Below are 57,671 nucleotides of genomic sequence, written 5' to 3'. Positions count from 1 at the left end.
TTGGCACGATATTTATTTAGGCAGTGAAGAGGACTTGGTTTCAGTTAAGACCCTTAATCTTTCGCCGCAAACGCGGATAACCGATGACAGCCACTATGGCTTTCATTACCAAGCCCCCCAAGGGGATTTCCAATTGGCAATGCCAAAGGAATGCTGTGATTTAATTCCCCACGACACGACGGTTGAGTTGTTAGCCGATTATATTGCCACGACATTAGTCGCTAAAGTGCCAGGAAGTCAGTTTAAAGTGGTGGCGTTTGAAGGTGTTGGCAAGGGCGCGATCGTCGTTAAGGGATAGGCACTACGAGCTGATATAAGTGAATGGACTTAAACTATTCACCTTTTAATCACGGATTTAATAGGCCTCGGTAGATTATCGGGGCTTTTTTGTTTGTTTTGAGGATAGGCTGAACTGAGATTACGACAGGGATGTGGGTTTGCAGAATCGATTTTTATGGTGCGTTAGGTTAACGTGGCATTGATTGAATTCGGCTGCGTTTTGTGTCGCGATGAATGTATTTAGTGGGTCTTGATCCCTATTGCCCATCGATAAGGATTTTTTGAAGATGTTGGAAACTAGGATATTGGAAACTAAGATGCTGGAAAATAATAAGATGTTGAGAAATAAAGTATCGCAATTTTTATCTCACGGTGGAGCCCCCCTAAGTTCAAATCCAATGCGCTGCTTATCGGCATTATTCACTTTGGGCCTAGTGCTCATTGCGCCTCAGGTACAAGCTGAGGTGAGTTTACAGGGTAAGTTAGAGCAAGGCGCATTAATGCGGGGTCAAGCGCCAGCGGGCACTCAGATTAGCTTAAATGGTGAAGCCATCAAGGTCACGCCTGACGGTCATTTTGCCTTTGGTTTTGATCGCGACGGTGAATTGAGCCAGCAGCTAACCTTGGTTTATCCCGATGGTTTGACTGAGGTTAAGCCTTTAACCTTAACCAAGCGAGAGTACGATATTCAAAGTGTAAAGGGCATTAGCTCGAAGATTATGAAGCCCGATCCTGTCGCGCAGGAAAGAGCGGCGAAAGACACGGCGCAGGTGAAAGCGGCACGGGCAACATTTAGTGAGCAAACTGCATTTTTACAGGCGTTTATTTGGCCGCTGACGGGGCGTATTTCCGGGGTTTATGGTAGCCAACGTATTTATAACGATGTACCCGGTAATCCACACTTTGGGGTGGATGTGGCGGCGAAAACCGGCACTGTCGTGGTAGCACCCGCCGATGGTGTTATTAGTCTTTCTGTGCCTGACATGTTTTATTCGGGCGGGACTATGGTGATCGACCATGGTTATGGCGTGAGTTCGAGTTTTTTGCACTTGAGTAAGCTGTACGTCAACGCGGGTGAAGCGGTTAAGCAAGGCCAAGCTGTTGCAGAGGTGGGCGCAACAGGCCGTGCAAATGGTCCACACTTAGATTGGCGAGTGAACTGGTATCAAATGCGTCTCGACCCTACGACCATAGTGCCGCCAATGGCAACAGTGCTAGCGAATGAGAAGGCCAATAAAGCGGCCAAAAAGGGCTAGGTTCGATATTCAACTCTGGCTCACTTAAATGGCGCAATGATGCGCCATTTAATGGTGATCCTTATCGTGAACACTTAGTGGGTTGGCTTCTTTTTAGGCTAGCTTCAAATGTCTGCTTGCCAATAATCATTTTTAACCGAGTCGTCTAAAAAGATTACTTCAACAGTGGATGATCAGCAGGCAGTTGGCGGGTGATCCATAAAATCAGTTTGTGTTTCATGTTTGGCCCATCTTCTTTATCTTTGGCCAGTGGCTGAATCAAGTTGTCAGTGACTAATAAACGATAAATGCATTCCACTTTGTCTTTGGGTGAGATGCCTTTGTCGAAGTCTGCATATCCGCGTTTTTTGGCATAGCCCACGCCGATTTCCATGGCGAACTTCAATATTTGTGCTTCGTTCTTGTGTGGCTTCATTGGCGATCCTCTGTTTGCACATAGCATCCATCTACTGGACACGATAATTTGTGCCTGATGGCATCTGCAAGTTATATGTCCTAAGTTACGCTAAATATGCTGTTTTTTAGATTTAATTTTGGCGATTTTTGACAAAACTACCAAAAAACTGACCTAAAAATAACGAGAATATTGAATCTGATTAAATTGTCATCAACTCAGATGTTAACTCAGGTACTGTCGTAGGTTTTAGCTAAGGCAAGTGCCGATGAAAATCTAAGCTCAGTTTTATCTGCCTGAGTTTAAGTCTGACTTAACATTCATATACTTGTTCGCTCGCGATGACCGCTTTTATGCCATGGGGATGTACTTTAATGCACACATTGCCGCGTTTAAAGGCGATAGTTGGATTGGCTAAACGTTCTTTATCGCCTTTGGGCGAGCTCATCTTGACCTTAATCTCAGCTTGGGATGGCAAGTCTGGTAATCTTGACTGCTCTGATTCAGCTGTCTGCTCAGATTGCGGCAATGGACTCAGTCCTTGGTTGAGTAAAGGGCGGAGTGTTGGACATAAGACCAGTAAATCTTGGCTCAAGGTATTGTAATCTTTGGCTTTAGAATCAATAACTAATTCTATGTGCTCCCAGCCTTCCTGTGGATAAACTTTATCACTAGGATAGGGAAGCTCGACGCAGGCAATGCTAAATTGACCGAGTGTGAGTGGCGTGTCTAGCTCGATGATCAGAATCGTACGGCCATTGATAATGTTGTCTGAAATGATTTTACCTATGCGGCTAAAGGCGTCTTTGAGTGCATTGGCACTGGCGATAGAGTTAACGCGTAATGCCACGTGATCGCAAAACAGTGCTTTATCTGTTAAATCTAAGGTCTTAAGGAAAGCGACAATTTGTGCTTCAAAGGCTGGCCAGCCTTGGATTAATTGCTCATAGCTGAGGTTTGCACTGTGCGGCGGAACAGGCTCGTTGAATTTAGGCATAAATACTCCAAGGCATTTCTATTGGCGTTAGTTTTTATCCCTTAAGTAAATGACTGAGAATATTACAACTAACATCATGCTTTTAATGGTTAAATAAAAACGCCCATTAAGCTGGGCGTGTTTGATATCGTTCAATTATCTATTTGGCATTTTGCCATCTGGATATTGGCTAAGGTTACGGCCAAATCTCAATTGGTGTTCCTTCATCGACCACTTTCCACACTTCATCCATTTCGGCGTTGGTAATCGCGATACAGCCGTCAGTCCAGTTGTATTGCTGTGCTTGTTCTGGCGGCAGTGACGACTTAGGGTTTTGGCCGTGGATCATGATCATGCCTCCGGGTCTAATGCCTAAGGCTTTGGCTCTGAGTTTATCCTCTTCATTAGGATAGGAAATATGGATCGATTTATAATAAGCACTATCTGGCTTTTTATAATCTAGGGTATAACGCCCCTGTGGTGTGCGTTGATCGCCTTCCTTTAATTTGTGTCCAGCGGGTAGGTCACCCATGGCGATACGATATTGTTTGAGCACTTTGCCATCGCGCAATAAAGCCATACTGGATTCGGATTTAGTGATCACCACCAGATCCACTTTACCCATGCCAGAGGCATGTAATTCGGGTGAAACGAGAGCCGCGATAGTCACAGTGAGAGATGTCAATGTGGAAAGTAGGGTGGCGCGCATGAAGTCCTCGAAAATAAACACAGGTTGTTGGCTTTTTTCGGCATCATACCGCAATTTTATCCTACTGTGAGTAGATAATTTTGAGCTAGGTGCAATTGCATGGCAGACTCGTGGCATATTTATGCTGTAATCCCTGTGTTAGTCAGTTTGTTGCAAGGAAGTAAAAGTTTGTATGTCTGAGAATATCGAATCCGAAAGCCCGTTAAAACGTCAATTACGTACCATTATTTTTGGCACTGATACTCCCGCTGGCCGCTATTTTGATATCGCCCTCATGGTGTGTATTGTGTTGAGTGTCGGCTTAGTGTTCCTCGACACAGTAGAGATATTCCATCGTGAATACGGCCAGCTTATTTCTGTGTTGGAATGGGTATTCACCATTATTTTTACGATTGAATATGGCCTACGTTTGTACTGCGCGACTCATCCTGTGTTATATGCTCGCAGCTTTTATGGTTTAGTGGATTTGTTATCGGTATTGCCAAGTTATCTGGCGTTGCTGATCCCTGGCGCTAACTTTACCTTAGTTATCCGGATACTTAGGCTGTTTAGGATTTTCCGCGTACTCAAATTACTGCGTTATTTGAGTGAAGGAAATGTTCTACTTAGGGCGATGATGCAGTCGAGTCGTAAGGTTTTTTTGTTTTTCTTCTCGGTCAGTTTGATCGTTATGGTACTGAGTTCAGTAATGTATGTGGTTGAAGGGCCTGATAATGGTTTCAGTTCAATCCCTAAATCTGTGTACTGGACAATTGTGACTATTACTACAGTCGGTTACGGCGACATTACCCCGAAAACCGGATTAGGTCAGGCGATTGCGGCTTTTACTATGCTGATTGGTTACTCGATTATTGCAATCCCAACGGGGATTTTAACCGCCGAGATATCCCAAGAAGTGGGGCGTCATCGAGATTTACGCTCGTGTAATCAATGCCATAAGACAGGTCATGATATTGATGCCATGTATTGTAGTCGTTGTGGATGTGAGTTAGATAGCCTAGATGTGCCCGTCGATAAAGGCGTTTCCTGATGACTTCGGCGAACACTTTTTATTTTTGTAGGTAAAAGACACGTATGACGCAAGCCAAGTTTGTTGAAGGCCCCATATTACGACATATCTTAGTGATGAGTTCGACCGCCGCGGTAGGGATTTCTGCCTTATTTGTCGTGGATTTACTGGATATCTTTTTCCTGAGCCTATTGGGAGAGCATGAACTCGCCGCGGCTGTGGGCTATGCGGGAAGTATTTCGTTTTTTACCACATCGATTGGAATTGGTTTATCGATTGCATTAGGGGCTTTAGTGTCTCGCTCGATTGGCGCAAAAGAGGTGGTGTGGGCAAAGCGTTTATTACTCAATAGCGCGGTTGTGACGACACTGATCAGTGTGCTGGTGGCGGCTGTGGTCACCATCTTCATTCCTGAGCTAGTTGCCTTAGTGGGCGCGAGTGGTCATACGGCAGAGCTTGCTGCGAGCTATTTGTATATTCTCGTGCCTTCCTTGCCTTTTATCTGTCTTGCAATGGCGCTCGGCGGGGCTTTGCGCGCCGTGGGTGATGCAAAGTTATCTATGATGTCGACCTTAGCGGGGGGCGGCGTTAATGCGGTACTCGATCCGATTTTTATCTTCATGTTCGCCATGGGGATTGAAGGCGCTGCATTGGCATCCGTTTTGGCGCGGGTGGCGGTATTTGTGATTGCAGCTCGCGGTGTGGTGGTTAAGCATAAATTGTTAGGCCATTTCGATAAGGCACATTTTATCGCCGATCTTAAGCCCATCTTTGCCATTGCAGGCCCTGCGATGTTAACCAATGTGGCAACTCCCATCGGAAATGCCTTTGTGACCCGAGCGATCGCCGATTTCGGTGACGCTTATGTGGCAGGTTGGGCAGTATTAGGACGTTTAATCCCTGTGGCCTTTGGGATGATCTTTGCACTGTCCGGCGCGATTGGACCTATTGTTGGGCAAAACTTTGGCGCAGGTCAGTTTGACCGAGTACGTGAGAGTTTAACGCGGGCGATTCAGTTTTGTACTGTGTATGTGCTGGTAATGTCTTTGCTGCTGTTTATGCTTAAGTCACATTTGGTCAGTGTGTTTGATATGAAGGGCGACAGCGCTGATCTTATTCACTTTTTCTGCAGTTATATCGCAGTATTCTTTATCTTTTCGGGGATTTTATTCGTGGCGAATGCGTCCTTTAATAACCTTGGCAAGGCCAAATATTCCACACTGTTTAACGTAGGTAAAGCCACTTTAGGTACAGTGCCCTTTGTGTATTTTGGTGCGCTTTGGGGTGGTGTTTACGGTGTATTGATTGGGCAAATTTTAGGGTCTATTTTGTTTGGTACATTAGGTGTGTGGGTTGCCTATCGTTTAGTGGATAAAGTGGCGGCGCAGGCACAGTTTTCAGCCGCGCCTAATCTTGATGCTGCGAATGCTATCCCCCGTAATGTCGTACTGAGTGAGGAAGAGGAAATCGCTAATTGTGTTGCACAGAACTTACCGAGTGCGACCAATCCGCTTTCATCCTCGTGCGTGCAGATGGCGCAATTAACGGAGGAGCAAGAGAATGAGCCAGTATTACCCTATTTAGACGAGGGTAAAAAGCCTAATTGACGTTATGTGGCTTAGCTGCGCCGTGTAGAAGCTGTGGGCAAGAACGCAGATAAAGATGAGCTCTTAATAATGAGGAGAAGTCAGAAAGCTGCTAATGATAGGAATGCTGAAAAACAAAATGCCACAAGATTGCTTGTGGCATTTTGTTTGAAACGGCGTTTGCACTTCATTTAATTAAGTTAACAATGCCCAAATACGCCGCTAAAAGACTATTCTGCTGAACTTCTTATTCTTCGTTACTGCTTATTCTTCAATACTTGGCGTGTCTTGTTGGCCTTCGACTTGTTCAGTCGCGGCTTCTGATGCCGCCATTTTTGCGCGATCAGCCTTAGAGATGTAACCTGATTTTGCAGGTGAGCCGATAGTCACTGGGTCGACTTTATTCAGTCTGGCCTTAGCGCGTTTAGCTATTTTCTTGATGATCTTTTGTTTCTTGTTCATGATGTCTCTAATTTCGTTTCGCACCCGCTACGCGCAGGAATATGAGGCCAAGGGCTCAATTGAGGCGGGATTCTAACTCAATCTGAGCAAACTGACCATGTTTTGCTGAATTTTGTCGAAAACAACGGCCACTCTTTGGGAACTAGTTTTGCTATATGGCGTTAGCATAACAATTTGACTCAAACGGTGCTGTTAGTATTTCACACGACAAATGCTGCAAATTCTGCGGTGTATGCTGTCAGTGTGGATCAAAAGCCATTATATTGCCTAGCATTATGAGTTTGAAAAATTGACTCTACTGTTATTTTATTGCTCATATCCTGAGCCGAGGAAGATGTGTGTTATTAACTAAAATCACTTTTTTTGAGCGCTTTGAGCACGATATATTAAGTGGCACTAAAACCATTACATTGCGTGATGAAACGGAATCCCATATGATTGCAGGTCAAACACTTCCCGTTTCAACCTTCGAAACCGACCGCTGGTTTTGTGATATCCATATTATTGATGTCGTGCCAGTGACCTTAACTGAGCTCTCAGACATTCATGCTAAGCAAGAGAATATGACGTTGCCGCAGTTACGTGATGTGATTGCAGAAATTTATCCCGGTCTTGAGCAATTGTTTATGATCCAGTTTAGGGTTTTACCGCAGTAAAAGTATAGAGCGTAATTCGTAAAATAAAAAAGGCCGCACAGCAGCCTTTTTATTACAAATTCAATGGCATATTAAGTTGTCAAAGATTGCTGAACTGTTCAATAACATCAGCTATCCAAGACAACTAAACCGTCCAAGGTAACAGTTTTTTTGTAAAGTGATCGGCTTGGCCTAAGCGAATCGCTGCGCGATGACGCATCCGATAAAATGCTTGATAGCACAGGGGGACTAAGTACAAGCTAGTCACTGTCGAGAACGATAAGCCACCGATAATGGCGATTGCCATGGGGTAATATGGCGGGCCGCCGCCACCGATTTGGGTATCACCCATCGCCAGTGGGACTAATCCCAGTACTGTTGTACCTACTGTCATTAACACTGGCCGCAAACGGGTGATACACACCTCCCGAATGGTGTCAGACAATTTGTCGAGATCCGGTGTCATCTGATTGATTTGATCCACCAGAACGATACCGTTGTTCACCACTATCCCCATTAAAATCAAGATACCTATCATTGCCATCACAGAAATAGGGGTGCCTGTGATAAACAGCGCCCAGAATACACCTGTGATGGAAAATAGGATTGAGGTAATAATCGCCGTTGGTAACAGTAGAGATTCAAACAACGCCGCCATAACAATATAAATCATCGCGACAGCCAAGAGCATATTAGTCACCATCACGTTCTGATCTTCATCTTGGCGCTCGAAGCCACCACGGAGTGAATAGTCGTAACCATCGGGGAAACGGATATTTTCCATCACTTGCTTGATCTTAGTTTGCGCCTCTTCTGTGGTGAGGTTTTCTAAGTTAGCCCCAATCGACAGCGAGGTTTGGCGATTGAAGTGTTTGATAGTATCGAAGCGGGGTTGGATCTCAATCTTCGCCAGATTATCTAAGGTGTACACTCTTTGGTCGAGGCGTACTATGGGTAACTGCTTGAGTTTCTCAAGTGACTTTTGCCACTCTTTCTCGTAGGCCATTTCGATGCGCAGCTCGCCATTAGGATCGTGGCGGAAGGATCGTAGCGGTGAACCGCGCAGTGCCATGGAGATACTTGAGGCAATTTCATTGAGTTTTAAATCTAACCGCGCCGCCATTTGTCTATCAATGCGGATAATCACTTCTTGCTGAGCGCCATTAAGCTCGGAGCGAACATCTTGCAATCCTTTGATGTTTTGCAACAAAGGAATAACTTGCTCGCTCAAATTAATCAGCTCAGAGGTTGAACGCCCTGTCAGTGTGACTCGCACGCCAGAGTTGTCATTGCCCCAGCCAAATTGCGGTTTGGCGATGGAATACTTAGGGAAGCCACTGCGGATTTTCTTTTTTAACTCATCCACTGACATAGGCAAATCTTTCTTTAGGAGGATCACCGATGAGCCATCGTCAGAGGCATAATAGCTGTAGACAGAATCAATATGGAATTCCTCTTTATTGTTATAAAGATACTCTTCCATTTGGTTGATCATTGCCTCAGTGACATTGAGATTATGTCGACCTTCTACTTGATAGTTAATGTAGATTCGCTCATTGCTCTCGCTGTCTTCTTGGTCCTGTTTAACCATAGATAGCGGCAGGGCGGTGGATGCGAGGATCGCTACAGCAATCACGCCTGAACGCCAAGGTCTGAGCAATACCCAATCTAGGGTATTATTGTAAAAACGTTGTAATTTACCTGCATCCTTTTCGGGTGCGATGTCGAAGTGAAACTTAGTCAACATCAAAGGGATTAAGGTTTTTGCGACCAATAGCGACGCGGCGAGTGAAATACAAATCGCAATAGCAACATGCTCTAGAAAAATGGTGATCTCGACTTTTACGCCAAAAATATTAGGTAAAAATACAATGGCGGTTGTCATTGTGCCTGCCAATACTGCCAGAGACACTTTATCGACCCCCGTCATGACAGACTCTTCATTGTCTTTAGGGTGTTTACCTTGTTTTTCCTGCAGTACGCTCTCAGTGACAACCACAGCGTTATCAATAAGCATACCGACGGCGAGCAGGAGTCCCATCATAGACAGAATATTCAAGCTGTAACCGAGTAGATACATAGCGGCGAGCGTCATACCGATTGAAATAGGCACGGATGACACAACCACTAAAGTCATTTTAAAATTACGCAGGAATAAGTACAGCACGACAAAGGACAGCAGTGCACCGATTAACCCTGAAAGCAGCAAATCCATTAGTGAAGATTTTACTCCAGAGGCTTGATCTTCCATGATAAATAGGCGAATACCTTGGAACTGTTGGTCCTGCTTCGCAAGCTCAATCACCTTCATGACACGGTCTGACACTTCGACTAAGTTAGCGCCAGATTCCTTAAACACATCCAAACCCACGGCATAGTGCTTATCTAAATGTCGACCTTCGATACGTTCAGGTAGGGCAAATTGCACATCGGCGATATCGCCTAAGGTCAATCCGGGGATCAGTACTAGTGCTTTGATATCTTCAAGGTTTCTAAACTCACCCTTAGGTGAAACTTGATAAACGATATTACTGGCCCTGAGTGTGCCAGCGCTCAGCACAAAGTTCTCTCTGCTGAGACGTTGTTGCAAATCTGTGGCTGAAAATCCACTGGCGGCAAGGCGATCGGCATTGATGCGTACCTCAATTTGCTTTTGCTCAACGCCGTACAGGCTGACCTTAGAGACACCTTCAACACGTTCAAGCGGACGCTTGAGCTGTTTATCGAGTAGATCGAATGCACCTGAAAGCTCACGATCACTTGAGATGCGTATGGTGAGCACAGGCATGTCGGCGGTGGAGAATTGGCGGATAAAGACCCGCTCCACATCCTTGGGCAGTAAATGCCGCACTGCATCGATTTTTTCCCGCGCTTCTAAGCTCTTAGTGGCAACGTTTTCCCCCCACTTCATGTTGATTTCGATTTCGGCGCCTTCTTGGGAGGATTCTGATTCAAGCTCATCAATCCCCCCCATAGTCGCGAGGGATTCCTCCAGCACTTTGGTTATATCGCGTTCCACTTCAGCAGGGGTCGAGCCTTTGTAAGGCACTTCCACCACTATCTGTGGGATATCAATACCGGGGAACATTTCCAGCGGTAATAGGCGACTCGAGGCGAGACCAAACAGCAAGATAGCAAAGAAGAACATGCTGGTGGTTACGGGGCGCTTAATGGCTAAACGGGTGAGGTTCATGGGCGAGCCTCCTCTACGTTTACATGTGAGCCTGTTGCTGCGTATTCTTTTCGATCAAACAGGGCATAGAGCACTGGGAGCACAATTAAGGTCAGTAGTGTTGATAAACTCAGACCAAAGATCACCGTAATCGCCATCGGTGCGCGCACCTCTGAGCCATCACCTAGACCTAGCGCCATCGGCAATAAGCCTAAGGTCGTGGTGAGGGTTGTCATCATAATCGGGCGTAGGCGCGATTTAGCTGCATCGCGAATGGCATCAAGTTTTTGAGCACCTTCGCTACGCAGTTGATTGATCCGATCCACAAGCACAATCGCGTTGTTCACGACGATCCCCGCCAACATGATAAGGCCAATAAATACCACCACACTCAAGTTAGTTTGGGTGATATAAAGCCCAAGTACACTGCCACCTAATGCCATAGGTACGGCAAAGAGGATAAGCAAGGGATGTAATAGTGATTCAAACTGACTCGCCATGACTAAATATACTAAGAAAATCGCTAAGATAAGGGCAATTTTGAGTGATTGGAATGAGTGCTCCATTTCCTCATTTTGACCACCAAAACGGGCCTGAACCGATGCGGGTAACACTTGTTGCGATAGTATCTGCTGCGCCTGTGCAACCGCATCGCTTAAATCACCATAGGCGAGGTTAGCTGATACGAGAGCCACACGTTGTTGGCTGATGCGGTTAATCGCAGATGGGCCTAATTGCAATGAAACTTCTGCAACTGCGCTTAATGCAATAGGCTGACTGCTATTCGGATTGATGATTAAGGCATCGATATCGCTGATTTGATCCCGCTCCGCGAGTTCACTGCGCACCAGAATATCAATCTTACGGTCACGCACTGTGTATTGACTGGCAACAGTACCACCAACACGTTGGGCGATACGGTTCGCAACCGTTGGCGCATCCATTCCTAGAGCCGCTAACCTTGCATGATCGAAACGGATACTTAGCTCAGGTTGACCATCACGTAGACTGGTGTTCACGTCGGCAAAACGCTCCGATGCGGATAATGCTTTGACGAGACTATCTGCGCTGCGTTTGAGCAAGTTTAAATCGTAACCTGTGAGTTCAATTTCCAGTGGCGTTTTAAAGCTGAATAACTCAGGTTGCTCAATTTTCGCTTCAAGTTCAGGAATGCGGCGCGCAGTATCACGTAATACTTGAGTGACTGCGTTATAGGCACTGTGGTCGTTAAGCACCACTTGCAAGCGACCCCAGTTTTCACCCCCGCGGGCAGTATCCGAAGTCATTAAACCGCCGCTACCAGCTTGGCTATAAGCATGTTTAACTTCGGCTCTGTCTTTAATTGACAGTGCAAGTTGCTGTAATATCTTGTCGGTTTCGCTCACAGCCGTACCCGGCGGCAGTAAGATCTCCACGTAAAACTCGCCCTGATTCATTGGCGGAATAAGCTCCATACCAAGTCGCGGTAACAAGCTAATACAAGCGCCTGTTATCGCAATCGTGAGTAACAGTGTTGCTTTCTGTTGGCGCAGCGCCGAGGCCAGAAGCTTGTAATAAACCTTCTCAATACTGTGGTAGACAAAGTTAAATGCTGAGCTTAACGGGCGCATCACTAGACCAATAAGCCATGAGAAAAAGCGGCCTAAAATCAACACTAAGGTCAGTAGTGCACTGGGTAAGTAACTAACAATTAATAGAATAGGAAAGGAAAACACAGTCGCGCTATAGTGTTTAAGCTTGCCCATTTTAGTGGTGGGTTTATCCTTAGGTGTCGTTTTTATCAGCGCGGGTAAGGTTTTAAAGCCTTCACGTGATGCCAGCATTGGAATGGACGTTAACGCGACTAATAGCGATGCTAACAGTGCAAAAGTGACCGTTAGCGCTTGGTCTGAGAAGAGGGCGCCGGCAATCCCATCCACAAATACTAGCGGCACAAACACCGCAAGAGTGGTGAGTGTTGAGGCAAAAATTGCGCCTGCCACTTCTTTAGTCCCCGTCACAGCGGCTTCTAATTTACTCATTCCTTCGCTACGGCAGCGGTCAATGTTCTCTAATACCACAATGGCGTTATCGACCAAGAGACCTATGGCAAGGGCGATACCACCTAATGACATAATATTTAAGCTGATATCGGCAAAATACATCATGTTAAAGGTGGCGATGACTGAGAAGGGAATCGAGATAGAAATAATCAGTGTCGGGATGATATTACGCAAGAACAGGTAAATCACTAGCATAGATAACAAGCTGCCCATCAGCGCAGAAGAGGTGACTTCGCTGACCGCACTTTCGATAAACTCAGACTGATCGTAAATCACTTCGAGCTTATTTTGCTTAGGGTCTTGATTGATTTTGACGAGTTCATCGCGCAGTTTTTTGGCGACAGCGACAGTATTTGCATCACCTTCTTTATAAATGGCCAGTTCAATCGATTCTTGACTGCCGATGCGGGTGATATCACTACGCTCCTTGTAGGCATCTGTGATGGTAGCAACTTCGAATAAACGGACTAAAGCTTGCTCATCGCGATAGACGATCACTTGGCCGAGTTCATCTAATGAGTTGAATTGGTTTAGCGTTCGTACTAAGTATTCGCGATCACCTTGGATCACTTTACCCGCAGAGAGGTTGATGTTTTCCTCATTAATACGACGTTTAATATCATCGGCATTGAGATTGAGCTGCGACAGTTTTTCTTGATTGAGCTGAATATGAACTTCTTGCTCTAGGCCGCCAGATAAACGCACGGCGGCGACCCCAGATAGCGCCTCTAAACGACGCTTAAGCTCTTCCTCTGCATAGGTGCGCATTTGTTTGAGATCGGCTTCTGAGGCATTGGGCACAGACAGCGCAAGACGCATAATGGGGTCGAGATTGGGGTTAAAACGCAGTAATAAGGGCTTTTTAACATCAAGTGGCAGAGCGATAGTGTCGAGCTTTTCACGTACATCTAAACTCGCCATATCCATTGTTGTGCCCCATTCAAACTCAAGCACCACATCTGACATGCCGGAGCGCGAAATAGAACTGATTTTACGTAAGCCTTTGACCACGCCAACGGCTTCTTCAATTGGTTTAGAGACGAGCTGTTCAACTTCTACTGGCGCCGCACCGTCATACATAGTGCGAATGGTTAACGTGGGATAGCTTAAGTCTGGCAGTAACTTCACCGCTAGGCGGGAAAATCCCACCATACCGAATAAAATCACCGCCAGCATGAACATCCATACCGTGACTGGCCGTTTAACAGAAGTGCTGATAATTGACATGAAAGGCTCCTATCAGTTCTTAGCGGAAGCAAGATCGAGTGGGGTGATCACTTCGACTAAGGATTGGTCTTTCAAGTTTTGCTGGCCACGGGTCACGACTTGTTCACCGGGATTAATACCTGTAATCACTTCTACCGAATCACCTTCACGGTAGCCAATTTCGACTTCACGACGGTTCGCATTGGTACCATCAATAACATAAAGCGCTTGTTTGTTGTCTTGGTTAATCAAGGCGCTGTAGGGAACGGTAATCACGTTCTCGTGGGTGTCGTATTTGAGCTCAACTCGGGTAAACATGCCAGCTTTAAGGCGCGCCTCTTGATTCGGCACAGCAAGTGTCACCTTAAAGGTGCCACTTTGTGGGTCCACAATCGGGCTTATGCGCAACACTTTGGCGTGGATAGCATTCTTGCTATGTTGATTACTAAACACTTGTGCTTCTTGGCCGAGTTTTAAGCTCGCAAGCTGTTGCTCTGGCAAATGAACTATACCGTGAAGTTCATCTTGGTTGACTATATAAAACAAGTCGCCAAATTCCTTCGCCATATTGCCAGCTTTCACATAGCGTTTAGCAACTACACCGCTGATAGGGGACAGTACGCGGCTTTCTTTTACTTGCAGTTCAGCGAGATCTTTTTTAGCGATAGCGGCTTGCAAGTTATATTCAAGTTTGGCCATTGAATCCGCGCTGATAAATTCTCTGTTGCTCATTTTCTTCAGACGATTTAATTCTTGCTCGATGATTTTGACTTCGGCTTCTGAGCGGTCTAAATCATATTGCTGCCTCTTGGCATCAATAACAGCCAGCACTTGTCCCTTTTGAACGCGGTCACCTTCTTCAACAGCGAGAGATTCAATGAGCCCTGATATACGACTCACTACATTGGCTTCCTGTGGCGCTTCTAAGGTGGCAGTTGTACTGTAAAAAGATGAAACGTTTCCTTGCATCACTGTAGTGGTTTCGACGGGAATGGCATATTTTTCTTCTTTTTTGACCACTTCTTCCTCACCACAGGCTGCTAGCATCGAAATCATTAGCAGTGGCAGGGTGAATTGAGCAATTTTTGACTTTTCCATAAGAATGTTACCTGTTGTCTTTATTGTGATGCCAGTTGATAGCAGAAACCATGCCAATGTTTAAATTTGTTTAATTTCAGTCTATTAGTCGTATTTTTGGCTAAGTGTGATTTGTGATTCTTACCAAATGTAGCCAAAAGGTTTAAAAAGTGATGAGAATAACTAAACGCGGTTAATTAAGATTACACAAGTGCGCAATTGCAACAATGTATTTTGTCAGGAGAAGGAAGTCTAAAAGAGGATTATTTGAAATGAAAAAAGCGCCCTTAGGCGCTTTTTAATGCGTAAGTCGTGGGACTTAGCGTTTGTCTTGTGCGACGAAATCACGCGCAGTTTCACCAGTATATAACTGACGTGGACGGCTGATTTTGTGGCCTGGTTGATCTAACATTTCTTTCCAGTGAGCAATCCAGCCTACAGTACGTGCCAGTGCGAACAGCACAGTGAACATACTGGTTGGAATACCAATGGCTTTCATAATGATGCCAGAGTAGAAGTCGACGTTTGGATACAGCTTTTTAGAAATGAAGTATTCGTCTTCAAGTGCAATGCGCTCAAGCTCCATTGCCACATCCAAGAGTGGATCTTGTACTTTCAGTTCTTTCAGCACTTCATGACAAGTTTCACGCATCACTTTGGCTCGTGGGTCAAAGTTTTTGTAAACACGGTGTCCAAAGCCCATCAGACGGAAAGGATCATTTTTATCTTTAGCGCGTTCAATGAATTCAGGAATACGGTCTACTGAACCGATTTCTTCTAACATTTGCAAACAGGCTTCGTTAGCGCCGCCGTGTGCAGGGCCCCAAAGAGATGCGATACCCGCTGCGATACACGCAAATGGGTTTGCACCTGAAGAACCGGCTAAACGTACTGTTGAAGTCGATGCATTTTGCTCATGATCTGCATGTAAAATGAAGATCCTGTCCATTGCACGTTCAACAATAGGGTTCACGACGTATTCTTCGCACGGTACAGCAAACATCATGCTTAAGAAGTTGCCTGCATAGCTTAAGTCATTACGTGGGTACACGAATGGCTGGCCTGAAGAATACTTGTAGCACATGGCTGCTATCGTAGGCATTTTTGAGACTAAGCGATAAGCGGCGATTTCGCGGTGACGTGGATCGTTAACATCCAGAGAGTCTTGGTAAAATGCAGATAATGCACCCGTCACACCACATAACATGGCCATAGGATGAGCATCACGACGGAAACCTCTAAAGAAGAAGGCTAGCTGCTCGTGAACCATAGTGTGGGTTTTAACTGTATGTACAAACTCAGTATATTGCGCTTTGGTCGGTAGTTCACCGTAAAGCAGCAAATAACACAGGTCTAGGTAATCGGAGTCAACGGCAAGTTGATCGATTGGATAGCCACGGTGTAACAATATACCCAGATCACCATCAATATAGGTAATTGCAGATTCACAGGAGGCAGTCGCAAGAAAACCTGGATCAAAAGTAAAGTAACCTTTGCTGCCAAGTTTACTGATATCGATTACGTCAAAACCAGCGGTTCCCTGCTTTACTGGCAATTCTATCGAGTCGTTCCCTGGTAATTCTAATTTGGCTTTTAAATCAGCCATACCCCGTTCTCCTTACTTAGTTCTTATCTGTGAGTGCGGCATGTCAAACCGCCATTACTTTACAGCCATTCTAGATCACATTTCAATTTAAATAAGCGTTTAAATTTGTTAGACCATGGTATAAAAGCCTTTACTTTTCTATTTGTAACTGGCACTTACAGTAAAAAATAGTCAAAAAAACATAATTTGCATTCTGTGATGTTTGTATTTGACATTTGCCGCGAGTATACTTGCCTCGCCCAATAAGGGCCGCAAACAACGATTATAAAGCACCCTTTGTTTACATGTTAAATGAGTGCGTGCTCAGATAGTTAACTGTTTGTTTAAACTTTGCTTTTGTGTTTACTTTTGCAGTGATCAACCTCCTGTTTAAAGTTTGTACAAAAGCGGTTCACATAACAAAAAAAATGCTCAATGGAGCTGAGTGAGCAGAACGTGAAAAAGCAAAGACCTGTCCATTTAGATCTGCAGACCATTCGCTTTCCTGCAACAGCGATTGTGTCAATTCTTCACCGTGTTTCCGGTGTCATCATGCTGTTCGCAGTTGGCATTCTCATTTGGTTGCTAAATTCATCTTTAGCATCAGCTGAAAGTTTCGCTGGCGTACAGTCTCTATTCGATAACTTCGTGATGAAGTTTATCCTGTGGGGCATTATGACTGCACTGGCGTATCACTTGTTTGGTGGCCTGCGCCACTTAGTAATGGATACCGGTCGTTGGGAAGAATTGTCATCGGGTGCCGCATCAGCGAAAGCTGTATTTGCCTTAACGGTAGCCTTTTCAATCATAGCGGGGATCTGGGTATGGTAACCAATGCAGCAAGTTTTGGACGCAGTGGTGTTCATGACTATATTCTACTACGCGCTAGTGCAGTGATCCTCGCCTGTTACACCATTTTCTTGGTTGGCTTTATTGCATGTAGTTCCCCTCTCACCTACGACGTCTGGCATGGCCTATTTAGTGCTCTGCCAATGAAAGTGTTTACACTTCTGACGCTGGTAGCCTTATTAGTACATGCTTGGATTGGTGTATGGCAAGTGCTGACAGATTACGTTAAGTGCACGTCGTTACGTGGTGTTTTACAGTTCACCTTTGTCGTTACCGTATTTTGTTATTTAGCGGCCGGCATTGTTATTGTGTGGGGTGTCTAAGTGAGTATTCCAGTACGCGAATTTGATGCTGTAGTGATCGGTGCCGGTGGCGCTGGTATGCGTGCAGCGCTGCAGATTTCCAAAGAAGGTAAAAGCTGCGCGCTTTTATCAAAAGTATTCCCAACCCGTTCTCATACCGTATCTGCGCAGGGTGGTATCACTGTTGCGTTAGGTAACGCCCATGAAGATCATTGGGAACAACACATGTACGATACCGTGAAAGGTTCCGATTTTATCGGTGACCAAGAAGCGATCGAGTTCATGTGTAAAACCGGTCCTGAAGCCGTGATTGAACTTGAGCAAATGGGTTTGCCTTTCTCTCGTTTCGAAAATGGTACGATTTACCAACGTCCATTTGGTGGTCAATCTAAGAACTTTGGTGGCGAGCAGGCTGCGCGTACTGCGGCAGCTGCCGACCGTACTGGTCATGCTTTGCTTCACTGTTTATATCAACAAAACGTTAAGCATAAGACGCAAGTCTTCTCAGAATGGTATGCATTAGATCTCGTTAAAAACGATGATGGCGCCGTTGTGGGTTGTACTGCGATTGAAATTGAAACGGGCGATATCGTTTATTTCAAAGCTAAAGCAACGATTCTTGCGACGGGTGGTGCAGGGCGTATTTACGCTTCGACGACTAACGCGCATATCAACACCGGTGACGGCGTAGGTATGGCAATGCGTGCTGGCGTGCAAATGCAAGACATGGAAATGTGGCAATTCCACCCAACTGGCATCGCCGGCGCGGGTGTACTTGTGACTGAAGGTTGTCGTGGTGAAGGCGGTTATCTGCTGAACAAAGACGGCGAGCGTTTCATGGAGCGTTATGCCCCTAACGCGAAAGATTTGGCATCACGTGACGTGGTAGCACGTTCAATGATGACTGAAATCCGCGAAGGTCGTGGTTTAGACGGTCCATTAGGCCCACACTGTTTACTGAAGCTTGATCACTTAGGTAAAGAAACATTAGAAGCACGTTTACCAGGCGTGTGTGAATTGTCTCGTACTTTTGCCCATATCGATCCAGCCGATGGTCCAATTCCAGTACTACCAACGTGTCACTATATGATGGGCGGTCTACCAACTAAGGTCAGTGGTCAAGTTATTCGTAAGAATGAAGACGGCACTGAACAAGATGTTATTGGTCTGTTCGCTGTGGGTGAGATTGCCTGTGTATCTGTACATGGTGCAAACCGTTTAGGTGGTAACTCACTGCTTGACTTAGTGGTTTTTGGCCGCGCAGCGGGTCAGCATTTAGGTAAAGCTTTGGATGAGACTGACGATCCAAAAGACGCTAGCGATGCGGATATTCAAGCCTCTCTGGCGCGTCTGAATCGTTGGGAAAGCAACAAAGATGGCGAAGACCCAGCGCAAATCCGTAAGGATCTGCAACTGTGTATGCAATTAAACTTCTCTGTATTCCGCCGTGGCGATGCTATGGCTGAAGGGTTAGAGCAGTTGAAAGTGATTCGTGAACGTCTTGCAAATGCTAAATTGTCTGATAACTCTCGTGAATTCAATACTCAACGTATTGAATGTTTAGAGTTAGATAACTTGATGGCAACGGCAATCGCCACGGCTTATGCGGCTAACTTCCGTACCGAAAGTCGCGGTGCTCACTCACGTGAAGATTATTTAGAGCGTGATGATGAGAACTGGTTATGCCACAGCTTATTTGACCCAATCACTGAAACGATGGATCGTCGTGCAGTGAACATGGCACCTAAGTTACGTGAAGCATTCCCGCCGAAGAAACGTACCTACTAGGAGTTGCAAAGATGAAATTGACATTTGCAGTTTATCGCTACAATCCTGACGTAGATACTAAACCGTATATGCAGGATTACAGCTTAGAAGTGGCTGAAGGCTCTGACATGATGGTGCTCGATGCACTGATCAAGTTGAAAGAGCAAGATCCGACTTTGTCATTCCGTCGCTCATGCCGTGAAGGCGTGTGTGGTTCAGACGGCGTGAACATGAATGGTAAGAATGGTCTGGCGTGTATTACCCCAATTTCAACCTTTAAAGGTAAGAAATTAGAAATACGTCCATTACCAGGTATGCCAGTTGTTCGTGACTTAGTTGTTGATTTAACTCAGTTCTATAAGCAGTATGAGAAGATCAAGCCTTACCTCATCAATGATGAGAAACAACCTGCTCGTGAACACTTACAATCCCCTGAAGAGCGTGCTCATTTAGATGGTTTGTACGAATGTATCATGTGTGCCTGTTGTTCTACGGCTTGCCCATCATTCTGGTGGAATCCTGATAAGTTTATCGGTCCAAGCGGTCTGCTTCACGCATATCGTTTCTTGATCGACAGTCGCGATACAGCTACAGAAGAACGTTTATCTGAGCTGGACGACGCCTATAGCGTGTTCCGTTGCCATGGCATCATGAACTGCGTTGACGTTTGTCCAAAAGGTCTTAATCCGACTAAAGCAATTGGTCATATTAAGTCCATGCTGTTGAAGCGAGCAGTGTAATGCGAGAACCCGAGCTGAAACCAATAATAATATAGCTCTTGAAGAGTCACTTTCTGGTAGCAGAAGGTGACTCTTTTGCGTATGTAATGGAAGACAACGCGCCGTATATCTGGACATCTAGGGGCGGCAGAAATTATGCGTCGAAGGTAATCTCTACAGACTGCATATTTAATACTATGGCTAAGCACGTGTATAAAGTTTGAAAGGAATAGAAATGCACCAAGGCATCATGAAAGCCTGGCTCGAATCATCTCACTTAAGTGGTGCAAATTCGACCTACGTAGAAGAGATGTATGAAGCCTATCAAGAAGACCCACAGTCAGTCGCTGATGATTGGCGTGCGGTATTTGATAATCTCCCTCCTGTGAACGGTGCCTCTGTTGATGCGCCTGAAGCTGCTCACTCAAAAGTACGTGATTATTTTCGCAGTTTAGCGTTAGAAGGTCGCCATAAGAGCTCTGCTCGTGTGACGGATCCTGAAATGGATGCTAAACAAGTTAAAGTCCTGCAATTAATTAACGCCCATCGTTTCCGTGGTCACCAAGGTGCTAATCTTGATCCCCTCGAACTGTGGAAACGTGAACCAGTAGCTGATTTAGATCCTGCCTTCCACGGCTTGACTAAAGAAGACATGGAACGTGAGTTTAATACAGGTTCTTTTGCTCATGGTGGCGAAACCATGAAGCTCGCGGATTTGGTAAAAGCGCTGAAAGCCACCTACTGTGGTTCTATCGGTGCTGAATATATGCACATTACCGATACCGATGAGAAACGCTGGATCCAACAACGTCTCGAACCTTCCTTAGGTAAAGCTAACTACGATAAAAGTGTTAAGACGCGCATTCTTGAAGGCCTTAACGCCGCAGAAGGTATTGAAAAATACTTAGGTGCTAAATTCCCTGGTGCGAAACGTTTCTCGTTAGAAGGCGGTGATGCGTTAGTGCCTATGATGCGCGAAATTATTTATCGTGCAGGTGAAGCCGGTACTAAAGAAATCGTCGTCGGTATGGCTCACCGTGGTCGTCTGAACGTGTTAGTGAACGTATTAGGTAAGCGTCCAGCTGAACTGTTTGACGAGTTCGCGGGTAAGCATGCTGATACCCACGGTTCTGGTGACGTTAAGTACCACCAAGGTTTTTCCTCTGATTTTGAAACGCCGGGCGGCAATGTGCACTTAGCACTGGCCTTCAACCCATCGCACCTTGAAATCGTTAACCCTGTGGTCATTGGTTCTGTACGTGCCCGTCAAGACCGTCGCGGTTGTAAGGATGGCTTACAAGTCATGCCTATTACTATTCACGGTGACTCTGCAATTGCGGGTCAAGGGATAGTACAAGAGACATTCAACATGTCTCAAACCCGTGGCTTTAAAGTCGGCGGCAGTATTCGCATTGTAGTGAACAACCAAGTGGGCTTCACGACTTCTAACCATGCGGATACTCGTTCGACTGAATACTGTACTGACATCGCTAAGATGGTTCAGGCACCGATTTTCCACGTTAACTCTGATGATCCCGAAGCCGTTGCTTTTGTGTCGCAGTTAGCCGTTGATTATCGTAACGAGTTCAAACGTGATGTGGTGGTTGAATTGGTGTGTTATCGCCGTCATGGCCATAACGAAGCCGATGAGCCAAGTGCAACTCAGCCGCTGATGTATGCCAAGATCAAGAAACACCCAACGCCACGTAAGATTTATGCAGACAAGCTAATTGCTGAAAACGTGATGGCTGCTGATGATGTGACTGGTCTTATCAATAATTACCGTGATGCATTAGATCAGGGTGATTGTGTAGTTAAAGAATGGCGCCCAATGACGCTGCATTCTGTTGACTGGACTCCGTATATCGGTCGTGAGTGGGACGAAGCGTATCAAGCCTCTATGTCGGCTGAGCGTTTACAAAGTCTGGCTGACAAACTGAGCTATGTACCTGAAAGTCATCCATTGCAATCACGGGTTGCTAAGATTTATAGCGACCGTTTAGCGATGGCAAAAGGCGAGAAGCCACTCGATTGGGGTTTTGCAGAAACGCTGGCTTATGCCTCAATTCTGGAAGACAACAAGCGTGTACGTATTACAGGTCAGGATTCTGGCCGCGGTACTTTCTTCCATCGTCATGCTGTATTGCACAATCAAAACGATGGCACGACTTACATGCCACTGCGCAATATTGCTGATGAACAAGGCCCAATTGATATTACTGACTCAGTATTATCTGAAGCCTCAGTACTGGCGTTTGAGTATGGTTATGCCACAGCAGAACCCGGTGGATTGACTATTTGGGAAGCGCAGTTTGGTGACTTTGCTAACTGTGCCCAAGTGGTAATCGATCAGTTCTTGTCATCGGGTGAGCAGAAGTGGGGCCGTTTATGTGGTCTGACTATGTTGTTACCCCATGGCTATGAAGGTCAAGGCCCTGAGCATTCAAGCGCCCGTTTAGAGCGTTTCTTGCAGATGTGTGCTAACCACAATATGCAAGTGTGTGTGCCTTCAACACCTGCACAGGTCTACCATATGTTGCGCCGCCAAGTGGTGCGTCCTATGCGTCGACCACTTATCGTTATGTCGCCTAAGTCATTACTACGTCATCCATTAGCGGTTTCAAGCTTGGAAGAATTAGCCAATGGCAGTTTCCAAAATGTGATCGGTGAAATCGATACGTTGGAAGCAAGCAAGGTTGACCGAGTTGTCTTCTGCAGTGGTAAGGTTTACTTCGAACTGCTGGAAAAACGTCGTAAAGAAAATATCACTAACGTAGCGTTAATCCGTGTCGAACAGTTATATCCGTTCCCACATGATGAAATGATCGTTGCTTTGGCTGATTACCAACATGTGAAAGATTTTGTTTGGTGTCAGGAAGAGCCACAGAACCAAGGTGCTTGGTACTCTAGTCAACACCATTTCTGGGCCGCGGTTCCTGCAGGTGCACAGTTAACTTATGCTGGTCGTGAAGCGTCAGCTGCACCAGCGTGTGGTTACCCTGAGTTGCACACACATCAGCAAGAATCTTTAGTGAACAGTGCCCTGAAACTTACAATCACACTGTAGTAATAGACATTTTATAAAAGGATAGTTTTTCATGAGTATCGAAATCAAGGTACCCGTACTACCAGAATCTGTTGCCGATGCCACGATTGCCACTTGGCATGTGAAAGTGGGCGAGCAAGTTTCTCGTGATCAAAACCTGGTTGATATTGAAACCGATAAAGTGGTTCTTGAAGTGGTTGCGCCAGAAGATGGCCACATTGGCGAGTTTTTGTTTGAAGAAGGCGCCACTGTTCTAGGTGAACAAGTGATCGCTAAATTCATCGCCGGTGCTGTATCGGGCAAAGAAGTCACTAAAGCGCAAGCTGAAGCGGCAACGCCAGCAGCTGAAACCAGCGATGAAAGCAGTGATGCGTTAAGCCCATCTGTACGCCGTTTACTGGCTGAGCACAATGTTGATGCCAGCAAAGTAAAAGGCACTGGTGTGGGTGGTCGTATTACTAAAGAAGACGTAGAAGCCTTCGTTAAGTCTGCCCCTAAAGCTGCGGCGCCAGCAGCACCTGCTGTAGCTCCGTTAGCGGCTGGCCGTAGCGAGAAGCGCGTACCAATGACACGTCTGCGTAAGACAATCGCAAACCGTTTGTTAGAAGCGAAAAACTCTACCGCTATGCTCACGACGTTTAACGAAGTGAACATGAAGCCCATCATGGATATCCGTAAGCAATACCAAGATATCTTTGAAAAGCGCCACGGTATCCGTTTAGGCTTTATGTCTTTCTACATCAAAGCCGTGACTGAAGCGCTGAAACGTTTCCCAGAAGTCAACGCGTCTATTGATGGCGATGATATCGTCTATCACAACTACTTCGACATCAGCATCGCAGTATCAACACCACGTGGTCTGGTAACACCAGTGTTACGTGACACAGATACCATGAACTTAGCTGAAATCGAAAAAGCAGTTCGTGACTTAGCCCTTAAAGGCCGTGACGGTAAGCTGACTGTGGCTGACATGACTGGCGGTAACTTCACTGTGACTAACGGTGGTGTTTTCGGTTCACTGATGTCTACACCGATCCTTAACCTGCCACAAAGTGCGATTTTAGGCATGCATGCCATTAAAGATCGCCCAATGGCAGTCAATGGTCAGGTTGAAATCCTGCCCATGATGTACCTAGCACTCTCATATGACCATCGTATTGTTGATGGCCGTGAGTCTGTTGGTTTCTTGGTTGCGATTAAAGACTTCCTAGAAGACCCAACTCGTCTGCTGCTTGATCTGTAACACAACTCGATAAGAGATTGCGCTTAAAGAAATAGCCAGACATACCCTCGTGACTGGCCCAAACGGGCCAGTTGGATTTGATTAGAAGTATACGGATAGATCATCATGAATTTGCATGAGTATCAGGCAAAATCCTTATTTGCCGAATATGGTTTACCAGTGTCAGAAGGTTTTGCATGTGATACAGCCCAAGAAGCTGTAGAAGCGGCAGGCCATATTGGCGGAAATTTATGGGTTGTTAAGTGTCAAGTACACGCAGGCGGCCGCGGTAAAGCAGGTGGCGTTAAAGTCACTGGCGATAAAGAAGAAATCAGAGCCTTTGCCGAACACTGGTTAGGCAAAAATCTGGTGACTTATCAAACTGATGAGAAAGGCCAGCCAGTTGCTAAAATTTTAGTAGAAAGCTGTACCGACATCGCTAACGAACTGTACTTAGGTGCCGTTGTTGACCGCGCGACTCGTCGTGTTGTGTTCATGGCGTCGACTGAAGGTGGTGTTGAAATTGAGAAAGTGGCAGAAGAAACGCCAGAACTCATCCACACTGCAATCATCGATCCTTTGACTGGCCCACAAGGTTATCAAGCACGTGATCTTGGCTTCAAGTTAGGTTTAAACCCAACTCAAATGAAGCAGTTCACTAAGATTTTCATGGGTCTGGCGACTATGTTCGTTGATCATGATTTCGCATTGCTTGAAATCAACCCACTGGTTATTACCACTGAAGGCAACCTACACTGCCTAGACGGTAAAATCGGTATCGACGGTAACGCACTTTATCGTCAACCAAAAATCAAAGGCATGCACGATCCATCACAGGATGATGCCCGCGAAGCTCACGCTGCTAAGTTCGAGCTGAACTACGTTGCATTAGACGGTAACGTTGGCTGTATGGTGAACGGTGCTGGTCTTGCGATGGGTACTATGGATATCGTTAACTTGCACGGTGGCAAGCCAGCGAACTTCTTAGACGTAGGCGGCGGCGCGACGAAAGAACGTGTAGCTGAAGCATTCAAAATCATTCTGTCTGACAGCAATGTGAAAGCGGTTCTGGTTAACATTTTCGGCGGTATCGTACGTTGTGACATGATCGCAGAAGGTATTATCGGCGCTGTTAAAGAAGTGGGCGTTAAAGTACCTGTTGTGGTTCGTTTAGAAGGTACTAACGCTGAACTTGGCCGTGAAGTATTAGCTAAATCAGGTCTAGATATCATTGCAGCTACCAGTCTAACTGACGCGGCTGAGCAAGTAGTTAAAGCTGCGGAGGGCAAATAATGTCTGTCTTAATCAATAAAGATACCAAGGTAATTTGCCAAGGTTTCACTGGCGGTCAAGGTACATTCCACTCACAACAAGCTATCGATTACGGTACGCAAATGGTGGGTGGTGTGTCTCCTGGTAAAGGTGGTCAAACTCACTTAGGTCTGCCAGTGTTCAACACTGTGAAAGACGCTGTGGCTGCGACTGGCGCAACTGCTTCTGTGATCTATGTACCGGCTCCGTTCTGTAAGGATGCCATTCTTGAAGCTATCGACGGTGGCATCGAGCTTATCGTTTGTATCACTGAAGGCATTCCTACACTGGACATGCTGCAAGTTAAAGTGAAGCTTGAAGAAACTGGCGTTCGCATGATCGGCCCTAACTGCCCAGGTGTTATCACCCCAGGTGAATGTAAGATCGGCATCATGCCTGGTCACATCCACTTAAAAGGCAAAGTGGGTATCGTTTCTCGTTCAGGTACTCTGACTTATGAAGCGGTTAAGCAAACGACGGATGAAGGTTTCGGCCAATCTACTTGTGTAGGTATTGGTGGTGACCCAATTCCAGGTACTAGCTTCATTGATGTACTGGAAATGTTCCAAAACGATCCACAGACTGAAGCGATCGTTATGATCGGTGAAATCGGTGGTAACGCTGAGGAAGATGCGGCGGCTTTCATTAAAGCACACGTGACTAAGCCTGTTGTGTCTTATATTGCGGGTGTCACTGCACCTGCTGGTAAGCGTATGGGCCATGCTGGCGCGATTATCGCTGGCGGTAAAGGTACTGCAGAAGACAAATTTGCTGCATTAGAAGCAGCGGGCGTGACAACTGTCCGCTCGCTTGCTGATATCGGCAAAGCGCTGCGTATTCGTACAGGTTGGTAAGCTAACCTTTCGAATAAAAAAGGCGCCTAAGGCGCCTTTTTTATTGGCTGTAATTTCGGCAGCGAATCGCAGTAAATGACAGGAATGGGATTGAGCTAACACCATGAAGACTAGATATTTTTTCTTCTACGGGTTAGATTGATGCTTCTCTACTACGCGCTCGTCTGCGTCATTGGCGAGGATAATGTGAGTAGAGCCATTAACCATGAGCTAAGTGCTTATGGCTTCAGTGCTGTTCTGCAAAAAATCTTGAACTCAAATTTATTTAACACGGTTGCAGTCTATCGTTGCGAGCGTATTTGTTTTATGGGGCTTATCGCATTGGGGGAGGGTAAGCAACAGAGTCGATGTTAGCCACAGTAACGGCTTAAACATCACATTTTTTACGAGGGAAAAACTGTGAAAACACCTAAAATCATTATTTCGGAAATTGACTTAGAAAGACTAGAGCGATTATTGGAGTCACTGCCGGCAAATGCGTTTCCGGGCAAAGCGGCATTGGAGGCTGAATTAGACAGAGCCGATATTGTGCCTGCATCACAGGTGCCCGCGAATGTGGTGACCATGAATTCAGAAGTGAAGTTTAGCGTTTCATCCAGTAATGAGACTTTCTGTTTACGTTTAGTGTATCCAAAAGACGTGAACGGCGCGGGCACGATTTCTATTTTGGCGCCGGTGGGCAGCGCATTATTAGGGCTCTCTCAAGGTGATGAAATTGAATGGCCAGGTCCGGGTGGTTCTATGGTAAAAGTGCGTATTGAGGAAATCCTGTATCAGCCTGAACGCAGTGGTGATTTCCACCGTTAAGCTTGAGGTATTGGCGTAGTGTCGTTGACGTTACGCCAGTGCACTTTAAGCGAACCATTGGTTGATTTTTAAGTGCCATTTTTGAAGGAGCAAAGATGATAACCCAAACTGAACGGTTAATTATTCGACCATTTACTGAGCAAGATTGTGAAGCGCTTTATTTGATGAACAGTAATCCCGCGATGCTGAAATACATTCCCACCGCGGCATTTACAGCTCGCGAGCAGGCGGTTGAGTTGTTTCACAAGGTGATCACAGTCGATTATCAGCAACATGGTTTTGGCCGTTGGGCGGTAGAGCATAAAGCCGATAAGCGGGTGATTGGTTTTTGCGGTCCGAAATTTATTCCAGAATTCAGCGAAGTCGAACTGGGTTATCGTTATTTCCCTGAGTATTGGGGAACTGGAATTGGTACTGAGGCCGCATTTGCTGCATTAGCTGAATTTAAACGTTTTGGCATTGACCAGACGATTGCACTTATCTTAGCAGGGAATCTCGGTTCTGAAGGTGTGGCTAAGCGTGTGGGCATGCATTGGCGTGAGCAAAATGAGTTTATGGGCCATAAAGTGAATATCTACGCCAAGGTGTTATAGCGGTTTACCCGTAAACATCATCCAATAAAAAACCAGCCTTAGGCTGGTTTTTTGCTTAATGCTTTATAAACGCAATGGCCGACTTAGGCGTCGTTATGCTCACAGGTATCGTTGGTGCAAGTGCCGTACAAATATAAGCTGTGATTAGTCAGCTTAATGTTGTGTTTCATGGCAATTTCATCTTGACGACGTTCGATGACTTCATCTGAAAACTCAATCACTTTGCCACACGATAGGCAAACTAAGTGATCATGATGATGCTGAGTCGATAGTTCGAAAACGGCTTTACCGCTCTCAAAATGATGGCGACTGACAATACCTGCATCATCAAATTGGTTTAACACACGGTAGACGGTGGCTAGACCAATTTCTTCACCGATATCGAGCAGCTTCTTGTACAAATCTTCTGCACTGATATGTTGGTTTTCAGGTCCTTGCATCAGTTCTAGGATCTTGACTCGTGGCAGGGTAATTTTCAAACCCGCTTTTTTTAGCGCTTGATTTCCATCTGTCATTGCTAATCTCTTGATTGCAGAACCAATAGGTTCATCCGTGGATAGTGTTTGCCATTATAGGTGCTCAGGTTGAAAACTTAAACCTTTGTTCTGGCTTTCTAGGGCGATATGCAGATAAATTGTGTCAATAGGCGTTAAATCACAATATTTTGCGGCAATTCAAGCATAGTTTTTGTATGGTTATACCAAGGAATAATATTCACGGCTGCCAAAGTCAGTGAGAATAATTCAAATAAATAAAATAATAAGGAATCGGCATGTACCAGCAAATTGTGGTGTTAACCGGCGCAGGGATCTCTGCTGAGTCGGGTTTACGCACCTTTCGCGATCAAGATGGTCTATGGGAAGAACATCATATTGAAGACGTTGCTACACCAGAAGGGTATGAACGTGATGCTGAATTGGTAGAGCGATTTTACAATAGTCGTTGGTTGCAACTGCACAGTGGCACGGTTGAGCCTAATGCAGCGCATGTGGCCTTGGCAAAGTTGGAAGCGGACTTTAAAGGTCAATTACTTATCATCACACAAAATATTGATGACCTGCATGAGCGTGCGGGCTCGCGCCGTCTATTGCATATGCACGGTGAATTATCCAAAGGCCGTTGTCCGCGCTCACGTCAGACCTTTATTTTACGTGAGCCCTTTGGTGCCGATAATTGCTGTACTTGTTGTATTCCGGCTCAGCGATTACGCCCCCATGTGGTGTGGTTTGGTGAAATGCCCTTAGGGATGGATCGAATTCACGATGCGCTCGATAACTGTGACTTGTTTATTGCCATTGGCACCTCTGGCACTGTGTATCCTGCCGCGGGCTTTGTGGATACTGCTAACCATCATGGGGCTCAAACAGTCGAAGTGAATATGATGGCACCCGATAGACACAGTCAGTTTCAATATCACCTCACAGGAAAAGCGGGGGAGTTAGTGCCTCAGTTGGTTGATACCATTTTAGCGGGTCGAGTGATTGGCAGTGAGTCGAACGCATGAGCGAAAAAGTTGCGATTATAATGCGTGGCTTACCGGGCAGTGGTAAATCACATTGGGTTGAAACTTACATTCTTTCCCTTCCTTTAGAAAAAGCCATTGGCGTGCGGCAACGTGGCGTATTTTCGACCGATAGTTTTTTCTACCATGAAGATGAATACCGTTTCGATGCCAAGAAATTACCTGAGTTTCATCAATGTAATTTGACGGGGTTTATTCAGGCACTTTCTTCAAGCGAGCCTGTGGTGATTTGTGATAATACCAATCTGTGCCACTGGGAATACATGGCCTATGAAGCGGCGGCAAAAGCCTTAGGTTATCAAGTTAGAATTGTGCTTGTGGGTGAACCAAACAGTCTGGCTCATCAGCAGGAATGCGCCAAACGTAATCGCCACGGCGTTCCTTTGGCACAAATTCAGCGGATGGCGAAGGGATTTGAAGATTTTTAATGTCAGGTACTTACTTATGTTGAGTATTGTGATCTGTAGCTATCAATTTTAGGCATGGGTCCCGCAGTGTTTTCGCCCTGTCATAAGTCTGTTGTACTCTGTTTAACGTTTTGCTTTGTCTATGTCTATGTGCATGTGTGTGGCTCTTACATTCGCCTTATCTATTTGACTGTGCACTTTAAGCTTGATCCCAAAGACAGTTTATCCACATAAGTCTGCGTATAATGCGCTAACTTGTGTGGCATTGAAGGGCTAATGCAAGATTGCTGCTGACTTGATCGAGACCATTGAGCACAAGCGGACGTTTATCAGAGGAAAGAGCCATGCTCATTAAAATTTTACTAACAGTCTTAGTTATTGCTGGCGCTTGGTTTTTGCTGGTGAAACGCAAGCGTCAGATTGAACCTCAGGTTGTTAATCTCAGTTCAAAGCGTTTTAGTGAACCGCTGTGGCGTCGATACCTGTTGACGGGTGTGTTTGTAGTGATTGGATTTAGCCTGCTGAGTTACAGTGTTTGGTATTGGCGCGATCAGCATAGAATTGTCACTGTGAGAATTGTGTCACCGAATGCCGACAATAACGGCGAGTATCGTGTGCGAAAAGGGGATATCTCAGACTCGAAAATGGTCACTATCGATGGCATCCATATTCGCTTTTCGACCCAAGAACGGTTGGCAATTATCGAAACCGACTAAGGCATATTTATTTTACTAAATTACCTTGCACGCCTTTTCATTGCCAACTTATGCGGTAAACTAGCGACAATTTTTTAGCCTGCACTTAAGTGGAATCGTTAACTTAAGTTTTTTTTCAGGAGGACAAATGATTACTGCTTATGTCTATGATAATCGTCACCTTACTGTGACAGAGCTCGGCATACTGGACAGTATTCCCGCGTCGACCATTTGGTTAGATCTGTATAAACCCGATGATGAGGAGCGAGAGTGGTTAAGTCATTTTTCTGTTGAAGAAGTGCCTGACGAAGAAGATATCAATGAAATTGAGGCCTCAGCACGTTTTTATCAAAACAGTGACGGCTTGCATATTAATTCGTTATTCCCACAGCGTGTCGGCCAAGATGTGCGCGGCGTTAACGTTTCCTTTAACCTTCGTAGCAATTTTTTACTGACAATTCGTGAAGAAGACGTAGGTCTTATCCGTTTACTGCGTAACTACTTGCGTTTAGGGCGGTTAGAAGTATCGACACCGCAGGAATTGTTTCTCGAGTTATTTAATCTGAAAGTGGATTATCTATCTGACTTAATTGAAGACGTTTACACTGTACTTGAAAATGTCGGTGAGCAAGTATTTGATAACGACGAACTTGACGATGTATTTAAACTCATCACTCTGCAAGAAGACTCTAATGGTAAAATCCGATTAAGTTTGCTCGATACTCAGCGCTCACTGCGTTATATGCAGCGTTATTATCGTGGCCAGTTATCCGATGAACATTTAAAGGACTTGCGGGAAATGTTGTCGGATATCGAGTCGCTGATGCCCCACAGTCAGTTTATTTTCGATAAGTTAAACTTTCTGCTCGATGCGGCCATGGGTTTCAGTGGTCTGCAGCAGAACAAAATCATCAAAATCTTCTCGGTTGCCGCTGTGGTGTTTCTACCACCGACCTTAATTGCCAGTAGTTATGGGATGAACTTTACCAGCATGCCTGAGCTTGAGTGGCAATACGGTTACCCTATGGCGATTGTGATGATGTTAGCCAGTGCCGCAGGTACTTACTTCTTCTTTAAACGTAAGCATTGGTTATAAGTCAGCCGCTAGCTGTGTTGATTTCTCGAATTAAAAATAAGGGTCGAATGCAATATTCGACCCTTATTTTTATCACTTTTATTTAATCATGTTCATTCAATGACTTTTATTCAATGAGTGAGACTCGATGACTTTGCTTAAATGAGTGAAGCTCGTTAGACATAATCGTTAAGCCAGTTTCTTAATCAACTACTTACGACTATCGCCGCCAAAGTAGTAACTCACTCGCTCGCGCGGATTCAAATATTCGTGGACTTTTTCAGGAAGCGCCGCAGGTGGTAAGCAGCGCACTATACTGATCCCTTCAATCTCTAAATCAACGATAGGCGCTTGGTCTTTAGGAACTAAGGCATCGTAAACCAATATTTTTGGACATAGCAGTTTAGTTAAGTTAACCGACATCACCATGGCATATTGACCGCTGGATAATTCCACCACACTGCCGGGGGGATAAATGCCCAGCATCTTGATCATCTTGCCAATATACTCTTGATTTAGCTTAGTTTTGTATTGCTTATACAAATGCCCCAGTGCGGCGTAGGGCATTCTGGCTTTGCCCTGTTGGCTTGGGTAACACAAGGAGTCATATTCGTTCACTACCGCAATCAGTTGCGATACCTTATCGAGAGCCTCTTCCTTTAGGCCTTTGGGATAACCACTGCCATCGAGAAACTCGTGGTGATTGGTGATTGCAGGTAAGGCTGCTTGGGGAAAATTATCGGCTAATTTGAGCAGTTCAATCCCAAGTAATGGATGCTGTTTGATAAAATTAAGCTCTGGTGCTGACCAAGGTGTCGATTTTTTTAGAATTTGTGGTGGGATTTTTAATTTACCCACATCGTGGAACAGGGCACTGAGACCGACCGTTTCGATTTCACTTCTATCCCATTCCATTTCTTTGGCGATCAGCATAGAGAGGATCGCAACATTCAAGGAGTGGTAGTAAATGCTTTCATCCTGCTTAGCATCACTCATCAAATGCAGCACTAAGTTATCTGAGTTGAGCAGCTGTTCGACTATGGTGTGTACCAAATCTTTGGCGTCATCGACCGCATTTAAGGGGCGATTACGTAGCTTAGAGATGAGGCTGCGCATCATGGCTACTGAGCGGGTAAAATTTTGCTCAGTTTTATTAATGTCACGGCGTAATTTTTTTTGTACTTCGATTTGCTCAGCCTTGTATTGATCCATGTCGTTTTTAAGCACATTGATTTCAGCACTTGGCGGCAATTTGATAGGGTTGACTGCATCAGCATGTATCGGGGCGACGTCGCTGCGTTCTAAATCGACGATGACATGTTCGATGCCCAGATTTTTAATCAACTCGATTTGCGCAGCTTGTTTAATATGAAAGCTACTGAATAAAAAGGGATGATCTTTCCAAGCCACGGGCAAACGCACAAAGTTGCCGACTTGAAGTTGATGGACTGAAACTTTACAGCTTTTTTTCATATTCTTGTTATCGTGAAGCGTAATGTGGGTTATTTTATCTCAATGATGCTGCTTTACAATTACTTAACTAACATGTCAGCATAGTAAGCCTAGAAAGTAGCCACTCCATTGAGGAAGTATGGACTTTATTGAAGTATACCCTAATGCGTTGCCGAATGACTTGTGTGACCGTCTCATTCTGGCATTTGAGCAACATGCTGGCGTTGTTGATGGACACACGGGCAATGGCGTCGATTTGGAGAAGAAGATCAGCCGCGATTTGACCTTAGATAGTTTCATCGACCTGCAGCCCATCAGAAACGAACTCTTAGGTTATACCTTAAAGGGCGCGGTAGATTATTTTACAAAATATTCAATGGCATTAATGGGTGCGGTTGCTGTGTCAGTGAGTGATGAGCAGGGCCAACCTGTAACGCTAACTCCGACTAATTTTGCGACGCTGGGTGCGCCTAGGGCCGATGGCTTAGTGAAGTATTTGTATCGCAGTGGCAGTATTAATATTCAAAAGTATCAGCAAAATAAAGGCGGTTATCCCCATTGGCATTCGGAACAATTCCCGCAGAATGGCCACAATGAAGCTCTGCATCGCGTCGTGCTCTATATGTTTTATTTAAATGATGTGGAAGAGGGCGGCGAAACCGAATTTTATTATCAACAGCGTAAAATCTCCCCTAAAAAAGGCACTATGGTGATAGCGCCTGCGGGATTTACTCATTCACATCGGGGAAATAAACCTGTGAGTGGTGACAAATATATTGCCACTTCTTGGATCATGTTTAATCGAGCCGAACAGCTATATGCGGTGATTGCCTGATAGTATCCCAGTTTCTTACACTGGGATACGGATCCTAAAGAGCGCACCTTCTAAGCGACTTTCTTCAATTTTTAAGCTGCCACCGTAGCTGTGAACGATTTCATCACAGACAGCTAATCCGATCCCTTGCCCTGGGGACTGAGTATCGGCACGCACGCCACGTTGGATAATCTTCTGTCTTAAGCTTTCTTCAACACCTGGGCCATCATCTTCGACAATAAGTTCAAACTCACCTTGTGAGTTAATTTTAGCCGATACATGCACTTGGCTGATACACAGGCGGAAAGCATTTTCCATAAGGTTGCCACACAGCTCCATTAAGTCACCCTTGTTGCCGGGGAACATCAAGGAAGGGGAGATGTTGGCCGAGAACTGCACTTGTTTTTCTCGATAAATTTTAAACAACATTTGTGCTAATTGATCGACTAAGGGCGCAATAACAGTTTGTTCTTGCTTCAGGCCTTGGCGGCCTAACATGGCCCGTTTTAATTGGTATTTGACCAGCTGATCCATCTGGCTGACTTGTTCCATGATCTTTTCGCTCGCAGATTGTTTACTCAAACTGGCGTCATCTGTAATGGCATGCACGGCGGCTAAGCGGGTTTTAAGACTGTGTGCCAAGTCATTCATAGCATTTTGATAGCGCTGTTGTTGGGCACTCGATTGTTGCAACATCTGGTTGAGTGCTTGCGTTACGCCTTCAAGTTCAACAGGATAGCCCTCAGAAAGTGATTTACTCTTACCTTGGTTAATTGATTGCAGTTCGTTTTGCATCCGTACCAAGGGACGCATGCCCCAATAGGCGGCGCTGACCAATAGAATTAAGGCTAAGGCCAACACCATGGCTAAACGAATATAAGTACGTTTACTGAACTTACTGTATTCTTGCTCCAGTTTGGCGGCATCTTTCATGACAAGGAGGTTGTAATGCACACTGGCAATTTCTACCGCGAGCAAATAGACGAAATAACCTCTGTCGTCAGCCATGGTGAGGTAGTAGGGCGGGGAGTCGTTACGGATTTCGTTAAAACGCTCACAGGTATCAAATAATCCACGATCTACTGCGAGGGATGAGGTCCAAACCTGCTTAAATTTGTCATCGCAACTCGCTATTACATAGCGCTCTTGTTTATTATTTTCTTCTAACCAAGCACTGGTATCGGGGATAAGATCGTGTTCCCGTAATTCGGCGGCGACTTGGGGGATTTCGGCAATGAGTTGGGCAGTTTCTTCGTTATAACTATTTTGCGCATGCAGAATATTAACCATCCATGCGAGACCAAAACCCACTAAGGTAATAATTGATAGTGAGGTGAGAAACATCCGTGTCAGCAGACGTTTCTTGAATTTTAATCTTAATTGCATGGTAGGTTAAATTTATATCCTTGGCCGCGGATGGTCACTATGGGGTTATCGATACCATCGCGGGTCAGTTTTTTACGCAGGCGGCTGACCATGACTTCAATCGTATTGGGATCGCCTTCTTTATCACCATAAATCACATCGAGTAAACGTTGCTTGGCGACAACCTCATGACAATGGCGCATCAAATATTCGAGGATTAAATATTCAAAGGCAGTGACCTCCATGACTTCGTCACCCAGAGTGACTTGTTTGGCGGCGAGATCGAGTTTCAATTCTCCACTGCAAATCACGGGTTTAACAAAACCTGCGCTACGTCGCACTAAGGCATCAAGCCTTGCGACAAGCTCTTCTTTTTGAAAGGGTTTCACTAAATAGTCATCGGCTCCGGCGTTTAGGCCTTCAACTTTATCCTGCCAATTAACTCGTGCCGTGAGAATTAATATTGGTGCTTTAAGACCCGCTTCACGGAGCTGTTGAATTAAGCTAATACCATCTTGATCGGGTAGCCCTAAATCGACAATGGCGACATCGATGGGATAATTAGTGGCTTGATAAAAACCTTCTTTGGCAGTCAGTGCCACTTGAACTTGATTGCCGAGATCGCTTAATTGCACTTTTAAGTGGTGGGATAAAATAGGATCGTCTTCAACAACCAAAATTCTCATAATATAATGCCTTAAAGTGTATGAGCTAAGCTTTAGTAAACTAGTCTACGCAAAATCACACTGATAACCAAATAGAGGATCAGCATATCTTAGTTGAACTTAACCTTTGCTGACCGAGTTGAACTTGTGGTCAAAATAAGTACTAATTAATTGTTGAATAAGAAGGTTTTGCCGTTAAAGTGTTAGCGTATCGGGGAATTTCCCCAAGGCGATTTTTGTTTTCTGATCCGCAAAATGCCGTTGCCACACATAATCGCGCCTAAGGTAAATAACATCACCGCCATCATGATAAAAGACAATCTCAACCAAGGCATTTCTTGCGCTAATCGCAGATGTACCGCTTCAATGGTTGTGACGCCCCATACGGCAAAGACACTTATAAATAATAAAATTTGTAATAAACGAAGTAAGTAAACTGAGTTAAAAAATAAGACCAAAGGCGCAAGTGCAAAAGGAATAGCAAAGTTAATTTGTTCGTAACGTACGAAGTGGGCACTCAATAACCAGCATGCAATCAGGATCCAAAGACTTCTCCACCACATTTATACCCCTCCCATTAAACGTATTAAAATAGTAAACATAATGTATCTAAAAACAAACTTCCGTACTATTGGTGCGTTCACATTTTGCTAATGATAGACATGTTAACTGTATTGCGTTCAAACAAAAACGCCCAACACTGAAGCTGGGCGTCATTTTGGTCTTTGTGAGGTTTAGTTCGATTTATCTAAATGATGAACTTGCTCATCAAAACTTCTAGCAACTTTACCCGCTTGAGTGTTGTTAAACACTTGCTCGTTAAATTCGCCCTCTGATTTAGCAATAATTACAGTTGCTACGCAATCACCTGTGACGTTTACAGCAGTACGTACCATGTCGAGTAAGCGATCGACACCGATAATCAGGGCAATCCCTTCCACTGGCAAGCCAACTTGATTTAACACCATTGCCAGCATGATAAGTCCGACACCTGGAACACCCGCTGTACCAATTGATGCTAACGTGGCAGTCACAACAACAACGGCATAATCGGTTAGTGAGAGCTCAATGCCAAAAACCTGCGCAATAAACACAGTGGCAACGCCTTGCATGATTGCTGTGCCATCCATATTAATGGTAGCGCCTAACGGTAGCGTAAAAGCGGCGATTTTATTATCGACACCTAATCTATGTTCAGACGCTTCTATGGTAATGGGTAAAGTGGCATTTGAACTGGCGGTTGAAAAAGCAAACAACTGCACATCGCGCATTTTACGAATAAATATTAAGGGATTGAGGCCTGAGAAAAGTTTTAGAAGTGTAGGGTAAACAACAAACGCATGGATCAATAATACACCTAAGACCACGAAGAAATATTGAACCACACTACCAAAGGTCTCTAAACCGAGTGTTAATGCAAGTTTTGCCATCAGCGCAAATACACCATAGGGCGCGAGTTGCATGATCAGTGTCACGACACGCATGATGACTTCATTTAAATCTTCAAACAACGCCGCAATACGTTTGCCGCGCTCACCAATATGGGCAATAGCAAAGCCAAAAATCACCGCAAAAATAATAATTTGCAGCATATTACCTTCGCTCAGTGCCTGCATCGGATTGGTGGGCACTATGTTTATCAGCACATCAGCAAGACTTGGGGCTTCTTTTGCGACGTACTCCATTTTTTCTGACGCCAGTGAGGCGTTCCCAGGATGTATAAGGACTGCGCTGACAATCGCAATCACTAAGGCAATGGCGGTTGTGAATAAATAGAAGGCGAGGGTTTTCCCCCCTAAGCGGCCTAATTTTGAAGGTTCACTCAGTGAGCAAGTTCCGCAAACTAATGAAATAAAGACTAAAGGAACGACTAACATTTTTAAGCTGGAGATGAAGATAGTACCGATAACATGCAAGAAACCTTCAGTAATATAATCTTTTACTATATCGCTTTCTGGAAAGGCATTGCGGAGAATGAGGCCTAAAGCAATACCTGTTCCCATACCGATCAGAATTTTACTTGTAAGGCCTAGTTTATTTTTTATAGAAATTGCCATAGAGAGTCCTGTGTGTTTTTTATACATTCTATTTTTTGGCGCTCACAAGACTAGCAAGAAAATCGTGAAGATGAAATGACAATTAATGTTAAAGTATTTATCAGATTTGCGAAATAAAATAAGATAGTTATGGGAAAGTTTCGTGAAAATTGTGTAATGTTAGCCTATAAGTAATAAGCGTCTCGCTTAGGTATTATCATCAGAGTAACAGGGAGCCTGACAATGAAGTCAGCGTATAAGGTTTTTCTCGCAGGATTGTGTTCGCTTTTATTATTAGCATGTGGTGGTGGAGGCAGTATCTCTGATGATGGTTCCGGTACTCCGCCATCTGATAAATTTGTTGTTAAATTAGAATTAGTTAATTCAGATGGACAGGCAATAACAGAAATTTCGAATGCTATCCCTGGAAAGTTGAATGCGACTTTAACTAAGAATGCGAGTGCTCTTGCTGGTGCGCGAATAGTCTTCAGTATAGATGGACAAGGAGCTCTAACTCCAGATAGTGGTGTCACTAATGCAGATGGTAAAGTGTTTATTAATGTCTTACCTGGAAACAAATTAGGTTCAGGTAAAATTACCGCCACTTACACATCTGCAAGTGGAAGCACAGTTACTGCTGATATTTCTTTCAATACCAAAGGTGATGGTGGTGCATCAACTGGAGGTGCACAGGTGGCTTTAGTAATGGTGAGTGATCTTGAGTCAAAAACACCTATATCAACAATAACATCTCTTTCACCTGGTTATCTTATTGCTAATGTTACAGGTATTTCCAAGCAAACAATTGTGCAATTTTCCAGTACGCGCGGTGAATTACCCATTGATACCGCTGTTACAGAACAAGGTGTTGCTTATGTTCAAATTTTAGCAGGTACCCAGCCAGGTGCAGGTAGTGCGACAGCAACGTTACTAACGGGAGAAAAATCGGAACCACTAGTGTTTAGTATCGGTGCGACTAATGTATTTATGGGGAGTGGTTCTCCATTTCAAAATGGTGTTGCATCTGTTGAGCCTTCGGTTGTTTCAGCGGGTGGGACTTCAAGTGTCTCTGTAGCTATTCAGGATGACGCTGGAAATCCATTTGCAGATCCAGTTGAAGTACAATTCACCTCTGTTTGTGCTTTGAAGGCGAATGCTGAAGCCGAATTAAGCACGCCAGTAGTTGCGGTTAATGGTATTGCAACCAGCACCTACTTAGCAAAAGGTTGTGTGGGGGACGATGCTATAAATATAAGCGCAAATGTTGGTGGAAAATCTCTAACCGCCAAGGCGACGGTAAATGTCTTACCTGCAAGTGTCGGCAGTATCTTTTTCCTAGAGGCAGTACCTGAAGTCATTAGGCTTAAGGGAACTGGTGGGGCAGAAGCCTCAACCGTGAAATTTAAAGTAATGGATAAAAATGGTATTCCGGTTAGTAATCAACGTGTGAATTTTTCGCTCAATACTGAAGTTGGCAATATCACTCTTGATCCTGAGTTTGCTACTACAAATGGTCAGGGAGTTGTTCAAACGGTAGTTAATTCGGGCTCAGTATCAACAAGTGTAAGGGTTACTGCAGTGGTTGCTGGCAGTACGCCAGCAATATCGAGTCAATCGAATCAATTAGTTATTTCGACAGGTTTACCTGACCAAGATAGCTTTTCTTTATCGGCATCAAACCTAAGCCCTGAAGGTTGGGACTACGATGGCATTGAGGTTGATGTGACGGCACGATTGGCTGATGCATTCAACAACCCTGTACCCGATGGCACAGCTGTTTCCTTTACCACAGAAGGCGGTGTGATAGCGTCTTCGTGTCAGACAATTAATGGTGCTTGTTCGGTCAAATGGACAAGTCAAAATCCTCGCCCTACTGGTGATACGTTAGCCATGCAAGGTAAAGAACCTTCGTTAGATGCGGAATTGGGTCAACCTTATGGCGGGCGCGTGACGATTTTAGCGACGGCTATCGGTGAAGAATCTTTCCCCGATACTAATAGTAATGGACGTTTTGACGCATCTGAAGTAGCTAATTTTTTAAGTAAAAAGGATGTATCGGGTAATCCGTATGACTTAAGTGAAGCGTTTGTCGACCATAATGAAGACCGTATTTTTAACCCAAGTGTAGCAGGTGGTGAAGAGGGAGGGGATGCTGAAGTGTTTACTGATTTTAATAGTAATGGCGTTTATGACCAAGCAGATGGTTTATACAATGGTAGTTTGTGCCAATTAGATGCTAATGGCAGTAAACATGCAGGCTGTGCAGCGGGTAACACTTCGCTGAATGTACGTGCTTCATTAGTTTTGGTTATGTCTGGTAGTGATGCGATGGCTTCAATTCCTCTTATTACGGATAGTTGTGTAGATGATAAAACTAAAGCTGATGTATGTGATGGCCTCAACGATAACAATACAATTGATATTATAGGTAAATCAACTGGGGGAGTTACTATCATTATTGGTGATTTACATAATCAGCCATTACCTTCAGGAACAGTTATTACGTTTACCCCCTCAGCTGGTAGCTTAGCAAGTAAAGGCTCTTTCACTGTCGCATCTTCAAATGATAACGGGGCAGGAAAGTATAGCGTTCTTATAAAAGGTGCTGACCAACCAGATGCAGGATCATTAGTGATTGAAGCACTGACTAAAAAAGGTGTTTTGACGCAGATTGCAACGATCCCAGTTGTTATTCACTAGCCATGATGTGTATGAAGTAAAAATATTAGCCAGTGTCAACGCTATTTAGGACGGGTCACAATATAAATAAAAAGCGCACTTAATTGTGCGCTTTTTAGTGTCTAGTCTTTGGAATTATATTTATTCATTAACGCTGGAACTGATACACGCTGCCTAGTTTCATAATCTGTGTCAGTTCATCCAGAGCTGTTCGAGATTCGATGATTAGCTGAGGGTCTGCAAGATCTTGGGTGGTTAATCTGTCACGGTAATGTTTGTCTACCCAAAGGTTTAAACGAGTAAATAAAGCATCATTCATCAGAGTGTGTTGATTTACCGCTGCGACTTCCACTTCATTCATGGCGACACGTAAACGAAGACAGGCAGGGCCGCCACCGTTTTGCATGCTTTGTTTTACGTCGAAATAAAGCACTTGCTTAATCGGTGTGTTTAACGTGAGTAATTCGTTCAAATAGGCAAATACCGCGGGATTTTCTTGGCAATCTGTTGGGGCAATAATTGCCATTTCACCGGATGGCAACGTAATAATTTGAGTATTGAATAAATAGCTTTTGACTGCGTCGTTAATTGCTACTTTCGCGGTTGGCACTTCAATGAAATACAGCTCAGTGTCGAGTTTACGTTTAATTTCATCGATCTTATTCTGGGTATTTAAGAAGGCTTGTTCGTGGTAGAACAGGACATTTTGATTACCTACTGCGATAACATCGTTATGGAATACACCTTGATCAATCACATCAGGATTCTGTTGGATAAAGACGCAATTATCGTCTTCCAGTTGATGTAAGCGTGCGACTGCCATCGACGCTTCTAAGGTTTGTCTTGCTGGATATTTTTGCGGTTTAGGTGCGTTGGGATTGGTGGCTTCTTGTCCATAAACAAACAGCTCAACACCAGCATGGCCGTATTCATTGCAGAGACGAGTGTGGTTTGCGGCACCTTCATCACCGAAGCTATTATGCTCAGGTAAGTGACTATGGTGATGAAAATAGTGGGGATCACTGAAAGTTGCTGTTAATATGCGCCCCGTTGTCAAAGGTTCGATGCTGCGATGAAGTTTATCGACTAAATTTGCTGGGGTAAAATGCAGTTTGCCGTCACGTGTATCTGCACTTGGTGAGACTGTAGCGGCATTGGCTGTCCACATACTGGAAGCACTGCAACAGGCATTAAGTAATATGGGCGCTTCTTTTGCCGCTTGTTTTAATACATTAGCATCAGAGCCAGAAAATCCAATTCGGCGCAATGTATAGAGGTCTGGGCGCTCTTGAGGAGCTAATATTCCTTGAACCATGCCCATATCGGCTAGTGCTTTGGCTTTTTGGAGTCCTTGTTTTGCAGCAGCTTTGGGGTTGGAAACTAAGGCGGCATTGCTAAGTGAGGCGACATTGCCAAAAGACAACCCTGCGTAATTGTGTGTTGGTCCAACGAGTCCATCAAAATTCGCTTCAAAGTGCTTCATTGCTTATCCTTGTGATAGGGAAAGTTATTATTTGTTCATATGGTCCCTGAGGGAACCCAGTATACTGAAGCTTTTCGAGTGCACAAGCGGACGGTTTTGTGCTCAAAGCGACTTTTTCACGATAAATGCATAACTATTTCTTGCTTGCTGGCAAATAATGAAATATTAGTTTTTAATTACGCATATTATATTTTTACATTTTTTCAACTTTGATTAAAAAGTGACTCGCTGGTACATATAAAAGAGGGATTAACTTGAAACTATCAGTACAACCCTCTATATATGGTGCCAATTTCCACCTTCTTGAGATTTTTTGGCGCAAATTAAACTATGGGTAAATCGCTAGTTATTGTCGAATCACCGGCCAAAGCTAAGACTATTAATAAATATCTTGGCAAAGAATTCATCGTTAAATCGAGCGTAGGTCACATCCGTGATCTGCCGACATCATCGACTTCAGAAGGCAATGAAAAGGTTAAATCCGCTGCCGAAGTTAAGAAGATGTCGCCAGAAGAAAAAGCTCAATATAAAAAGGTGAAAGATCAGCAAGCGCTAGTGTCTCGTATGGGCGTAAACCCTGAAAAGGGCTGGGCGGCTAAGTACCAAATTTTGCCGGGTAAAGAAAAAGTCGTTAAAGAGTTACAGGCACTTGCCGATTCTGCTGACCAAATCTATCTCGCAACCGACTTAGACCGTGAGGGAGAAGCTATCGCCTGGCATTTGCAAGAGGTGATTGGTGGTGATCCTTCACGGTATCAACGTGTTGTTTTCAACGAAATTACTAAGTCTGCGATTCAAGATGCTTTTAGTAAACCGTCGACACTCGACACTAACATGGTGAATGCCCAACAAGCCCGCCGCTTCTTAGATAGAGTTGTCGGTTTTATGGTGTCGCCTCTGCTGTGGAAAAAAGTTGCTCGCGGTTTATCCGCTGGGCGAGTGCAGTCGGTTGCCGTGCGTTTAGTGGTCGAACGCGAAAGCGAAATCAAAACCTTTGTGCCTGAAGAATTTTGGGATGTACACGCAGAACTCAATACGCCCGCTCAAGAAGCTTTGCGGATGGAAGTGGTTAAGCATCTAGATGCTGCTTTTAATCCTATCAATGAACAGCAAGCGATGGCTGCGGTTCAAGCGTTATCTGCGGCAAGTTTTACTGTGCTGGCCCGCGAAGATAAAGCGACTCAAAGTAAACCATCTGCTCCCTTTATTACGTCGACATTGCAACAGGCCGCGAGTACACGCTTAGGTTTTGGTGTGAAGAAGACCATGATGATGGCTCAGCGACTTTACGAAGCCGGTCATATCACTTATATGCGTACTGACTCGACCAATTTGAGTCAAGAAGCCGTTGAAAACTTGCGCGATATGATTGCCAAAGAATTTGGTGATAAGTATCTACCCGCCGAACCGATTCGATACGGATCAAAAGAAGGCGCACAAGAAGCTCACGAAGCGATTCGCCCATCAAACGTTCAAGTGCAAGCAGCGACTTTATCTGACATGGAGCGTGACGCTCAGCGCTTATATGAGCTTATTTGGCGCCAGTTTGTCTCATGTCAAATGACACCTGCACAATATGATGCCACTAAGTTGACCGTAAAAGCGGGTGATTATGAGCTCAAAGCCACGGGACGTACCTTACGTTTTGATGGTTGGACTCGCGTACAAACAGCGCTTAAGAAGAAAAACGAAGAAGACAATACGTTACCATTCGTGGCACAGGGCGATGTATTAGCATTAAAAGAATTGCAGCCTAAACAACATTTTACTAAGCCGCCAGCACGATACAGCGAAGCTTCTTTAGTAAAAGAATTAGAAAAACGCGGTATTGGCCGCCCATCAACCTACGCAACCATCATTTCAACGATTCAAGATCGTGGTTATGTAAAAGTCGAAAATCGTCGTTTCTATGCCGAAAAAATGGGTGAAATTGTCAGCGAACGATTGGTGAGCAGTTTTGCTGATTTGATGAGCTATGACTTTACCGCCAGCATGGAGCAAACATTAGATGATGTGGCTCGGGGTGAGTTAGACTGGAAAAAAGTACTCGATGGTTTCTATGCTGACTTTACCAAGCAATTAGAAAAAGCGGAGCTGGATCCTGAAGAAGGTGGCATGCGTCTTAACCAAATGGTGATGACGGATATCAAGTGCCCAACTTGTGGTCGTCCTATGGGGATCCGCACTGGAACGACTGGGGTTTTCCTTGGTTGCTCTGGTTATGAATTGCCCCCTAAAGAACGCTGTAAGACGACGATGAACCTCACGCCTGGCGTTGAGGCGATTAGCGAAAACAGTGAAGATGCCGAAACAGATGCACTGCGTGCGAAGCACCGTTGTAGTATTTGTGGCACGGCAATGGACAGTTACCTGATCGATGAGAAGCGTAAGTTACACGTCTGCGGTAACAATCCAATCTGTGAAGGCTATGAAGTCGAAGAAGGCCAATTCAAGATCAAAGGCTATGAAGGTCCACTGATTGAGTGTGATCGCTGTGGTCACGATATGGAACTGAAAAATGGTCGTTTTGGTAAGTATTTCGGTTGTACTAACGAGGAATGTAAAAATACTCGTAAACTGTTGAAAAATGGTGAGGCGGCGCCGCCAAAAGAAGATCCTATTTATTTACCCGAACTGAAATGCAGTAAATCGGATGCCCATTTCGTATTACGTGATGGTGCAGCGGGTATCTTCTTAGCGGCCAGTACTTTCCCTAAATCACGTGAAACCCGTGCACCTCTGGTTGAGGAGCTGGTTCAATACCGTGACCTGCTATGGCCTAAGTATCAGTATTTAGCGGATGCGCCAGTCACTGATGATGAAGGCAATAAGGCTGCGGTGAAGTTTAGCCGTAAGACGAAAGAGCAATACGTTGCGACTGAAGTCGATGGTAAAGCCACGGGTTGGTCTGCGCATTACGTCAATGGTAAGTGGGTGAGTGAATCTACCAAGAAGGCCAAGAAAGGCGCATAGCGACGGATTAAGCTAGCTTAACGCTAAGAGAACAACAAAAAGCCAAGTCAAATATGACTTGGCTTTTTTGTTTGTGTTTTTTCGATATTAATTTGTTGCTATAGATATTAATTTGTTGCTATAGATAATAATTCAAACATGTTAAGTACTTTACACGTACAGATACAAACTGACTCACAATGACGCGGTAGCATGAGTGGCAAATGTGTCGCTAATTCAACTTAACGGTAAGCAAATAGAGACTGATCACCATTTCTTTTTAGGTTGAAACAGCATATCGATATCATCTTCTTCATTTTTAGGTCTAGGCGCACTGGGCTCAGATTGTTTCTGTGCACCCATAATCTCATCAAGTAATTGTTTAGCCTCATCGACTTTACGCCCAATGAAGGGATCATTAGGCGTTTGTGCCTTAATGGCGTGTAATGTTGATAGGGCTTTGGTTACCATTTGTTTTGATGAGCCATATTGCTTCATAAAACTGGCCGCGCGGGCACGAGAAAGCATAGAATCGACATTAATTCTGAGCTGTAAACTGTCGATGCGGCTTTCTTCTTGAGCAAAAATGCTCGGATCGACTTTACCTTTATTATGCTCGGCTCTGAGTATCGCCTTTAATTTTTTTAAGGTTTGAACAAGCGCTAAAATTTGTTTGTCATTATCGGGTAGTCTGAAATTCTCAATTGGAGGAGTTTGAGGTTGTCCAGACTGTAAGCTTGTTATTTGATTATTAATATCGGCTAAGCGACGTTGGTAGTCAGACTGTTGTTGGCCATTACTGATCGCTGTTGCAGACTGCAAGGCATCTTGTACACGCCGGTACAAAACCAATACTATATTCGTGCTACAAGGCATCATTCCTGTGTTTGATAACACAGTTTCAGTTTCATCGATAATTGCTCTTTGACGGGCAAATTCAATGCGACGCTCAGCCTCTACACGTTCTTTTTGTTGCTGTAATACGTTAATTCCGATAACAAGCAGTAAAAGCGCACCGATGAGGATCAGAACCAAGGTGAATGACATAGATGTTCCATTATTTATCCAATTGAGCTAATGCTACAATAAATCAATAAACTAGCATAGTTATCTTAGCCTAGGTTATCATTTCTGTCGTATGAATCTGTAGACTTGTGCTCTATATTCCTATTTGATTTAATTTTTACTATATACTATAACGATTGATTATAGCTGAGAGTGCTTTGAGGGCTCAGTTGTTAATGGCATTTTGCGTGTTTGAGACAAGGAAATAAGATGAAACTGCAACAACTCAGGTATATTGCTGAGGTCGTAAAACATAACCTCAATGTATCGGCGACAGCTGAAAACTTGTATACCTCTCAACCTGGGATCAGTAAACAAGTTCGTATGCTTGAAGATGAGTTGGGGATCCAAATATTTGGTCGTAGCGGTAAGCATTTAACCCATGTCACACCTGCGGGTTTGCAAGTGATCAGCATTGCCAATGATATTTTAGGTAAAGTTGAAAGTATCAAAAAAGTGTCTGAAGAATATACTAAGCCAGATCAAGGTGAGTTAAATATTTCCACAACAGATACTCAGGCACGCTATGCATTACCGACGATAATTCGTCAGTTTATTGATCGCTATCCTAAAGTGAACTTGCATATGCACCAAGGGACACCGTCGCAGATCAGCGAACAGGCGGCTCGCGGTGATGCAGATTTTGCCATTGCGACCGAAGCAATGCATTTATATTCAGATCTGATCATGTTGCCTTGTTACCACTGGAACCGCTCTATCGTTGTGCCCAAAGACCATCCTCTTGCGACCCGCAATCAAGGCAGCTTGATTAGTATCGAAGATTTAGCCCGTTTCCCCTTAGTGACCTATGTCTTTGGTTTTGATCGTGCTTCTGAAATTGAGAAAGCGTTCAATCGGGCAAATTTAGAGCCGCGTGTTGTCTTTAGTGCGACCAGTGCCGATGTGCTTAAAACCTATGTTCGTTTAGGATTAGGCGTGGGTGTCATCGCGTCTATGGCCATTGATCCAAATGTTGATAAAGATTTAGTCGCTATTGATGCTGGTCATTTGTTTGCCCACAGTACGACTAAAATTGGTTTTAGGAAGGGCAGTTTCTTGCGCAGTTATATGTATGATTTTATTCAGCACTTTGCGCCGCATTTAACCCGTGATGTGGTGGAGAAAGCCGTAGCTTTACGGGATCAACAGCTCATAGATGAAATGTTTGCCGATAAAAATCTGCCAATGCGTTAATTGGCAATGATTTACTGATATAAAAAATGCCGCTAATATAAGCGGCATTTTTTATGGGTTTAGCGATTAAGATAAATCGACTTTATCCATCTCGAGTTGCGCAAGGGCAATAACTGCTTGAGTGCGGTTGCGAACGCCAAGTTTTCTAAATATGGCGGTAGCGTGCGCCTTGATGGTCGCCTCAGACACGCCAAGATCGTAGGCTATTTGTTTATTTAATAACCCTTCGGCAAACATCTGCAACACTTTATATTGTTGCGGCGTGAGATCGGATAACTTGCTGGCCATTTTATCAATGGCATCGTCATTGATAGCAATAATCTCAGTGCCTTTAGGCAACCAAATATCACCGAATAACACCGCACTTAGCGCCTCTTTTAGGGTTTCCATTGAAGCTGATTTAGGAATAAAACCACTGCTGCCATAATGAATCGCACGGCTAATGGTATTGATATCCTCGTGGGCTGAAATCACCACAACGGGTAACTCAGGATAATGTGAGCGTAGGTGGATAAGTGTGGAGTAGCCGTGGGACCCCGGCATCTGCAGATCTAACAGTACAAGATCGTAATCGATGCTTCGAACATCCAATACAGATTGCAGTGCGTCAGCACTGTCGGCTTCAAACCACTGTGCATGCTCGAAAGCGCTGGTCAGCGCTTGACGTAGTGCATTTCTGAACAATGGATGATCGTCTGCGATAATAATATTTAAGTTTTCTAGCTTCATGGCTTTTATGATTATGTTCGGTGCGCGTGAAGATTGAACTCAATGTAACAGAAAAGTAATCAAGGATCCTATTGCTTTATTCAGGAATAAGGACAAAATTTTGATATGTTTCTGGTTGTTAGACTTTGGTCGGTGTTTTACAGGGAAAAAGATGGACAGTATAGTTTCAATTGAAAGCCCGAAAGTACGGGCTAACCTATACTTTAAAATCGTCTAAAAACTACCCATATGTCCACACTTTTGTAGGATTTCGTTGTTCGTCAACCGCAACAAAGGTGAACACACCACGTATGGCATGCTCTCGATGGTCTTGATACATGTCTTCGACATAGATGTTGACTTCAACTTTTAATGACGTATTACCTACATGGATCACACGAGCGATGAGTTCGGCTAGTGTGCCAGCTGGGATAGGCTTTTTAAAATCAATTCTATCGGAACTCACTGTGACTAAGGTTTTACGGCAGAAACGAGTTGCCGCAATAAAGGCTGTTTCATCCATCCACGCTAAAGCTTCGCCACCAAATAACGTATTGTGATGGTTGGTGATTGAGGGGAATACTGCTTTAATCACGCGCGCTTCTGAGGAATCAATTCGAGTTTGAATCGCGTCAGGAAAGGGTGTTTCAGCGGCTTCGATTCGTGAGGTATTTTCGGTGTTTGTGGACATGGGGGTAAGCGACATACAGCAACCTAAGGTAATGCAGCAAAATAAGCTCGAATTATAAAGATTTATGGTGGTTAAAGATAGAAAACTACAGGCTTTAAGGTGCAGTAGGCATATGACTGAGGATAATGTCATGCTTCCAATAAAAAAACCGAAATGAGATCGGTTTTTTATTGGACGATTTATTTTACTTCAGATTTATTTGGTTAACAGTGCTTTTCTTTCGCGGGAAGCCGCTGCGAGCTTACGTAGCAGAATTTCAGAGTCGTCCCAATGTAAGCAGGCGTCTGTGATACTTTGGCCATAACAGAGTGGCTGGCCTTCAACGACTTTTTGATTACCTTCTTGTAAGAAGCTTTCAGCCATTATACCTGCGATGGCAGTGCTGCCAGCACGCATTTGAGTCATAATTTCATCGGCGACCATCAGTTGTTTGAGATGGTTCTTCTCACTGTTTCCGTGGCTGAAATCGATAACCATACGTTGAGTTACCCCAACAGATGCAAGCTGTTGACGCGCTTCTTCGATATCTTGTGCGTGATAATTAGGTTTTTTACCACCACGTAGGATGATATGGCCAAACGGGTTACCGTGGGTGCGATAGACCGCCATAGCGCCATCTTTATCTGGTGAATAGAAAACATGTGGCACTTGTGCGGCACGCACTGCATCAACGGCAATATTGATGTTCCCATCAGTACCATTTTTAAAACCAACCGGGCAGGACAGTGCTGAAGCCATTTCACGGTGGACTTGGCTTTCCGTAGTACGCGCACCAATCGCACCCCAAGTAATGAGATCCGCTATGTACTGACCGTTCACCATATCTAAAAATTCGGTGGCGATAGGCAATTTTAATTCAGTGATTTGTTGCAGCAACTCGCGGGCAATGCGTAAACCTTTGTTTGGTTCGAAACTGCCATCGAGATCGGGATCTGAAATTAATCCTTTCCAACCGACAATTGTGCGGGGTTTTTCAAAATAGACGCGCATTAAGATACACAAGTCATCTTTCAATTCCTGGTGTAACGCGGCTAAGCGTTGAGCATAATCTAATGCCGCTTTAGTATCGTGGATTGAACATGGGCCTATGATCACTAATAGACGTTGGTCTTCACCCATAATGATGGCTTCGACTTCACGACGTTGCTGAACCAGATAATCGGCTGCATCTTGAGTTAATGGGAACTCAGATGCCAGTTGCGCAGGTGAGATGACTTTTGCTAATAAGGAAGTGCGTAGTTCGTCTGTTTTTATGGTCATTCAAAATACCGAGCTTGCGTGCGGCGCTTTTCGCCAGATTGCTTCGGATTATAACGAATCGAACCGAGTTGCACAGTGCCAATTGCGTTAATTGTCGGCAACTGTGCAATGAATTTGATTTAAGTTAGTTTCTTTTAGACTAAATTCACTCGGTTTCTTTTGCTGATTTTGGCTTATTAGGCTTAGAACATATGCCGTTCTAGGCCCGTGACATCTAATATTTTAGTGGCAATTTCTTCCACGGAATGATTAGTGGTGTCTATGTAAGGAATGCGTTCGCGTTTAAACAGCATTTCCACTTCTTTGACTTCTAAGCGGCACTGTTTGAGCGATGAATAGCGGCTATTCTCCATTCGACTCTGACGGATTTCATGTAAACGCACGGGATCAATCGTTAAACCAAACAGTTTTTTCTTATTGCGTTTCAGCGCTTCAGGTAACTTAAGGTTATCCATATCATCTTCGGTGAAAGGGTAGTTTGCCGCTTTTATACCGAACTGCATTGATAAATACAGGCTCGATGGCGTTTTGCCACAGCGAGAGACCCCAAGTAAAACCAGATCGGCTTGATCCATATGTTTCATGGTCTGGCCATCATCGTTATCCATGGCGAAATTAATGGCATCAATACGCGCTTCATAGCCGTGATTCGCTTTTCCATGGGTTCTATGTACAACTGGAGAGGCAGAAACACCTAAATGTTGTTCGAGTGGGGCCACAAAAGTATTCAAAAAATCATAATCAACCCCTTCACTCGAGTAGATGATGTCGCGGATCTCGGCTTTTACGATGGAATGGAATACTAACGGCCGCTCACCTGTTGTAATAAAACAATCATTAATTTGTCGCTTAACTTGCTCCGCTTTCGTCAGAGTTTCGACAAATGGAATCGTAAGTGACTCAAATTCTAATGGAAATTGCGAGAGAACCGCATGACCAAAAACTTCAGCTGTGATCGCTGTCCCGTCGGAGATATAGAATACTTTTGGTGCCATACTGACCTCTTGTAGTAATAAAATTACAAATAAAATTATAGATTTACGCGTGTTCGACAGGAGTGTAAAATGCCGCTGCCCTCGTGTGAAGGGGCCACTGAAATAAACTTGCGGAGATAGAACTGTGCAGCAATACGTACTCTGGTATCAAGAATTAGGCATGGGTGACGTCAACTTGGTTGGCGGTAAAAATGCTTCTCTAGGCGAGATGATCAGCAATCTGGCCAATGCCGGTGTTCAAGTACCTGGCGGATTTGCGACAACTTCCCATGCGTTCAACGAGTTCCTTGAACAAAGCGGAGTTAACCAGAAGATTTATGACATTCTAGCCACACTGGATGTAGATGATGTCAATGCGCTGGCTAAAGTAGGTGCACAGATCAGACAGTGGGTTATCGACACTCCATTTCAACCAGCATTAGAGCAAGCGATTCGTGAAGCTTACGATAAACTTGCCGCTGAAACTAGCGAAGCGTCATTCGCGGTACGTTCTTCTGCAACAGCTGAAGATATGCCAGATGCCTCTTTTGCGGGTCAGCAAGAAACCTTCTTAAACGTGAAAGGATTTGAATCCGTACTGACAGCGATCAAGCATGTGTACGCTTCACTCTTTAACGATCGCGCTATTTCCTACCGTGTGCATCAAGGTTATGAGCACCACGGTGTTGCCTTGTCTGCTGGCGTACAACGCATGGTTCGTTCAGATAAAGCGGCTTCAGGTGTGATGTTCACTATGGACACTGAATCTGGCAATAACGATGTGGTGTTTATCACTTCATCTTTTGGTCTGGGTGAAATGGTTGTTCAAGGCGCGGTAAACCCAGATGAATTTTATGTTCATAAACCTATTTTAGCCTTAGGTCACAAGGCTGTTGTGCGCCGTAATATCGGTAGCAAGCTCATCCAAATGGTGTATTCAGATGATGCTGCTCACGGCAAACAAGTCAAAATTGAAGACGTGACTGCTGACAAACGTCGTCAATTCTCTATCAATGACGCTGAAGTCGAAGAATTAGCCAAACAAGCCATGGTGATCGAAAAACATTACGGTCGTCCAATGGACATCGAATGGGCAAAAGACGGCAACGATGGCAAATTGTATATCGTTCAAGCGCGTCCAGAAACGGTTCGTAGCCGTGAAGATGTGCAATTGATTGAACGTTATCACTTAAAGAGCCGTGGCGCTGTGATCTGTGAAGGTCGCGCTATTGGCCATAAAGTGGGTACTGGCGTAGCCAAAGTATTAACGTCAATCGCCGATATGGATCAAATCCAACCTGGTGATGTGTTAGTGACAGACATGACAGATCCTGATTGGGAACCTATCATGAAGCGCGCAAGTGCTATCGTCACAAACCGTGGCGGTCGTACCTGTCATGCGGCGATTATCGCCCGCGAATTAGGTGTGCCAGCGGTGGTGGGTTGTGGTGACGTGACTGACCGTATCAAGAATGGTCAAATCGTGACTGTTTCTTGCGCCGAAGGTGACACTGGCTTTATCTACGAAGGTAAACAAGAGTTTGAAGTGATTTCAAACCGTGTTGACTCTCTGCCTGCATTGCCAATGAAAATCATGATGAACGTGGGTAACCCTGATCGTGCATTTGATTTTGCCCGTTTGCCAAACGAAGGTGTGGGTCTAGCGCGTTTAGAATTCATCATCAACCGTATGATCGGCATCCATCCAAAGGCACTGCTCGAATTCAATCAACAGGATGCAGCGCTGCAAACTGAAATCAACGAAATGATTGCTGGTTACGAATCACCCGTTGAGTTCTACATTGCCCGTCTGGTTGAAGGTATTGCGACTATCGGTTCAGCTTTCTATCCGAAGAAAGTGATCGTACGTATGTCAGACTTTAAGTCTAACGAATACGCAAACTTGGTTGGTGGTGACCGATACGAGCCAGAAGAAGAGAACCCAATGCTGGGCTTCCGCGGTGCGAGCCGTTATATCTCTGAATCCTTCCGTGACTGTTTTGCCCTTGAGTGTGAAGCGATTAAACGCGTTCGTAATGACATGGGTCTGAAAAACGTTGAAGTCATGATCCCATTCGTTCGCACAGTGAAAGAAGCTGAGCAAGTGGTCGGCTTGCTCAAAGAGCAAGGTTTAGAGCGTGGTAAAGACGGTTTACGTGTCATCATGATGTGTGAAGTGCCTTCAAACGCCCTGTTAGCAGACCAATTCCTTGAGCATTTCGATGGCTTCTCTATCGGCTCAAACGATTTAACTCAGCTGACACTTGGGCTTGACCGTGACTCAGGTATCATTAGCCATTTATTCGATGAGCGTGATGAAGCCGTTAAAATGCTACTTTCATTAGCCATTAAAGCGGCTAAAGCGAAGGGCGCTTACATAGGTATTTGTGGTCAAGGTCCTTCAGATCACGCTGATTTTGCAGCTTGGTTGGTAGAACAAGGCATAGATACAGTGTCATTAAACCCTGATACTGTGATTGATACTTGGTTGTATTTAGCCGAAGCGCACGGTTGATCTAGATAGTAATTTTATAAACTTGTTAAAAAAGCCGCTTTTTAGCGGCTTTTTTTTGTTTATAATGGCGCCATAACGATAATTGACAGAAGCCATCTATGCTACCCCTGCTATCACATCAACAAACATTAGAGCCAGTGTATTTGGCATACCTTGATGCACTGGAGCAAAGTGAGTATTCCGGTGATATAGACAAACGTTACAGCGCCCGTTTAGTGCAAGCAACGGACAACTCTGTATATCAATTTTTGCCTCAAGCTGTGTTATATCCTAAAAATCAGCAGGATATCCAAATTGTATTGACGCTGGCTGCCACGGACGCATTTCGCAGCGTGACCTTCAGTGCGCGGGGCGGTGGTACGGGCACCAACGGACAATCACTGACCCATGGTTTGATTTTGGATGTGTCGCGTTACATGAACCGTGTGCTCGAAGTGAATGCTGAGCAAGGTTGGGTTCGAGTCGAAGCTGGCGTGATTAAAGATGCGCTTAACGATGCATTGCGTCCCCATGGATTCTTTTTTAGTCCCGATTTATCCACTTCAAACCGCGCCACGATTGGCGGCATGATCAATACCGATGCCTCGGGTGCGGGCTCACTGGTCTATGGTAAGACGTCAGATCACGTGCTGGCGCTGCGCAGTGTGCTGATCGATGGCAGTGTGCTGGATACGCATCCCCTAGATGCGGGACTACTGTGTAACCCCGATAATGTCAGTGATAATCCGCTGGGGCAGAAATTGATTTCTGCTGTGGCGGCGGTCTGCCGTGAAAAGCGTACTCAGATTGAAAACCAATTTCCTAAGCTCAATCGTTTCCTCACTGGCTATGACTTAAAACACGTGTGGAACGACAACCTGACGCAATTCGATTTATCACGAATTCTGACGGGCTCAGAGGGCACGCTTGCGGTGATAACCGAAGCCAAACTTAATCTCACCCCGCTGCCGACTGAGCGCGCTATGGTAAACATTAAGTACGATTCGTTCCAATCGGCATTGCGTCATGCGCCATCCTTAGTTGCCGCGCGGGCGACTGTGGTTGAAACCGTCGATTCAAAAGTGCTTAACTTAGCCCGTGAAGATATTGTCTGGCATTCGGTGGCTGATCTTATCCAAGAAGTGCCTGGTAAAGTTATTGATGGCCTCAATATGGTCGAATTTGCAGGTGACACGGTCGAAGTTGAGCAAAAGCTCGCGAATTTGGAAGCTGTGTTAACTGAGCAGATCAGCAAAGGCGAGTGCGGTGTATTGGGTTACCAAGTGACACAAGATAAGCCGAGTATCGAAAAAATTTATGGCATGCGCAAAAAAGCCGTTGGTTTACTCGGCGCCACTAAAGGTCGCCGTAAGCCCATCGCCTTTGCAGAAGATACCGCGGTACCGCCCGAAAAACTCGCCGATTACATTATGGAGTTTCGCGCGTTACTCGACGGTCATAATCTGCAATACGGTATGTTCGGCCATGTGGATGCGGGCGTGTTGCATGTTCGTCCAGCGCTCGATATGTGCGATGTTGAAGATGAAAAATTACTACGAGTCATTTCTGATCAAGTCGCGGCACTGACGCTTAAATACGGCGGCCTAATGTGGGGTGAACACGGTAAAGGCGTGCGCGGTGAATACGGTCCAGCTGTCTTTGGTGATGAACTTTTCGGTGTGTTGCAAGATATCAAAGGTTTGTTTGACCCCGATAACCGACTAAACCCCGGCAAGCTGGTGGCGCCTAAGCATACTGGCGCCCTCTATTACGATGTTGACAGTGCTAAGCGCGGTAAGTTTGATCGACAAATCCCCGTTGATGTGCGTGATGCGTTCCCCGATGTGATGAATTGTAACGGTAATGGCCTGTGTTTTAATTACAGTAGCTATTCGCCCATGTGCCCATCGTTTAAGGTGACGGGTGACAGAGTGCAGTCACCTAAGGGGCGTGCAGGGCTCATGAGAGAGTGGCTAAGGCTACTTGAGGCTGAAGGGGTTGATGTTAATGCCCTCGCAAAAGCGAAACCTTTTGGTATATTGCAGCGCATACAAAATACCATTAATGCCAAACGTGATTATGATTACTCCCACGAAGTGATGGAATCGCTTAAGGGCTGTTTAGCCTGTAAAGCCTGCTCTGGACAATGTCCGGTCAAAGTGGATGTGCCTAAGTTTAGGGCGCAGTTCTTCAATATTTACTATCAACGCTATTTAAGACCCGCGAAAGACTATCTCGTTGCAGGGATTGAAGATAGCTTACCACTGATGGCTGCGGCACCGCGTCTCACTAACTTTGTTGCACAAAATCCATTGAGCCAATGGGTGATTAAACAGGCGATTGGTTATGTGGATGCGCCTGCGTTATCTGTGCCGACTTTGAAGCAAAGACTCGATGGTCATGCAAGCCGCGGTTACGACTTAGCTGCGTTGCAAGCGATTCCAGAAGAGAAGCGCTCGCAGTTTGTGTTGGTGGTACAAGATCCCTTTAACAGTTTCTATGATTCAGGTCTTGTGCTGCGCTTTATCCAATTGATTGAAAAGCTCGGCTTAAAGCCGGTGTTATTGCCCTACAAACCCAATGGTAAGCCAACACATATCAAGGGATTTTTAGATAAGTTTGCTAAAACGGCGCAGTCGAGTGCAGACTTTTTGAACCAAGTTCATAAACTGGGCATGCCCATGGTAGGCATAGATCCTGCTTTAGTCTTGTGTTATCGCGATGAATACCGTGAAGTCTTAGGGGCTAATCGCGGTAATTTTGAGGTCAAGTTAGCCAACGAATGGCTACTGAATGTCATCAAAGATTTACCTGCAAAAGCTGCGCAAGATAAGCAATATACTTGGTTTAGTCATTGTACCGAATCGACGGCCAAGCCAAATACCGCCAATGAGTGGACTAAAATCTTTGCCCATTTTGGCGCTAAGTTAACCGCAGTCAATTTAGGTTGTTGTGGTATGGCGGGAACCTACGGCCATGAGGCGGAAAACCTCGAGCGCTCTAAGGCCTTGTTTGATATGTCTTGGCAGCAAACGCTAGCGAAAATTGAGCAGCCGCAAGTGTTAGTGTCTGGTTATTCGTGCCGTAGTCAGGTAAAACGTTTTGCCGGATACAAGCCAAAGCATCCACTTGAGGCCTTACTCGAGTTAGTAAATATCTAGTGGTGTTTATGTCGTTTTGATTGCGTTAGTCAGATCGTAATTATCCTCACTGGTATATCCCAGTGTTGAATGTCACACTAAAGCCAGCCGCAAGGCTGGTTTTTTTATGGATGATGGAGGCCTAGATGGAAAAGATGACTGACAGTATTCAACACACGCTTAAACAATTCGCCGCCGATAGTAGGCTAACCTCGGTTGTGCCATTGTGCAGTGAAGCCCCATTGTTTGACATTAACGCCTTGGGTGATTGGACATATCTAGGCACATCGCTGCCAGCAAAGTTTGCTAAGTTGTTCGCCAGTATTTTACATTGCATCGATGATGAGTATTTCTTAATTACCCCAGTGGAGAAGGTGCGAGTGCGGGTTGAAGATGCTCCCTTACTGATTGTCGATTTCGAGCGAGCGCAACCCCATTCGCTGCTCAATGTAAGAACCAGTATTGAAACACAGCATCATAAAGTCGATATAAAACAGATGAAGCTCACCGATGACAGTGTTTATTTGCCGCTTGAGCGCGGTTTATGGGGCAAATTAGGTCGGGCCTGTTACTATAATTTTGTGAATGAATTCAATTTATCTGATCTAGATGAGGAATGAGCTCGTAGGTTAATCGCATAATTTGCTGTGGTCTAAGCTAGTTTATTATGGGTTAAGTGGTAGTATTAAAACTAACTCTGGGTTCCTATGATGGCGTGCAGAGTAAGTGAAAACGCGTTAAACCTTTGCTGTAGGAGGTGCTGTTTGAATCGTCATGAAAGCTTAGGCTATCTTGTATCCCACTTAAATATCGAGCTGCAAAATGAGCTTGATCTGCATCTTAAGCGATATCAACTCGATATAAAACTGTGGCCTGTGCTGTTTGCTTTGTGGCAAGAAGAGGGCATAAGCCAAACTGAATTGTCTAAGCGTTGCGATGTGGCAAATTACACTATGACGCGCTTACTCGATCAGTTGCAGGTGCAAGGTCTTATTACTCGTCATCAAGAAGTCGATAATCGGCGTGCTTTCCAAATCTTTTTGACCGATGAAGCCAAAGCATTAGAGCAAGATCTTATCTGCGAAGCTGAGCGGGTCAATGAAAAATTTCTGTCAAATTTAAGTGAAGATGAACAACAGACA

At 44.8% G+C, this 57,671-nt stretch carries 47 protein-coding genes (2 of these 47 only partly in view); 27 read left to right on the top strand and 20 right to left on the bottom strand.

Annotation, left to right across the window (positions count from 1 at the left end; translation table 11 throughout):
* On the top strand, positions 1-298 hold the 3' end of the coding sequence (locus L5M40_RS02445) for a 6-carboxytetrahydropterin synthase (protein WP_028759687.1). 575 nt of this gene lie to the left of the window's left edge; 298 of the gene's 873 nt are visible here — the last part of the coding sequence; its start codon lies beyond the left edge, outside the window; it ends in the stop codon at positions 296-298.
* A 379-nt stretch (positions 299-677) separates the two neighbouring features.
* Complete coding sequence (locus L5M40_RS02440; protein ID WP_113940609.1) at positions 678-1,535, top strand: M23 family metallopeptidase; 858 nt, start codon at positions 678-680, stop codon at positions 1,533-1,535.
* A 154-nt stretch (positions 1,536-1,689) separates the two neighbouring features.
* Here the strand turns inward: L5M40_RS02440 and L5M40_RS02435 are convergent, their stop codons facing one another.
* The 3 genes from L5M40_RS02435 to L5M40_RS02425 all read right to left on the bottom strand — a co-directional run bounded on the left by L5M40_RS02435 (position 1,690) and on the right by L5M40_RS02425 (position 3,614).
* Positions 1,690-1,950 (bottom strand): DUF5062 family protein, encoded by a 261-nt coding sequence (locus L5M40_RS02435; protein ID WP_006081993.1) that lies wholly within the window; start codon positions 1,948-1,950, stop codon positions 1,690-1,692.
* A gap of 292 nt (positions 1,951-2,242) precedes the next feature.
* On the bottom strand, positions 2,243-2,926 hold the full coding sequence (locus tag L5M40_RS02430; protein ID WP_263177236.1) for a VOC family protein: 684 nt from the start codon (positions 2,924-2,926) through the stop codon (positions 2,243-2,245).
* A 175-nt stretch (positions 2,927-3,101) separates the two neighbouring features.
* Complete coding sequence (locus L5M40_RS02425; RefSeq protein ID WP_028759690.1) at positions 3,102-3,614, bottom strand: murein L,D-transpeptidase family protein; 513 nt, start codon at positions 3,612-3,614, stop codon at positions 3,102-3,104.
* Between the two features lie 172 nt (positions 3,615-3,786).
* On the opposite strand from L5M40_RS02425, the gene L5M40_RS02420 reads away from it, so the two are divergent.
* Both L5M40_RS02420 and L5M40_RS02415 read left to right on the top strand, forming a co-directional pair.
* Entirely contained in the window at positions 3,787-4,644 is an 858-nt protein-coding gene (locus L5M40_RS02420; protein ID WP_028759691.1) for an ion transporter, read from the top strand.
* 44 nt (positions 4,645-4,688) lie between these two features.
* Positions 4,689-6,230: an MATE family efflux transporter gene (locus tag L5M40_RS02415; RefSeq protein WP_263177235.1), complete on the top strand. Its 1,542-nt coding sequence runs from the start codon at positions 4,689-4,691 to the stop codon at positions 6,228-6,230.
* 243 nt (positions 6,231-6,473) lie between these two features.
* On the opposite strand, the gene L5M40_RS02410 is transcribed toward L5M40_RS02415, so the two are convergent.
* Positions 6,474-6,671, bottom strand: a complete 198-nt coding sequence (locus tag L5M40_RS02410; protein ID WP_028759693.1) for a DUF2986 domain-containing protein — start codon at positions 6,669-6,671, stop codon at positions 6,474-6,476.
* 338 nt (positions 6,672-7,009) lie between these two features.
* Between L5M40_RS02410 and yqfB the strand changes: the two genes are divergently transcribed.
* Entirely contained in the window at positions 7,010-7,327 is a 318-nt protein-coding gene (gene yqfB / locus L5M40_RS02405) for a N(4)-acetylcytidine aminohydrolase (protein WP_263177234.1), read from the top strand.
* A gap of 124 nt (positions 7,328-7,451) precedes the next feature.
* Here yqfB and L5M40_RS02400 read toward each other — a convergent pair whose 3' ends face one another.
* From L5M40_RS02400 to L5M40_RS02385, 4 genes are all read right to left on the bottom strand, one after another.
* Positions 7,452-10,499, bottom strand: coding sequence for an efflux RND transporter permease subunit (locus tag L5M40_RS02400; protein ID WP_263177233.1), 3,048 nt, complete (start codon positions 10,497-10,499; stop codon positions 7,452-7,454).
* Positions 10,496-13,747 (bottom strand): efflux RND transporter permease subunit, encoded by a 3,252-nt coding sequence (locus tag L5M40_RS02395; protein ID WP_263138497.1) that lies wholly within the window; start codon positions 13,745-13,747, stop codon positions 10,496-10,498. Before L5M40_RS02395 ends, L5M40_RS02400 begins: the two co-directional genes overlap by 4 nt.
* A gap of 12 nt (positions 13,748-13,759) precedes the next feature.
* Positions 13,760-14,824 (bottom strand): efflux RND transporter periplasmic adaptor subunit, encoded by a 1,065-nt coding sequence (locus L5M40_RS02390; RefSeq protein WP_105252698.1) that lies wholly within the window; start codon positions 14,822-14,824, stop codon positions 13,760-13,762.
* Positions 14,825-15,122: 298 nt separating this feature from the next.
* Positions 15,123-16,409: a citrate synthase gene (locus L5M40_RS02385; protein ID WP_105252697.1), complete on the bottom strand. Its 1,287-nt coding sequence runs from the start codon at positions 16,407-16,409 to the stop codon at positions 15,123-15,125.
* A 414-nt stretch (positions 16,410-16,823) separates the two neighbouring features.
* Here L5M40_RS02385 and sdhC point away from each other — a divergent pair, with 414 nt between their 5' ends.
* From sdhC to L5M40_RS02335, 10 genes are all read left to right on the top strand, one after another.
* Positions 16,824-17,219, top strand: a complete 396-nt coding sequence (sdhC, locus tag L5M40_RS02380) for a succinate dehydrogenase, cytochrome b556 subunit (protein ID WP_012089416.1) — start codon at positions 16,824-16,826, stop codon at positions 17,217-17,219.
* Complete coding sequence (gene sdhD, locus L5M40_RS02375; RefSeq protein WP_028759700.1) at positions 17,213-17,560, top strand: succinate dehydrogenase, hydrophobic membrane anchor protein; 348 nt, start codon at positions 17,213-17,215, stop codon at positions 17,558-17,560. Before sdhC ends, sdhD begins: the two co-directional genes overlap by 7 nt.
* Positions 17,561-19,327: a succinate dehydrogenase flavoprotein subunit gene (sdhA, locus tag L5M40_RS02370; protein WP_011847025.1), complete on the top strand. Its 1,767-nt coding sequence runs from the start codon at positions 17,561-17,563 to the stop codon at positions 19,325-19,327.
* Between the two features lie 11 nt (positions 19,328-19,338).
* The gene (locus tag L5M40_RS02365) at positions 19,339-20,046 is read left to right on the top strand and encodes a succinate dehydrogenase iron-sulfur subunit (RefSeq protein WP_028759701.1); all 708 of its coding nucleotides are present in this window, start codon (positions 19,339-19,341) and stop codon (positions 20,044-20,046) included.
* Between the two features lie 214 nt (positions 20,047-20,260).
* Entirely contained in the window at positions 20,261-23,092 is a 2,832-nt protein-coding gene (gene sucA, locus L5M40_RS02360) for a 2-oxoglutarate dehydrogenase E1 component (protein WP_028759702.1), read from the top strand.
* A 31-nt stretch (positions 23,093-23,123) separates the two neighbouring features.
* A complete protein-coding gene (gene odhB / locus L5M40_RS02355) occupies positions 23,124-24,314 on the top strand; it encodes a 2-oxoglutarate dehydrogenase complex dihydrolipoyllysine-residue succinyltransferase (RefSeq protein WP_006081977.1) in 1,191 nt (396 codons plus the stop codon).
* 105 nt (positions 24,315-24,419) lie between these two features.
* A complete protein-coding gene (sucC, locus tag L5M40_RS02350; RefSeq protein WP_006081976.1) occupies positions 24,420-25,586 on the top strand; it encodes an ADP-forming succinate--CoA ligase subunit beta in 1,167 nt (388 codons plus the stop codon).
* Entirely contained in the window at positions 25,586-26,458 is an 873-nt protein-coding gene (gene sucD, locus L5M40_RS02345; protein ID WP_028759703.1) for a succinate--CoA ligase subunit alpha, read from the top strand. The genes sucC and sucD overlap by 1 nt, the downstream gene beginning before the upstream one ends.
* A 399-nt stretch (positions 26,459-26,857) precedes the next feature.
* Positions 26,858-27,265 (top strand): nucleoside diphosphate kinase regulator, encoded by a 408-nt coding sequence (rnk, locus tag L5M40_RS02340; RefSeq protein ID WP_028759704.1) that lies wholly within the window; start codon positions 26,858-26,860, stop codon positions 27,263-27,265.
* A gap of 95 nt (positions 27,266-27,360) precedes the next feature.
* Positions 27,361-27,858, top strand: coding sequence for a GNAT family N-acetyltransferase (locus L5M40_RS02335; protein WP_263177229.1), 498 nt, complete (start codon positions 27,361-27,363; stop codon positions 27,856-27,858).
* Between the two features lie 83 nt (positions 27,859-27,941).
* Here the strand turns inward: L5M40_RS02335 and fur are convergent, their stop codons facing one another.
* Positions 27,942-28,373 carry a ferric iron uptake transcriptional regulator gene (fur, locus tag L5M40_RS02330; RefSeq protein WP_028759706.1) on the bottom strand — a complete coding sequence of 144 codons (432 nt, stop codon included), beginning with the start codon at positions 28,371-28,373 and terminating at the stop codon, positions 27,942-27,944.
* Positions 28,374-28,630: 257 nt separating this feature from the next.
* On the opposite strand from fur, the gene cobB reads away from it, so the two are divergent.
* The 4 genes from cobB (at position 28,631) to corA (ending at position 31,578) form a co-directional block, all read left to right on the top strand.
* On the top strand, positions 28,631-29,362 hold the full coding sequence (cobB, locus tag L5M40_RS02325; protein WP_263138521.1) for a Sir2 family NAD+-dependent deacetylase: 732 nt from the start codon (positions 28,631-28,633) through the stop codon (positions 29,360-29,362).
* Entirely contained in the window at positions 29,359-29,808 is a 450-nt protein-coding gene (locus tag L5M40_RS02320; protein WP_263177227.1) for an ATP-binding protein, read from the top strand. Before cobB ends, L5M40_RS02320 begins: the two co-directional genes overlap by 4 nt.
* A 323-nt stretch (positions 29,809-30,131) precedes the next feature.
* On the top strand, positions 30,132-30,503 hold the full coding sequence (locus tag L5M40_RS02315; RefSeq protein ID WP_263177226.1) for a hypothetical protein: 372 nt from the start codon (positions 30,132-30,134) through the stop codon (positions 30,501-30,503).
* 127 nt (positions 30,504-30,630) lie between these two features.
* Positions 30,631-31,578 (top strand): magnesium/cobalt transporter CorA, encoded by a 948-nt coding sequence (corA, locus tag L5M40_RS02310; RefSeq protein WP_028759710.1) that lies wholly within the window; start codon positions 30,631-30,633, stop codon positions 31,576-31,578.
* 189 nt (positions 31,579-31,767) lie between these two features.
* Here corA and L5M40_RS02305 read toward each other — a convergent pair whose 3' ends face one another.
* Positions 31,768-33,030 (bottom strand): HD-GYP domain-containing protein, encoded by a 1,263-nt coding sequence (locus tag L5M40_RS02305; RefSeq protein ID WP_028759711.1) that lies wholly within the window; start codon positions 33,028-33,030, stop codon positions 31,768-31,770.
* Between the two features lie 118 nt (positions 33,031-33,148).
* On the opposite strand from L5M40_RS02305, the gene L5M40_RS02300 reads away from it, so the two are divergent.
* Positions 33,149-33,844, top strand: a complete 696-nt coding sequence (locus L5M40_RS02300; RefSeq protein WP_105252688.1) for a 2OG-Fe(II) oxygenase — start codon at positions 33,149-33,151, stop codon at positions 33,842-33,844.
* Between the two features lie 15 nt (positions 33,845-33,859).
* Here the strand turns inward: L5M40_RS02300 and L5M40_RS02295 are convergent, their stop codons facing one another.
* The 4 genes from L5M40_RS02295 to L5M40_RS02280 all read right to left on the bottom strand — a co-directional run bounded on the left by L5M40_RS02295 (position 33,860) and on the right by L5M40_RS02280 (position 37,910).
* Complete coding sequence (locus L5M40_RS02295) at positions 33,860-35,209, bottom strand: sensor histidine kinase (RefSeq protein WP_028759713.1); 1,350 nt, start codon at positions 35,207-35,209, stop codon at positions 33,860-33,862.
* Positions 35,200-35,874, bottom strand: a complete 675-nt coding sequence (locus L5M40_RS02290; RefSeq protein ID WP_028759714.1) for a response regulator — start codon at positions 35,872-35,874, stop codon at positions 35,200-35,202. Before L5M40_RS02290 ends, L5M40_RS02295 begins: the two co-directional genes overlap by 10 nt.
* A 182-nt stretch (positions 35,875-36,056) precedes the next feature.
* On the bottom strand, positions 36,057-36,416 hold the full coding sequence (locus L5M40_RS02285) for a hypothetical protein (RefSeq protein WP_028759715.1): 360 nt from the start codon (positions 36,414-36,416) through the stop codon (positions 36,057-36,059).
* Positions 36,417-36,587: 171 nt separating this feature from the next.
* Positions 36,588-37,910, bottom strand: a complete 1,323-nt coding sequence (locus L5M40_RS02280) for a dicarboxylate/amino acid:cation symporter (RefSeq protein WP_263176757.1) — start codon at positions 37,908-37,910, stop codon at positions 36,588-36,590.
* Between the two features lie 222 nt (positions 37,911-38,132).
* Between L5M40_RS02280 and L5M40_RS02275 the strand changes: the two genes are divergently transcribed.
* A complete protein-coding gene (locus L5M40_RS02275) occupies positions 38,133-40,589 on the top strand; it encodes a hypothetical protein (RefSeq protein ID WP_263176756.1) in 2,457 nt (818 codons plus the stop codon).
* Positions 40,590-40,716: 127 nt separating this feature from the next.
* Here L5M40_RS02275 and astB read toward each other — a convergent pair whose 3' ends face one another.
* Entirely contained in the window at positions 40,717-42,051 is a 1,335-nt protein-coding gene (gene astB / locus L5M40_RS02270) for an N-succinylarginine dihydrolase (RefSeq protein WP_131523320.1), read from the bottom strand.
* A 330-nt stretch (positions 42,052-42,381) separates the two neighbouring features.
* Between astB and topA the strand changes: the two genes are divergently transcribed.
* A complete protein-coding gene (topA, locus tag L5M40_RS02265) occupies positions 42,382-45,024 on the top strand; it encodes a type I DNA topoisomerase (RefSeq protein ID WP_263256214.1) in 2,643 nt (880 codons plus the stop codon).
* A gap of 246 nt (positions 45,025-45,270) precedes the next feature.
* On the opposite strand, the gene zomB is transcribed toward topA, so the two are convergent.
* Complete coding sequence (gene zomB / locus L5M40_RS02260; protein ID WP_028759720.1) at positions 45,271-46,050, bottom strand: flagellar motor control protein ZomB; 780 nt, start codon at positions 46,048-46,050, stop codon at positions 45,271-45,273.
* A gap of 228 nt (positions 46,051-46,278) precedes the next feature.
* On the opposite strand from zomB, the gene cysB reads away from it, so the two are divergent.
* Positions 46,279-47,262: an HTH-type transcriptional regulator CysB gene (gene cysB / locus L5M40_RS02255; RefSeq protein ID WP_028759721.1), complete on the top strand. Its 984-nt coding sequence runs from the start codon at positions 46,279-46,281 to the stop codon at positions 47,260-47,262.
* 66 nt (positions 47,263-47,328) lie between these two features.
* Here the strand turns inward: cysB and L5M40_RS02250 are convergent, their stop codons facing one another.
* The 4 genes from L5M40_RS02250 to L5M40_RS02235 all read right to left on the bottom strand — a co-directional run bounded on the left by L5M40_RS02250 (position 47,329) and on the right by L5M40_RS02235 (position 50,916).
* The gene (locus L5M40_RS02250) at positions 47,329-47,991 is read right to left on the bottom strand and encodes a response regulator transcription factor (RefSeq protein WP_263148394.1); all 663 of its coding nucleotides are present in this window, start codon (positions 47,989-47,991) and stop codon (positions 47,329-47,331) included.
* 220 nt (positions 47,992-48,211) lie between these two features.
* Entirely contained in the window at positions 48,212-48,676 is a 465-nt protein-coding gene (locus L5M40_RS02245) for an acyl-CoA thioesterase (protein WP_168825401.1), read from the bottom strand.
* 180 nt (positions 48,677-48,856) lie between these two features.
* Complete coding sequence (locus L5M40_RS02240; RefSeq protein ID WP_028759724.1) at positions 48,857-49,921, bottom strand: 3-deoxy-7-phosphoheptulonate synthase; 1,065 nt, start codon at positions 49,919-49,921, stop codon at positions 48,857-48,859.
* Between the two features lie 182 nt (positions 49,922-50,103).
* Complete coding sequence (locus L5M40_RS02235; RefSeq protein WP_028759725.1) at positions 50,104-50,916, bottom strand: pyruvate, water dikinase regulatory protein; 813 nt, start codon at positions 50,914-50,916, stop codon at positions 50,104-50,106.
* A gap of 124 nt (positions 50,917-51,040) precedes the next feature.
* Here L5M40_RS02235 and ppsA point away from each other — a divergent pair, with 124 nt between their 5' ends.
* The 4 genes from ppsA to L5M40_RS02215 all read left to right on the top strand — a co-directional run.
* On the top strand, positions 51,041-53,410 hold the full coding sequence (gene ppsA, locus L5M40_RS02230) for a phosphoenolpyruvate synthase (RefSeq protein ID WP_028759726.1): 2,370 nt from the start codon (positions 51,041-51,043) through the stop codon (positions 53,408-53,410).
* A 98-nt stretch (positions 53,411-53,508) separates the two neighbouring features.
* Positions 53,509-56,550, top strand: a complete 3,042-nt coding sequence (locus L5M40_RS02225) for an FAD-binding and (Fe-S)-binding domain-containing protein (protein WP_263176755.1) — start codon at positions 53,509-53,511, stop codon at positions 56,548-56,550.
* A 125-nt stretch (positions 56,551-56,675) separates the two neighbouring features.
* Positions 56,676-57,149 (top strand): DUF1285 domain-containing protein, encoded by a 474-nt coding sequence (locus L5M40_RS02220; RefSeq protein ID WP_219235230.1) that lies wholly within the window; start codon positions 56,676-56,678, stop codon positions 57,147-57,149.
* 144 nt (positions 57,150-57,293) lie between these two features.
* On the top strand, positions 57,294-57,671 hold the 5' portion of the coding sequence (locus L5M40_RS02215) for a MarR family winged helix-turn-helix transcriptional regulator (protein WP_028759729.1). The gene runs 39 nt beyond the window's last position; 378 of the gene's 417 nt are visible here — the first part of the coding sequence; the start codon lies at positions 57,294-57,296; its stop codon lies off the right edge, out of view.

Source organism: Shewanella sp. SM68, assembly GCF_025653925.1.
In the GTDB taxonomy this organism is placed as follows: domain Bacteria; phylum Pseudomonadota; class Gammaproteobacteria; order Enterobacterales; family Shewanellaceae; genus Shewanella; species Shewanella oncorhynchi.
This window is presented reverse-complemented; position numbering and strand designations above follow the sequence as displayed.

Excerpts from the sequence above, each read along its gene's own strand:
- L5M40_RS02365 (WP_028759701.1), top strand. The coding sequence starts at position 19,339 with ATGAAATTGACATTTGCAGTTTATCGCTACAATCCTGACGTAGATACT.
- L5M40_RS02250 (WP_263148394.1), bottom strand. The coding sequence starts at position 47,991 with ATGAAGCTAGAAAACTTAAATATTATTATCGCAGACGATCATCCATTG.
- sucD (WP_028759703.1), top strand. The coding sequence starts at position 25,586 with ATGTCTGTCTTAATCAATAAAGATACCAAGGTAATTTGCCAAGGTTTC.
- L5M40_RS02225 (WP_263176755.1), top strand. The coding sequence starts at position 53,509 with ATGCTACCCCTGCTATCACATCAACAAACATTAGAGCCAGTGTATTTG.
- zomB (WP_028759720.1), bottom strand. The coding sequence starts at position 46,050 with ATGTCATTCACCTTGGTTCTGATCCTCATCGGTGCGCTTTTACTGCTT.
- L5M40_RS02400 (WP_263177233.1), bottom strand. The coding sequence starts at position 10,499 with ATGAACCTCACCCGTTTAGCCATTAAGCGCCCCGTAACCACCAGCATG.
- L5M40_RS02245 (WP_168825401.1), bottom strand. The coding sequence starts at position 48,676 with ATGTCGCTTACCCCCATGTCCACAAACACCGAAAATACCTCACGAATC.
- L5M40_RS02435 (WP_006081993.1), bottom strand. The coding sequence starts at position 1,950 with ATGAAGCCACACAAGAACGAAGCACAAATATTGAAGTTCGCCATGGAA.
- L5M40_RS02440 (WP_113940609.1), top strand. The coding sequence starts at position 678 with ATGCGCTGCTTATCGGCATTATTCACTTTGGGCCTAGTGCTCATTGCG.
- L5M40_RS02430 (WP_263177236.1), bottom strand. The coding sequence starts at position 2,926 with ATGCCTAAATTCAACGAGCCTGTTCCGCCGCACAGTGCAAACCTCAGC.
- L5M40_RS02305 (WP_028759711.1), bottom strand. The coding sequence starts at position 33,030 with ATGAAAAAAAGCTGTAAAGTTTCAGTCCATCAACTTCAAGTCGGCAAC.
- L5M40_RS02415 (WP_263177235.1), top strand. The coding sequence starts at position 4,689 with ATGACGCAAGCCAAGTTTGTTGAAGGCCCCATATTACGACATATCTTA.
- sucC (WP_006081976.1), top strand. The coding sequence starts at position 24,420 with ATGAATTTGCATGAGTATCAGGCAAAATCCTTATTTGCCGAATATGGT.
- cysB (WP_028759721.1), top strand. The coding sequence starts at position 46,279 with ATGAAACTGCAACAACTCAGGTATATTGCTGAGGTCGTAAAACATAAC.
- topA (WP_263256214.1), top strand. The coding sequence starts at position 42,382 with ATGGGTAAATCGCTAGTTATTGTCGAATCACCGGCCAAAGCTAAGACT.
- odhB (WP_006081977.1), top strand. The coding sequence starts at position 23,124 with ATGAGTATCGAAATCAAGGTACCCGTACTACCAGAATCTGTTGCCGAT.
- sucA (WP_028759702.1), top strand. The coding sequence starts at position 20,261 with ATGCACCAAGGCATCATGAAAGCCTGGCTCGAATCATCTCACTTAAGT.
- L5M40_RS02275 (WP_263176756.1), top strand. The coding sequence starts at position 38,133 with ATGAAGTCAGCGTATAAGGTTTTTCTCGCAGGATTGTGTTCGCTTTTA.
- L5M40_RS02385 (WP_105252697.1), bottom strand. The coding sequence starts at position 16,409 with ATGGCTGATTTAAAAGCCAAATTAGAATTACCAGGGAACGACTCGATA.
- L5M40_RS02285 (WP_028759715.1), bottom strand. The coding sequence starts at position 36,416 with ATGTGGTGGAGAAGTCTTTGGATCCTGATTGCATGCTGGTTATTGAGT.
- L5M40_RS02410 (WP_028759693.1), bottom strand. The coding sequence starts at position 6,671 with ATGAACAAGAAACAAAAGATCATCAAGAAAATAGCTAAACGCGCTAAG.
- L5M40_RS02295 (WP_028759713.1), bottom strand. The coding sequence starts at position 35,209 with ATGCAATTAAGATTAAAATTCAAGAAACGTCTGCTGACACGGATGTTT.
- cobB (WP_263138521.1), top strand. The coding sequence starts at position 28,631 with ATGTACCAGCAAATTGTGGTGTTAACCGGCGCAGGGATCTCTGCTGAG.
- L5M40_RS02320 (WP_263177227.1), top strand. The coding sequence starts at position 29,359 with ATGAGCGAAAAAGTTGCGATTATAATGCGTGGCTTACCGGGCAGTGGT.
- astB (WP_131523320.1), bottom strand. The coding sequence starts at position 42,051 with ATGAAGCACTTTGAAGCGAATTTTGATGGACTCGTTGGACCAACACAC.
- fur (WP_028759706.1), bottom strand. The coding sequence starts at position 28,373 with ATGACAGATGGAAATCAAGCGCTAAAAAAAGCGGGTTTGAAAATTACC.
- L5M40_RS02315 (WP_263177226.1), top strand. The coding sequence starts at position 30,132 with ATGCTCATTAAAATTTTACTAACAGTCTTAGTTATTGCTGGCGCTTGG.
- L5M40_RS02395 (WP_263138497.1), bottom strand. The coding sequence starts at position 13,747 with ATGTCAATTATCAGCACTTCTGTTAAACGGCCAGTCACGGTATGGATG.
- L5M40_RS02390 (WP_105252698.1), bottom strand. The coding sequence starts at position 14,824 with ATGGAAAAGTCAAAAATTGCTCAATTCACCCTGCCACTGCTAATGATT.
- corA (WP_028759710.1), top strand. The coding sequence starts at position 30,631 with ATGATTACTGCTTATGTCTATGATAATCGTCACCTTACTGTGACAGAG.
- L5M40_RS02420 (WP_028759691.1), top strand. The coding sequence starts at position 3,787 with ATGTCTGAGAATATCGAATCCGAAAGCCCGTTAAAACGTCAATTACGT.
- L5M40_RS02290 (WP_028759714.1), bottom strand. The coding sequence starts at position 35,874 with ATGAGAATTTTGGTTGTTGAAGACGATCCTATTTTATCCCACCACTTA.
- L5M40_RS02335 (WP_263177229.1), top strand. The coding sequence starts at position 27,361 with ATGATAACCCAAACTGAACGGTTAATTATTCGACCATTTACTGAGCAA.
- L5M40_RS02235 (WP_028759725.1), bottom strand. The coding sequence starts at position 50,916 with ATGGCACCAAAAGTATTCTATATCTCCGACGGGACAGCGATCACAGCT.
- L5M40_RS02220 (WP_219235230.1), top strand. The coding sequence starts at position 56,676 with ATGGAAAAGATGACTGACAGTATTCAACACACGCTTAAACAATTCGCC.
- sdhD (WP_028759700.1), top strand. The coding sequence starts at position 17,213 with ATGGTAACCAATGCAGCAAGTTTTGGACGCAGTGGTGTTCATGACTAT.
- L5M40_RS02280 (WP_263176757.1), bottom strand. The coding sequence starts at position 37,910 with ATGGCAATTTCTATAAAAAATAAACTAGGCCTTACAAGTAAAATTCTG.
- L5M40_RS02240 (WP_028759724.1), bottom strand. The coding sequence starts at position 49,921 with ATGACCATAAAAACAGACGAACTACGCACTTCCTTATTAGCAAAAGTC.
- L5M40_RS02425 (WP_028759690.1), bottom strand. The coding sequence starts at position 3,614 with ATGCGCGCCACCCTACTTTCCACATTGACATCTCTCACTGTGACTATC.
- L5M40_RS02300 (WP_105252688.1), top strand. The coding sequence starts at position 33,149 with ATGGACTTTATTGAAGTATACCCTAATGCGTTGCCGAATGACTTGTGT.
- sdhC (WP_012089416.1), top strand. The coding sequence starts at position 16,824 with ATGGAGCTGAGTGAGCAGAACGTGAAAAAGCAAAGACCTGTCCATTTA.